At 59.0% G+C, this 55378-nt stretch carries 58 protein-coding genes (2 of these 58 running past the window's edge); 33 read left to right on the forward strand and 25 right to left on the reverse strand.

Translation table 11 applies throughout. The features are described 5' to 3' along the window. Window positions 1-1297: the 3' portion of a peptidoglycan -binding protein gene (locus tag ACXYMP_RS04790; protein WP_458904659.1), read on the forward strand. Its footprint begins 440 nt before the window's first position; only the last 1297 of its 1737 coding nucleotides appear in the window; its start codon lies off the left edge, out of view; the stop codon is at window positions 1295-1297. Between the two features lie 157 nt (window positions 1298-1454). Here the strand turns inward: ACXYMP_RS04790 and clpA are convergent, their stop codons facing one another. Both clpA and gloB read right to left on the reverse strand, forming a co-directional pair. Then, entirely contained in the window at window positions 1455-3779 is a 2325-nt protein-coding gene (gene clpA / locus ACXYMP_RS04795; protein ID WP_298568071.1) for an ATP-dependent Clp protease ATP-binding subunit ClpA, read from the reverse strand. Between the two features lie 158 nt (window positions 3780-3937). Next, a complete protein-coding gene (gene gloB, locus ACXYMP_RS04800; RefSeq protein WP_458904662.1) occupies window positions 3938-4702 on the reverse strand; it encodes a hydroxyacylglutathione hydrolase in 765 nt (254 codons plus the stop codon). A 78-nt stretch (window positions 4703-4780) separates the two neighbouring features. Here gloB and ACXYMP_RS04805 point away from each other — a divergent pair, with 78 nt between their 5' ends. The 9 genes from ACXYMP_RS04805 (at window position 4781) to ACXYMP_RS04845 (ending at window position 13260) form a co-directional block, all read left to right on the forward strand. Beyond that, entirely contained in the window at window positions 4781-5419 is a 639-nt protein-coding gene (locus ACXYMP_RS04805) for a DUF938 domain-containing protein (protein ID WP_298568065.1), read from the forward strand. Window positions 5420-5511: 92 nt separating this feature from the next. Continuing rightward, window positions 5512-6276 carry a methyltransferase domain-containing protein gene (locus tag ACXYMP_RS04810; protein WP_298568062.1) on the forward strand — a complete coding sequence of 255 codons (765 nt, stop codon included), beginning with the start codon at window positions 5512-5514 and terminating at the stop codon, window positions 6274-6276. A 394-nt stretch (window positions 6277-6670) separates the two neighbouring features. After that, window positions 6671-7231: a F0F1 ATP synthase subunit delta gene (locus ACXYMP_RS04815; protein ID WP_298568059.1), complete on the forward strand. Its 561-nt coding sequence runs from the start codon at window positions 6671-6673 to the stop codon at window positions 7229-7231. After that, the gene (atpA, locus tag ACXYMP_RS04820) at window positions 7231-8769 is read left to right on the forward strand and encodes a F0F1 ATP synthase subunit alpha (protein ID WP_298568056.1); all 1539 of its coding nucleotides are present in this window, start codon (window positions 7231-7233) and stop codon (window positions 8767-8769) included. The genes ACXYMP_RS04815 and atpA overlap by 1 nt, the downstream gene beginning before the upstream one ends. A 15-nt stretch (window positions 8770-8784) precedes the next feature. Continuing rightward, window positions 8785-9663 carry a F0F1 ATP synthase subunit gamma gene (locus tag ACXYMP_RS04825; RefSeq protein WP_298568054.1) on the forward strand — a complete coding sequence of 293 codons (879 nt, stop codon included), beginning with the start codon at window positions 8785-8787 and terminating at the stop codon, window positions 9661-9663. An 18-nt stretch (window positions 9664-9681) separates the two neighbouring features. Next, window positions 9682-11106, forward strand: a complete 1425-nt coding sequence (gene atpD, locus ACXYMP_RS04830; RefSeq protein ID WP_247037074.1) for a F0F1 ATP synthase subunit beta — start codon at window positions 9682-9684, stop codon at window positions 11104-11106. Window positions 11107-11118: 12 nt separating this feature from the next. Beyond that, window positions 11119-11532 (forward strand): F0F1 ATP synthase subunit epsilon, encoded by a 414-nt coding sequence (locus ACXYMP_RS04835; protein WP_298568048.1) that lies wholly within the window; start codon window positions 11119-11121, stop codon window positions 11530-11532. A gap of 93 nt (window positions 11533-11625) precedes the next feature. Continuing rightward, window positions 11626-12840, forward strand: coding sequence for a TCR/Tet family MFS transporter (locus ACXYMP_RS04840; RefSeq protein ID WP_298568045.1), 1215 nt, complete (start codon window positions 11626-11628; stop codon window positions 12838-12840). Window positions 12841-12912: 72 nt separating this feature from the next. After that, the gene (locus ACXYMP_RS04845; protein ID WP_458904667.1) at window positions 12913-13260 is read left to right on the forward strand and encodes an H-type lectin domain-containing protein; all 348 of its coding nucleotides are present in this window, start codon (window positions 12913-12915) and stop codon (window positions 13258-13260) included. Window positions 13261-13323: 63 nt separating this feature from the next. On the opposite strand, the gene ACXYMP_RS04850 is transcribed toward ACXYMP_RS04845, so the two are convergent. Then, entirely contained in the window at window positions 13324-14337 is a 1014-nt protein-coding gene (locus tag ACXYMP_RS04850; protein ID WP_458904669.1) for a ribose-phosphate pyrophosphokinase, read from the reverse strand. A gap of 106 nt (window positions 14338-14443) precedes the next feature. Here ACXYMP_RS04850 and ACXYMP_RS04855 point away from each other — a divergent pair, with 106 nt between their 5' ends. Then, window positions 14444-15043: a 2-hydroxychromene-2-carboxylate isomerase gene (locus tag ACXYMP_RS04855; RefSeq protein WP_298568036.1), complete on the forward strand. Its 600-nt coding sequence runs from the start codon at window positions 14444-14446 to the stop codon at window positions 15041-15043. After that, on the forward strand, window positions 15043-15873 hold the full coding sequence (locus ACXYMP_RS04860) for an alpha/beta fold hydrolase (RefSeq protein WP_458904671.1): 831 nt from the start codon (window positions 15043-15045) through the stop codon (window positions 15871-15873). The genes ACXYMP_RS04855 and ACXYMP_RS04860 overlap by 1 nt, the downstream gene beginning before the upstream one ends. On the opposite strand, the gene ACXYMP_RS04865 is transcribed toward ACXYMP_RS04860, so the two are convergent. The 6 genes from ACXYMP_RS04865 to ACXYMP_RS04890 form a co-directional block, all read right to left on the reverse strand. After that, window positions 15870-16919 carry a threonine aldolase family protein gene (locus ACXYMP_RS04865; RefSeq protein ID WP_458904673.1) on the reverse strand — a complete coding sequence of 350 codons (1050 nt, stop codon included), beginning with the start codon at window positions 16917-16919 and terminating at the stop codon, window positions 15870-15872. The genes ACXYMP_RS04860 and ACXYMP_RS04865 overlap by 4 nt on opposite strands. Beyond that, the gene (locus ACXYMP_RS04870) at window positions 16919-17371 is read right to left on the reverse strand and encodes a YcgN family cysteine cluster protein (RefSeq protein ID WP_458904675.1); all 453 of its coding nucleotides are present in this window, start codon (window positions 17369-17371) and stop codon (window positions 16919-16921) included. Before ACXYMP_RS04870 ends, ACXYMP_RS04865 begins: the two co-directional genes overlap by 1 nt. Next, window positions 17371-17661 (reverse strand): Dabb family protein, encoded by a 291-nt coding sequence (locus ACXYMP_RS04875; protein ID WP_298568026.1) that lies wholly within the window; start codon window positions 17659-17661, stop codon window positions 17371-17373. Before ACXYMP_RS04875 ends, ACXYMP_RS04870 begins: the two co-directional genes overlap by 1 nt. A gap of 9 nt (window positions 17662-17670) precedes the next feature. Next, window positions 17671-18609: a bifunctional riboflavin kinase/FAD synthetase gene (locus ACXYMP_RS04880; RefSeq protein WP_298568023.1), complete on the reverse strand. Its 939-nt coding sequence runs from the start codon at window positions 18607-18609 to the stop codon at window positions 17671-17673. Window positions 18610-18686: 77 nt separating this feature from the next. Continuing rightward, window positions 18687-19130, reverse strand: a complete 444-nt coding sequence (locus ACXYMP_RS04885) for a MaoC family dehydratase (RefSeq protein WP_298568020.1) — start codon at window positions 19128-19130, stop codon at window positions 18687-18689. Window positions 19131-19328: 198 nt separating this feature from the next. Further along, on the reverse strand, window positions 19329-20201 hold the full coding sequence (locus ACXYMP_RS04890) for a TIGR01459 family HAD-type hydrolase (protein WP_458904678.1): 873 nt from the start codon (window positions 20199-20201) through the stop codon (window positions 19329-19331). A 149-nt stretch (window positions 20202-20350) separates the two neighbouring features. Between ACXYMP_RS04890 and ACXYMP_RS04895 the strand changes: the two genes are divergently transcribed. Then, window positions 20351-20863 carry a class I SAM-dependent methyltransferase gene (locus tag ACXYMP_RS04895; protein WP_458904680.1) on the forward strand — a complete coding sequence of 171 codons (513 nt, stop codon included), beginning with the start codon at window positions 20351-20353 and terminating at the stop codon, window positions 20861-20863. A gap of 87 nt (window positions 20864-20950) precedes the next feature. Here the strand turns inward: ACXYMP_RS04895 and ACXYMP_RS04900 are convergent, their stop codons facing one another. Beyond that, a complete protein-coding gene (locus tag ACXYMP_RS04900) occupies window positions 20951-21871 on the reverse strand; it encodes a manganese-dependent inorganic pyrophosphatase (RefSeq protein ID WP_458904682.1) in 921 nt (306 codons plus the stop codon). A 106-nt stretch (window positions 21872-21977) separates the two neighbouring features. On the opposite strand from ACXYMP_RS04900, the gene ACXYMP_RS04905 reads away from it, so the two are divergent. From ACXYMP_RS04905 to ACXYMP_RS04925, 5 genes are all read left to right on the forward strand, one after another. After that, the gene (locus ACXYMP_RS04905; protein ID WP_458904684.1) at window positions 21978-22646 is read left to right on the forward strand and encodes a DUF2161 domain-containing phosphodiesterase; all 669 of its coding nucleotides are present in this window, start codon (window positions 21978-21980) and stop codon (window positions 22644-22646) included. Between the two features lie 51 nt (window positions 22647-22697). Beyond that, entirely contained in the window at window positions 22698-23837 is a 1140-nt protein-coding gene (locus ACXYMP_RS04910; protein WP_458904686.1) for a cytochrome-c peroxidase, read from the forward strand. Between the two features lie 174 nt (window positions 23838-24011). Then, window positions 24012-24299 carry a co-chaperone GroES gene (locus ACXYMP_RS04915; protein WP_298568006.1) on the forward strand — a complete coding sequence of 96 codons (288 nt, stop codon included), beginning with the start codon at window positions 24012-24014 and terminating at the stop codon, window positions 24297-24299. A gap of 40 nt (window positions 24300-24339) precedes the next feature. Then, window positions 24340-25980 carry a chaperonin GroEL gene (gene groL, locus ACXYMP_RS04920; RefSeq protein WP_298568003.1) on the forward strand — a complete coding sequence of 547 codons (1641 nt, stop codon included), beginning with the start codon at window positions 24340-24342 and terminating at the stop codon, window positions 25978-25980. Between the two features lie 204 nt (window positions 25981-26184). Next, entirely contained in the window at window positions 26185-27321 is a 1137-nt protein-coding gene (locus tag ACXYMP_RS04925; protein ID WP_458904689.1) for a hypothetical protein, read from the forward strand. 67 nt (window positions 27322-27388) lie between these two features. On the opposite strand, the gene ACXYMP_RS04930 is transcribed toward ACXYMP_RS04925, so the two are convergent. After that, window positions 27389-27850: an NUDIX domain-containing protein gene (locus ACXYMP_RS04930; protein ID WP_458904691.1), complete on the reverse strand. Its 462-nt coding sequence runs from the start codon at window positions 27848-27850 to the stop codon at window positions 27389-27391. An 87-nt stretch (window positions 27851-27937) separates the two neighbouring features. Between ACXYMP_RS04930 and ACXYMP_RS04935 the strand changes: the two genes are divergently transcribed. After that, window positions 27938-28687, forward strand: a complete 750-nt coding sequence (locus ACXYMP_RS04935; protein WP_298567994.1) for an alpha/beta fold hydrolase — start codon at window positions 27938-27940, stop codon at window positions 28685-28687. 13 nt (window positions 28688-28700) lie between these two features. On the opposite strand, the gene hemN is transcribed toward ACXYMP_RS04935, so the two are convergent. Further along, the gene (gene hemN / locus ACXYMP_RS04940) at window positions 28701-30056 is read right to left on the reverse strand and encodes an oxygen-independent coproporphyrinogen III oxidase (RefSeq protein ID WP_298567991.1); all 1356 of its coding nucleotides are present in this window, start codon (window positions 30054-30056) and stop codon (window positions 28701-28703) included. Between the two features lie 77 nt (window positions 30057-30133). Here hemN and fnrL point away from each other — a divergent pair, with 77 nt between their 5' ends. Continuing rightward, window positions 30134-30874: a transcriptional regulator FnrL gene (fnrL, locus tag ACXYMP_RS04945; protein WP_298567988.1), complete on the forward strand. Its 741-nt coding sequence runs from the start codon at window positions 30134-30136 to the stop codon at window positions 30872-30874. Between the two features lie 90 nt (window positions 30875-30964). Here the strand turns inward: fnrL and ACXYMP_RS04950 are convergent, their stop codons facing one another. Next, window positions 30965-31804: a universal stress protein gene (locus ACXYMP_RS04950; protein ID WP_298567985.1), complete on the reverse strand. Its 840-nt coding sequence runs from the start codon at window positions 31802-31804 to the stop codon at window positions 30965-30967. A 217-nt stretch (window positions 31805-32021) separates the two neighbouring features. On the opposite strand from ACXYMP_RS04950, the gene ccoN reads away from it, so the two are divergent. The 8 genes from ccoN to ccoS all read left to right on the forward strand — a co-directional run bounded on the left by ccoN (window position 32022) and on the right by ccoS (window position 40124). Beyond that, window positions 32022-33623 (forward strand): cytochrome-c oxidase, cbb3-type subunit I, encoded by a 1602-nt coding sequence (gene ccoN / locus ACXYMP_RS04955; protein WP_298567982.1) that lies wholly within the window; start codon window positions 32022-32024, stop codon window positions 33621-33623. A 14-nt stretch (window positions 33624-33637) separates the two neighbouring features. Next, window positions 33638-34363 (forward strand): cytochrome-c oxidase, cbb3-type subunit II, encoded by a 726-nt coding sequence (gene ccoO / locus ACXYMP_RS04960; RefSeq protein ID WP_298567979.1) that lies wholly within the window; start codon window positions 33638-33640, stop codon window positions 34361-34363. Window positions 34364-34375: 12 nt separating this feature from the next. Then, the gene (locus ACXYMP_RS04965; protein WP_298568820.1) at window positions 34376-34552 is read left to right on the forward strand and encodes a cbb3-type cytochrome c oxidase subunit 3; all 177 of its coding nucleotides are present in this window, start codon (window positions 34376-34378) and stop codon (window positions 34550-34552) included. A gap of 33 nt (window positions 34553-34585) precedes the next feature. Continuing rightward, window positions 34586-35458, forward strand: coding sequence for a cytochrome-c oxidase, cbb3-type subunit III (ccoP, locus tag ACXYMP_RS04970; protein ID WP_458904695.1), 873 nt, complete (start codon window positions 34586-34588; stop codon window positions 35456-35458). Window positions 35459-35824: 366 nt separating this feature from the next. Continuing rightward, window positions 35825-37237, forward strand: coding sequence for a cytochrome c oxidase accessory protein CcoG (gene ccoG, locus ACXYMP_RS04975; protein WP_458904697.1), 1413 nt, complete (start codon window positions 35825-35827; stop codon window positions 37235-37237). Between the two features lie 3 nt (window positions 37238-37240). Further along, window positions 37241-37726 (forward strand): FixH family protein, encoded by a 486-nt coding sequence (locus tag ACXYMP_RS04980; RefSeq protein WP_298567970.1) that lies wholly within the window; start codon window positions 37241-37243, stop codon window positions 37724-37726. Between the two features lie 34 nt (window positions 37727-37760). Next, the gene (locus ACXYMP_RS04985) at window positions 37761-39959 is read left to right on the forward strand and encodes a heavy metal translocating P-type ATPase (protein ID WP_458904700.1); all 2199 of its coding nucleotides are present in this window, start codon (window positions 37761-37763) and stop codon (window positions 39957-39959) included. Between the two features lie 3 nt (window positions 39960-39962). Continuing rightward, on the forward strand, window positions 39963-40124 hold the full coding sequence (gene ccoS, locus ACXYMP_RS04990; RefSeq protein ID WP_298567964.1) for a cbb3-type cytochrome oxidase assembly protein CcoS: 162 nt from the start codon (window positions 39963-39965) through the stop codon (window positions 40122-40124). A gap of 8 nt (window positions 40125-40132) precedes the next feature. Here the strand turns inward: ccoS and ACXYMP_RS04995 are convergent, their stop codons facing one another. Beyond that, window positions 40133-40720, reverse strand: coding sequence for a LuxR C-terminal-related transcriptional regulator (locus ACXYMP_RS04995; protein WP_458904702.1), 588 nt, complete (start codon window positions 40718-40720; stop codon window positions 40133-40135). Between the two features lie 198 nt (window positions 40721-40918). Further along, complete coding sequence (locus tag ACXYMP_RS05000) at window positions 40919-41587, reverse strand: arylesterase (protein ID WP_298567958.1); 669 nt, start codon at window positions 41585-41587, stop codon at window positions 40919-40921. A 27-nt stretch (window positions 41588-41614) separates the two neighbouring features. On the opposite strand from ACXYMP_RS05000, the gene ACXYMP_RS05005 reads away from it, so the two are divergent. Continuing rightward, window positions 41615-42283: an ABC transporter ATP-binding protein gene (locus tag ACXYMP_RS05005; RefSeq protein WP_298567955.1), complete on the forward strand. Its 669-nt coding sequence runs from the start codon at window positions 41615-41617 to the stop codon at window positions 42281-42283. Further along, window positions 42280-44805: an ABC transporter permease gene (locus tag ACXYMP_RS05010; RefSeq protein ID WP_458904705.1), complete on the forward strand. Its 2526-nt coding sequence runs from the start codon at window positions 42280-42282 to the stop codon at window positions 44803-44805. Before ACXYMP_RS05005 ends, ACXYMP_RS05010 begins: the two co-directional genes overlap by 4 nt. Here the strand turns inward: ACXYMP_RS05010 and ACXYMP_RS05015 are convergent, their stop codons facing one another. The 10 genes from ACXYMP_RS05015 to ACXYMP_RS05060 form a co-directional block, all read right to left on the reverse strand. Beyond that, a complete protein-coding gene (locus tag ACXYMP_RS05015; RefSeq protein ID WP_298567949.1) occupies window positions 44806-45234 on the reverse strand; it encodes a hypothetical protein in 429 nt (142 codons plus the stop codon). It lies immediately after the preceding gene. A gap of 62 nt (window positions 45235-45296) precedes the next feature. Further along, window positions 45297-46076, reverse strand: coding sequence for a succinate dehydrogenase iron-sulfur subunit (locus ACXYMP_RS05020; protein WP_298567946.1), 780 nt, complete (start codon window positions 46074-46076; stop codon window positions 45297-45299). A 12-nt stretch (window positions 46077-46088) separates the two neighbouring features. Continuing rightward, entirely contained in the window at window positions 46089-47894 is a 1806-nt protein-coding gene (gene sdhA / locus ACXYMP_RS05025; RefSeq protein ID WP_458904708.1) for a succinate dehydrogenase flavoprotein subunit, read from the reverse strand. A gap of 18 nt (window positions 47895-47912) precedes the next feature. Then, window positions 47913-48284, reverse strand: coding sequence for a succinate dehydrogenase, hydrophobic membrane anchor protein (gene sdhD, locus ACXYMP_RS05030; protein WP_298567940.1), 372 nt, complete (start codon window positions 48282-48284; stop codon window positions 47913-47915). A gap of 10 nt (window positions 48285-48294) precedes the next feature. Further along, entirely contained in the window at window positions 48295-48678 is a 384-nt protein-coding gene (gene sdhC, locus ACXYMP_RS05035) for a succinate dehydrogenase, cytochrome b556 subunit (RefSeq protein ID WP_298567935.1), read from the reverse strand. A gap of 258 nt (window positions 48679-48936) precedes the next feature. After that, a complete protein-coding gene (locus tag ACXYMP_RS05040) occupies window positions 48937-49971 on the reverse strand; it encodes a MaoC family dehydratase (protein WP_458904711.1) in 1035 nt (344 codons plus the stop codon). Beyond that, a complete protein-coding gene (locus ACXYMP_RS05045) occupies window positions 49971-50174 on the reverse strand; it encodes a DUF1737 domain-containing protein (protein WP_248369611.1) in 204 nt (67 codons plus the stop codon). Before ACXYMP_RS05045 ends, ACXYMP_RS05040 begins: the two co-directional genes overlap by 1 nt. Before the next feature lie 2 nt (window positions 50175-50176). Beyond that, on the reverse strand, window positions 50177-50725 hold the full coding sequence (locus tag ACXYMP_RS05050; protein WP_458904713.1) for an NnrU family protein: 549 nt from the start codon (window positions 50723-50725) through the stop codon (window positions 50177-50179). Between the two features lie 14 nt (window positions 50726-50739). After that, window positions 50740-51588: an HpcH/HpaI aldolase/citrate lyase family protein gene (locus tag ACXYMP_RS05055; protein WP_458904715.1), complete on the reverse strand. Its 849-nt coding sequence runs from the start codon at window positions 51586-51588 to the stop codon at window positions 50740-50742. 105 nt (window positions 51589-51693) lie between these two features. After that, complete coding sequence (locus ACXYMP_RS05060; protein ID WP_248369617.1) at window positions 51694-52452, reverse strand: sulfite exporter TauE/SafE family protein; 759 nt, start codon at window positions 52450-52452, stop codon at window positions 51694-51696. A gap of 158 nt (window positions 52453-52610) precedes the next feature. Between ACXYMP_RS05060 and mdh the strand changes: the two genes are divergently transcribed. The 3 genes from mdh to sucD form a co-directional block, all read left to right on the forward strand. Next, window positions 52611-53573: a malate dehydrogenase gene (gene mdh / locus ACXYMP_RS05065; RefSeq protein ID WP_458904718.1), complete on the forward strand. Its 963-nt coding sequence runs from the start codon at window positions 52611-52613 to the stop codon at window positions 53571-53573. A 254-nt stretch (window positions 53574-53827) separates the two neighbouring features. Beyond that, window positions 53828-55021: an ADP-forming succinate--CoA ligase subunit beta gene (gene sucC / locus ACXYMP_RS05070; protein WP_298567916.1), complete on the forward strand. Its 1194-nt coding sequence runs from the start codon at window positions 53828-53830 to the stop codon at window positions 55019-55021. Window positions 55022-55025: 4 nt separating this feature from the next. Next, a protein-coding gene (gene sucD / locus ACXYMP_RS05075; RefSeq protein ID WP_458904720.1) for a succinate--CoA ligase subunit alpha crosses the window boundary here: on the forward strand, window positions 55026-55378 show its start. Its footprint extends 532 nt past the window's final position; only the first 353 of its 885 coding nucleotides appear in the window; its start codon is at window positions 55026-55028; the stop codon falls past the right edge of the window.

Here is a 55378-nt window from a genome sequence, read left to right on the forward strand (position 1 = left end):
GGCGCTTTCCGCGACGGTCGACGAACTTGAAGCGGCCCGTGTTGAATTGCTGTCTGAAAAAGATGAGCTGGCGCTGGCCTTGGCTAACGCGCGCGACGAGGTTGACGAAACCGCCGAGGCAGCGCGACTGGCCGCCGCAAAACGCGAAGCGCTTGAGGCGCTGGTGGCGGATCTTGAGGCGAAGGTGGAAGACAGCGCCGCCGCCCTGACTGAAGAAGAGGCAAGCCGCGTGGCCGAGGCCGCCGCCGCCGCCGCCCTGCGTGACCGTCTGGCAAATGCGGATGAAGAACTAACCGCGATGACCTTGGCGCTGGAGGCTGAACGCAAGCGGGCCGAAGAGACCTTGACGCTTCTTGCAGCAGCCAAGGCTGCGGGCGTCGATGTGGAACGCCAGCTGTCTGCCGCTCTGCTAAGGCTGGAGGAGCAGAAAACCGACGGGGTTGAAACGGCAGATTTGCGGGATCGTCTGGAAGCCGAACTTGCCGCACGGCTCGAGGCTGAAAGCCAGGTGCAAGATGCAATCAGTGAGGCCGACCAACGGGCGCGTCTGCTGGCCGCCGCCAATCTGGCGCTGTCCGAGAAGGAAGCGGAAAGCGCAGAAAGCCAACGCAAGATTGCGCTTTTGAATGAACAGCTGGCCGCACTTAGAACCCAGCTGGGAAGTCTACAAGCCATTCTGGACGACAGCGCCGCGCGTGACGCCGCCGCGAAGGTGCAGATCAACAACCTTGGGTCCGAGTTAAACGCCGCGCTGGCCCGTGTTGCCTCTGAAGAACGCAAACGCGCAGCGTTGGAAGAAGCGGAACGCAAACGGCTGGAGGCCGAAGCCAAAGAGCTGGCGGCCTATCGGTCCGAGTTTTTTGGCAAGCTCAAGCAAGTGCTTGGCAATCGCGAAGGCATTCAGATTGTCGGCGACAGGTTCGTTTTCTCGTCCGAGGTTCTGTTCACAAGCGCCGATGCGACGTTGCAGCCCGAAGGACGCGCGCAGGTTGCCAAGGTGGCCGCGCTACTGGCCGAAGTGGCCGGAGACATCCCGAACGAAGTGGACTGGATCATTCGCGTTGATGGGCACACCGACAATGTTCCGCTGGCTGGCACAGGACGGTTCCGCAACAACTGGGCGCTCAGTCAGGCGCGCGCCTTGTCGGTGGTGGAATACATGATCAATGATCTGGGTTTTCCGCCCGATCGCCTTGCGGCAACGGGGTTTGGCGAATACCGCCCGGTCGACCCCGCCAATACCAGTGAAGCGCGCGCAAAGAACCGCCGGATTGAGCTGAAACTGACGGAACGCTGACCGCGTTTGCCTATGCGGAAACCAGTATAGCGGCAGCAGATTTTTTGCGAGATTGCAGATTGGCTGAGCGCTGCTCAGTGCTATTCCAGTGCCCTAAACGACGACGGGCCGCAAGAAGAACTGCGGCCCGTGCAAATGTGTCGTGCTCAGTTGGCGGTCAGTCCGCGGTCAACAATGGGGGTCGTTTGCGCGAACCAAGCTGCGGGTTTTTGGGTTTCTCCATCCGAAGGTCCAGCTTGCCGTTCTTCACGCCCACCTGAACCAGACCGCCCTTGGCAAGCTTGCCAAACAGCAGCTCTTCGGCGAGCGGCTTTTTGATGTGCTCTTGAATGACGCGGCCAAGGGGGCGGGCGCCCATACGGTCATCATATCCCTTCTCGGCGATCCATTCAGCGGCCGCACGGGTCAGCTCGATGCTGACGCCGCGATCCAGAAGCTGGGCTTCCAGCTGCAGAACAAACTTCTCGACCACTTGCAGGATCACTTCTTTGCCGAGTGGCGCGAAGCTGATGACCGCATCCAATCGGTTGCGGAATTCCGGCGTGAAGGTGCGTTCGATCGCGGCGGTGTCTTCGCCTTCGCGACGATCGCGACCAAAGCCGATGGCCGATTTGGCCTGTTCCGCTGCGCCCGCGTTCGAGGTCATGATCAAGACCACGTTGCGGAAACTGACCGTGCGACCGTTATGGTCGGTCAGCTCGCCGTTATCCATCACCTGCAGCAGGATGTTGTAGACATCCGGGTGCGCTTTCTCGATCTCGTCCAGAAGCAAAACACAATGGGGATGCTGATCAACGCCATCGGTCAACAGACCGCCCTGATCAAACCCGACATAGCCCGGAGGCGCCCCGATCAGGCGCGAGACCGCGTGTTTCTCCATATATTCCGACATATCAAAGCGCAAAAGCTCGACACCCAGATTGTCGGCCAGCTGTTTGGCAACCTCGGTCTTGCCGACGCCTGTTGGCCCGGCAAACAGATAGTTGCCGATGGGCTTTTCAGGTTCCCGCAGGCCCGCGCGGGCCAGTTTGATGGCCGAGGCAAGCGATTCAATTGCGTTGTCCTGCCCAAACACGACCCGTTTCAGCGCCTTTTCAAGGTCGCGCAATGTTTCGGCATCATCCTTGGAGACGCTTTTCGGCGGAATGCGGGCGATCTTGGCCACGACGGCCTCGATGTCCTTGACGCCGATCGTCTTGCGGCGCTTGCTTTGCGCAAGCAGGTGCTGCGCGGCCCCGGCCTCGTCGATCACGTCGATCGCCTTGTCTGGCAGCTTGCGGTCGTTGACATAACGATCCGACAACTCCACCGCGCTTTTGATCGCATCGGCAGTGTATTTTACGCCGTGGTGGTCTTCGAAATAGGGTTTCAGACCTTTCAGGATTTTCACCGCATCATCAACAGTCGGTTCGTTGATGTCGATCTTCTGGAACCGGCGGCTCAGCGCGCGGTCCTTTTCGAAGTGCTGGCGGAACTCCTTATAGGTGGTCGAGCCCATGCAGCGCAGCTTGCCGCCCTGAAGTGCGGGCTTCAGCAGGTTCGAGGCATCCATCGCCCCGCCCGACGTCGCACCAGCACCGATCACGGTGTGAATCTCGTCGATGAACAAGACAGCATCGGGGTGGTCTTCAAGCTCTTTCATCACGGCCTTCAGACGCTCTTCGAAGTCGCCGCGATAACGGGTGCCGGCCAGCAGCGCACCCATGTCGAGCGAATAGATTGTCGTTTCGGCCAAGATGTCGGGCGTTTCGCCACCGACGACCTTGGCGGCCAGCCCTTCTGCGATGGCGGTTTTGCCAACGCCGGGATCACCGACCAGAAGCGGGTTGTTTTTACGGCGGCGGCAAAGCACCTGAATGCAACGCTCTACCTCGTGTTCGCGCCCGATCAGCGGGTCGATATCGCCGTCGCGCGCCTTGGCGTTCAAGTCGACACAGTATTTCGCCAGCGCGCTGTCGTTTTCTTCGGCGGGCTGGGCGTCCTGCACGTCCTCTTCGAACTCCGGCGCACCAGAGATCGGCCGGGCCTCGCCCATGCTGGGATCTTTCGCGACCCCATGGGCGATGTAGTTCACCGCATCGTAACGGGTCATATCCTGTTCTTGCAGGAAAAAGGCGGCGTTGCTTTCGCGTTCTGCAAAGATTGCGACCAATACGTTCGCGCCCGTCACTTCGGTGCGGCCAGAGCTTTGCACATGGATCGCAGCACGCTGAATGACGCGCTGAAAGGCCGCTGTCGGCACGGCCTCGCTGCCTTCGATGTCGGTGACCAGCGTGGTCAGTTCTTCGTCGATGAATTCGACCAGAACCTTGCGCAGGACATCCATGTCGACCGAACAGGCCTGCATGACGCGGGCTGCGTCGGGTTCATCAAGCAGCGCAAGAAGCAGGTGTTCCAGCGTTGCCAGCTCGTGCTTTCGATCATTCGCCAGCGCAAGCGCGTGGTGAATGGCTTCTTCGAGCGGTTTTGAAAAGGATGGCACGTCGAACACTCCTCGTAAGCTATGCGGGATCTTCCGCTTGGCGGTTCTTCCGCCTTTACTGTCGCCTCATATGTTTAAAGTTCGGTTTTCCGGCCGCGTCTTCAAGCCTTTTCTTGTCAATTGTTGCTCTCGGATGCGTGATTGCTGGTATTTATACCTTAGAAATTGTCCTTGCGCCGTCGGATTTCAGCAAAGACCTCGGTGTCTGGGGCGGTTTTCATATGTAGGGCCGCTTTGACCTGAGGCAAGTGGGCGCGCAGAAATGGATTCGTTTCAAGCTCCTGCGACAGGCGCGATGGCACTGTGGGGCGGTTTTCGGCGCGCGCGGCTTTGATCTGCGCCAGACGCTGGGCCAATGCGCTGTTGTCAGGTTCAATCGTGATCGCAAAGGCCGCATTTGCCGCGGTGTATTCGTGGCCCGAACAAACCAGCGTATCTGGTGGCAAGGCGGCAAGACGGGACAGGCTTGCCCACATTTGGTTTGGCGTGCCTTCAAACAAACGCCCGCAGCCAAGCGCCATCAGGCTGTCCCCGGTAAAGACCGCGTGTGTATCCGGAACGAAATAGGCGATGTGACCGACCGTGTGGCCCGAAACATCCAGAACCGATACTTCGTGGCCAGCAAATTCAAACGTGTCATCGTCACTATAGCTTCGATCCAATGGTGGCAGGCGGTCGGCATCTGCGGCTGCACCGACCACCTTGGCACCCGTGGCCTTCACCAGATCCGTGACGCCTTGGACATGGTCCCAATGATGGTGGGTCAACCAGATTTCGGTCAACGTCCAGCCGCGTGCCTGCAGTTCAGCCTTGATCGGCTGGGCGTCGGGCGCATCGACAAGCGCGGTTTGCCCCGTGACATCATCATGCAGAAGGAAGGCGTAATTGTCAGACAGACAGGGGATGGTGACAAGGGTGAGCATCTCGAACCTCCGGTTTTGAACTCCAGTCTTGCCGAAAGCCGGGGCAGGCTCAATACTGCCAAGCAACCGGGGGGCAAAATGACCGAAGAAATACCACATTCCGTGGCTGAAGCGCGCGCTGATGGTCGGCTGTCGGCGCCGTCAGCCGCCCGCAACCTGGCCCCGATCCTGAAAGAGCTTGCGCGTTTTGTTCCTTCCGGTGACGTCGCGTTCGAAATCGCCTCGGGCACGGGTGAACACGCCGTCGCGTTTGCCAAGGCCTTTCCGGATACGATCTGGCAGCCAACCGATATCGACTCGAACCGGTTGATCAGCATCGACGCTTGGCGGGCCGAAGAGGGTGTGCTGAACATGCGGATGGCCCAGGCGCTTGATGCGGCGCAGCCAGATTGGCAAATCGGACCTGCGTCCCTTGCTGTGACAGTCAACCTGATGCACTTGATCCCCGCACCGAACGCACAGGCCGTCGTTCAGGGCGTCGCTCGCAATCTGTCGCCGGGTGGGCATTGGTTTTTATACGGACCTTTCAGATCCAGGGGTGCCTTTCGATCGGGCAGCGACCAAAACTTCCATGCCTCGTTGATCAAGAACGATCCGGCCGCCGGGTATAAAGACATCGAAGATATCGAACGCTGGGCCGCGCAGGCGGGCATGGAGCGCGTCGACCTGATCGAAATGCCCGCAAACAATCTGGCGCTTGTTTTGCGCAAGCGGTGACCACCCCGACAAAGACCAAGGTTTCACATTTCCTTTTTGCGGTGATGCGATAGTCTTGGCGCAGAACCAAACGGTAAGTGGCTGAGCCTTTCATGCATCTCGATGTGCAGGATCTTCGGAATTTCTATTACCGCAGCATGCTGGGCCGTGCGGCGCAAAAGGCCATTCGTGACAAATTGGTAGCCCTCTGGCCAACGGCGCAGGCCAAAGGACAGACTGTCGTCGGGTTCGGTTTTGCCGTTCCCTTGTTGCGCCCCTATCTGCCGACAGCGCGACGTGTGATGGGGTTAATGCCCGCACCGCAAGGCGTGATGCCCTGGCCGGCGGGGATGCAGAATGTCTCGGCATTGGTCGAGGATACGATGTGGCCCTTGGACACGGGTGTCGTGGACCGGCTTGTGGTGATGCACGGGCTTGAGACGTCAGAAACCCCCACATTCCTGCTGGACGAGATCTATCGGGTGCTGGGTCCGGGTGGGCGGGCGTTAATCATAACCCCGAACCGGGCAGGGCTGTGGGCCCGGTCGGATGCAACGCCCTTCGGCTATGGCCGCCCCTATTCCCTGAGCCAGCTTGAGGGGCAACTGAAAGAGCATGGCTTTCGCGTCGAACGCCACCTGTCGGCGCTATATCAGCCCCCGTCCTCGAAACGGTTCTGGCTGAAGACCGGAAATTTTTGGGAGCGGGCGGGACTGCAACTGCCGGTCATCCTTGCCGGGGGTGTTTTGATGGTCGAAGTGTCCAAGCAAATCCCGGCCCCAAAACGCCCCGGTCTGGCGCAGGCGGTGCGGCGCCCCTTGAAGGTGCTGGAGGGGTTGGGAGTGCCTGAACCAAGCACGCACCTGCCCAACCCCTGACGAACCGCGTGGCAATGCCCGGCAAAAAGAATCAGCCCATTCACACTGGAATGCAGCTCGGTCGGGCGCGACGGGCTGGTTGCAGGGCGTGAAACCAAGAATTAGAACAGCGACGGTATGCATTTGTATTCAGAAATGCTTCACCGATTCCTGACCGCCCAGACGGTATTTTTTCCCTAGGGTGAAGGGTTCTGGCGGAAATGATCGAGCGTCCTTGCAAAAAAGGCAGGCAGATGTTGGCGATAAACCCATGCAAGCCTGTTGCGAGGGCCGCATATCCCTGCTACATGCTTCGTCGATTTAGATGATACGCGCGCAATCGCGGCATCTGTAGGCCGCCCCGATTTGCCGACAGGCAAATCACGATGGGGCTAAAGACATCGGAAGGGTGGACGTGTCCGAACCAGTCTCGATCTCAACTGGCATTGCCCAACGTTATGCCACTGCCATCTTTGACCTGGCCAAAGACGGCAAGAACCTGAAAGCAGTCGAGGCGGATGTCACCGCGCTTGATGCTGCTCTCGCCGAAAGCGAAGACCTTCGCAGCCTGATCAGTTCGCCGGTTTACAGCCGCGATGAACAGGGTGACGCGGTTGCCGCAATCGCCAAGAAAATGAAACTTTCGCCAATGGTCGCGAACGCGTTGGGGCTGATGGCCCAGAAACGGCGCTTGTTCGTGTTGCCGCAGCTTGTCAGCGCTTTGAACGCGCTGATCGCTGAAGACAAGGGCGAGGTGACCGCCAAGGTGACTGCCGCCAAGTCGATGACCAAGGCGCAACAAGACAAACTTGCCAAGGCCCTGAAGGCTTCCATCGGCAAGGATGTGAATATCAACCTGGCTGTCGATGAAACGCTCATCGGTGGTCTTGTCGTCCAAGTGGGCTCGCGCATGATCGACACGTCGATCCAGGCAAAGCTCAATGCACTTCAGAATTCCATGAAAGAGGTCGGATAATGGGTATCCAAGCAGCAGAAATTTCTGCGATCCTGAAGGACCAGATCAAGAACTTCGGTCAAGACGCCGAAGTGGCCGAAGTTGGCCGTGTGTTGTCAGTGGGGGATGGTATCGCCCGCGTCTACGGTCTTGATAAGGTCCAGGCTGGTGAAATGGTCGAATTCCCCGGTGGTATCCGCGGAATGGCCCTGAACCTTGAAGCCGACAACGTTGGCGTTGTTATCTTCGGGTCGGACCGCGACATTAAAGAAGGCGACACCGTCAAGCGCACGAACTCGATCGTGGACGTGCCAATCGGTGACGAGCTTCTGGGTCGCGTTGTTGACGGTCTGGGCAACCCGATCGACGGCAAAGGTCCGCTGAACGCGAAGAAACGCGGCGTGGCCGACGTGAAAGCGCCGGGCATCATCCCGCGTAAATCGGTTCACGAACCGATGGCAACCGGTCTGAAATCGGTCGACGCGATGATCCCGATTGGCCGAGGCCAGCGTGAGCTTATCATTGGCGACCGCCAAACAGGTAAAACCGCCGTGGCACTGGACGCCATTCTGAACCAGAAGTCGTATAACGACGCTGCTGGCGACGACGAGGGCAAAAAGCTCTACTGCGTTTATGTTGCTATCGGTCAGAAACGATCAACCGTTGCTCAGCTGGTGAAGAAGCTGGAAGAAAGCGGCGCGATTGAGTATTCGATCGTTGTGGCGGCGACCGCCTCCGATCCTGCGCCCATGCAGTTCCTGGCACCTTACGCAGCGACCGCTATGGCCGAGCATTTCCGCGACAACGGCCGTCACGCCCTGATCATCTATGATGACCTGTCGAAACAGGCTGTGTCTTATCGTCAGATGTCGCTGCTTCTGCGCCGCCCGCCGGGCCGTGAAGCTTATCCGGGTGACGTTTTCTATCTTCACTCGCGCCTGTTGGAGCGTTCGGCCAAGCTGAACGAAGATTACGGTTCCGGTTCCTTGACCGCACTGCCCGTGATCGAAACCCAAGGTGGCGACGTGTCCGCGTTTATTCCGACCAACGTGATCTCGATCACCGACGGTCAGATCTTCCTGGAAACCGAGCTGTTCTATCAGGGTATCCGCCCGGCTGTGAACACCGGTCTGTCGGTGTCGCGTGTTGGCTCGTCGGCGCAAACCAAGGCCATGTCCTCGGTCGCTGGTCCGGTGAAACTGTCGCTGGCTCAGTATCGCGAGATGGCAGCGTTTGCGCAGTTCGGGTCCGACCTTGATGCGGCAACGCAGCAGCTTCTGAACCGCGGTGCACGTCTGACTGAGCTGATGAAGCAGGCGCAGTATTCGCCGCTGACCAACGCGGAAATCGTGTGTGTCATCTACGCGGGCACCAACGGCTATCTTGACAAGATCGCGGTCAGCGAAGTGGGGCGTTTCGAAGCTGGTCTTCTGAACCACCTGCGTCAGAAGCATGCCGACCTGCTTGACGACATCACCAACAATGACCGCAAGGTCAAAGGTGAGCTTGAGGACAAAGTCAAAGCTGCGCTGGACGCCTTCGCCGCTGACTTCGCTTAAGGGGGGCGTTGAACGATGCCCAACCTTAAGGACCTCAAAAATCGGATCGAGAGTGTCAAGAACACTCGGAAGATCACGAAGGCCATGCAGATGGTGGCCGCCGCTAAACTGCGGCGGGCACAAGAAGCGGCCGAGGCTGGTCGCCCTTACGCAGAACGGTTCAACGCCGTTCTGGGTGGGTTGGCTGCTGCTTCGGGTGGGGGTGACAGTGCACCCAAACTGCTTGCCGGCTCGGGTGCCGATCAAGTCCACCTGTTGGTGGTCATGACGGCTGAACGCGGGCTTTGCGGCGGCTTCAACTCGTCGATCGTGAAAATGGCGCGTGCGAAGGCCGAACAGTTGCTGGCCAACGGCAAGACGGTGAAGATCCTGACCGTCGGCAAGAAGGGCCGTGAACAGCTGAAGCGTGAATACGGCGACCAGATGGTCGCCCATGTGGATCTGTCGGGCGTGCGTAATGTCGGCTATGACAACGCTCAATCCATCGCCATCGACCTGATCCATCGCTTCAACGAAGGCGAGTTCGATGTCGCGACGATCTTCTACAACACGTTCGAAAGCGTGATCACGCAGGTCCCGACCGCGAAACAGGTCATTCCGGCCAGTTTTGATGCCCCGGAAGAAGGTGCAAGCGCGTCGACGATCTATGACTATGAGCCGTCGGAAGAAGGTATTCTGGAAACGCTGCTGCCCTCGGGTGTGGCCACTCAGATCTTCTCGGCGCTCTTGGAAAATGCTGCGTCTGAGCAAGGTGCGCGGATGGCCGCAATGGACAACGCAACCCGCAACGCTGGCGACATGATCGAGAAACTGACCATTCAGTATAACCGCTCGCGTCAGGCTGTGATCACCAACGAGCTTATCGAAATTATTTCGGGCGCCGAGGCGCTCTAAGAAACCGGAGAAACAACAATGGCTAACGCTAAAGGTAAGATCACGCAGGTGATTGGCGCCGTTGTGGACGTTCAGTTCGGGGATGACCTTCCGGCCATTCTGAACGCCCTGACCACGGACAACAACGGCAACAAACTTGTTTTGGAAGTGGCACAGCACTTGGGTGAAAACACCGTGCGCTGTATTGCTATGGACGCATCCGAAGGTCTGGTGCGTGGTCAAGAGGTGACTGACACCGGCGCGCCGATCTCGGTGCCTGTCGGCAACGCCACCCTGGGCCGCATCCTGAACGTCATCGGCGAACCCGTTGACGAAAAAGGCCCTGTGAAGTCGAAAGACAGCCGCCCGATCCACGGCGATGCCCCTGCGTTTGACGAACAGTCGACGGAAACCGAAATTCTGACCACCGGCATCAAGGTCATCGACCTGCTGGCCCCCTACACCAAGGGTGGTAAAATTGGTCTGTTCGGCGGTGCCGGCGTTGGTAAGACCGTTCTGATCATGGAATTGATCAACAACATCGCGAAAGTGCACTCGGGTGTGTCCGTGTTCGCGGGTGTTGGCGAACGGACCCGTGAAGGCAACGACCTGTATCACGAGATGATTGAATCGGGCGTTATCGTTCCCGACGATCTGGAAAAATCGAAAATTGCGCTGGTTTACGGCCAGATGAACGAGCCTCCCGGAGCACGTATGCGTGTGGCCCTGTCGGGTCTGACGCTGGCGGAACAGTTCCGCGATGACACGGGTTCGGACGTTCTGTTCTTCGTCGACAACATCTTCCGCTTTACCCAGGCTGGTTCGGAAGTTTCGGCTCTCTTGGGTCGTATTCCTTCGGCGGTTGGCTACCAGCCCACGCTGGCCACTGACATGGGTGCGATGCAGGAACGTATTTCGTCGACCAAATCGGGGTCCATCACATCGGTTCAGGCCGTGTATGTTCCAGCAGATGACTTGACCGACCCTGCGCCTGCAACGTCGTTTGCCCACCTTGACGCAACGACGGTTCTGGATCGTGCGATCTCGGAAAAAGGCATCTATCCGGCTGTGGACCCGCTTGGTTCGACCTCGCGTCTGCTTGACCCGTTGATCATCGGTGAAGAGCACTACAAAGTTGCCACCGACGTTCAGCAGGTGCTTCAGCGCTACAAGTCGCTGCAGGACATTATCGCCATTCTCGGCATGGACGAACTGTCGGAAGAAGACAAACTGACCGTTGCCCGTGCCCGGAAAATCGAGCGCTTCCTGTCGCAGCCTTTCGACGTTGCAAAAGTGTTCACCGGCTCTGACGGTGTTCAGGTTCCGCTGGAAGACACGATTGCGTCGTTCAAAGCCGTTGTGGCCGGCGAATACGATCACCTGCCCGAAGGCGCCTTCTACATGGTTGGTGGCATCGACGAAGTGATCGCGAAAGCCGAAAAAATGGCGGCAGACGCCGCTTAAGGAGGCCCTCTAATGGCTGATACGATGCAATTCGATCTGGTGTCGCCCGAACGAAGACTCGCTTCGCTTCAGGCGACGGCGATCCAACTACCGGGTGTCGATGGCGACATGACGGCGATGCCGAACCACGCACCGACGATCACGACGTTGCGCCCCGGTATCGTTCGCGTCGAAGCGCCCGAAGGCAATGCCGAGTATGCCGTGACAGGTGGTTTCGCTGAAATCACCGCGACCGGCACCTCGGTTCTGGCTGAACGTGCCTTGCCGGTTGCGGAAGTGACACAGGAAGTGCTGGACAGTTTCGTTTCCGATGCAGCTGCCGCATCTCAGAATGCAACGGCTGCAAACTTGGACGAACTGGCCAAGCGCACGGTCGATATCGCTGCCATGGCAAGCGATCTGGGTCTGTCGGTTAAGCCCGCCTAACGAAGCCCATGCCAAAGCTTTGCGAAAGCCCTGCCTGACCGGCGGGGCTTTTTGCATTTGCGCAAAGGGCTTATTCACGGCACTGATGGCCGTATGAGTTCAAAGACCCAAACCTCCAACCCTGCGGCTCTCTGGTTCATTCTGGCCACGATCCTTCTGGATGCTGTGGGCATTGGGATCGTATTTCCGATCATGCCTGACCTGATGCTGCGTGTCGGGGCGAGCAGCACGGCCGATGGGGCGTTCTGGGGTGGGATCCTGATGGCATCTTATGCGGCCATGCAGTTTCTGTTCGCGCCGATCATCGGTGGCATTTCAGACAGCTTGGGGCGGCGGCCGGTATTGCTATTGGCGCTGGTGACGCTGACCATTGATTATGTCGTCATGGCCCTGGCGACAACGTTCTGGTGGTTGCTTGTGGGGCGTATCCTGGCGGGGATTGCGGGGGCCACATACATCACCGCGACCGCCTATCTGGCCGACATCTCGAAGCCCGAAGACCGAGCGGCCAATTTCGGTCTGATCGGGGCGACCTTCGGGATCGGGTTTGTGATGGGCCCCGCAATAGGTGGCTTTGTTGCAAGCTTTCACCTGACCGCACCGTTCTGGCTGGCGGCGGCGTTTGCCGGGGCGAACGTGGTATTGGGGATATTTGTGCTGCCCGAAAGCCTTGCGCCAGAAAAGCGCCGCGCGTTTCGGCGCCGTGATCTTAACCCGTTTGGATCGATCCTTGATGCGTTCAGGTTGCCCGGCTTGGGCCTGCCGCTGGCCCTGATCTTTGTGTTTGAGTTTGCCAATATGGTTTACCCGACACTCTGGGCGTTCTGGACGCGCGAGGTGTTCGGCTGGGGCACAGCGCTGATCGGTCTGACGCTTGCGGCCTATGGCATCGCGGTTGCGTTTACGCAGGGAGTCATCATGCGACTGCTGATCCCGCGTCTGGGCGAATTTCGCACGCTCATCTTTTCAGTCACCTGTGCGACCGTTGCCCTGATTGTCTTTGGGTTCACAACAAGCGTTTGGGTAATGTTTGCCGTCATTCTCATTGCCGCATTGGCAGATATGGCCCCGCCGACGATGACGGCCATCATGGCCAACATGGTGTCTGAAGACCGACAGGGCCTTCTGCAAGGTGTAATTGCAAGTCTGGGGTCTGTTTCAGCAGTGATCGCGCCCATGGTTATGACGTGGATATTTCAGGGCTTCGCGGGGGCGGACGCATCGATCTATCTGCCCGGCGCACCGTTCTTGTTTTCTGCGGTGCTTATATTGCTGATTTTCCCTTTCTTTTTGCGGCTCAAGCGCTAGGCATGGGTTGCCTTAAGGTTGTGTTTCAGGTTTGTTTACCTGACGTGAGTTAAAGTATTGGGAAATCGCAGTATGCGAAGGGTCAAAAGTCATACAGTCGGGATCGATCGCGGCAGTCAGGTGCTGTTTTCTGATTTTGAACATGACGGAGAGATGTGGACAGGCCAAGGACCGCGTAAGCTGGTCACCGCAGTTCGCTTCTCAGAAGCATTCGTGACGCCTCCGGTCGTTCATGTCAGCGTGTCCATGTGGGACCTCGACAAGCGAACCAACGCCCGCGCGGATATTGCAGCCCAGAACACAACGCCGACAGGGTTCGAAATTGTCTTTCGTACCTGGGGCGATACGCGGGTGGCGCGACTGAGGGTGGACTGGATGGCGATCGGTGAAGTGCGAAGCGACGACGATTGGGATGTCTGAATCCAGAGGTTGGATCAGAGATCGGCTCGAAAGGCCCTTTCTACGTCCGCTCGCTTGCCCTTTTTACCAATACATACCTTCGTAAAGCGGCCCCAGCGTGTCATGGTCGAACAGCGACGAAACCGAGGTGCCACCCCAAATGTTCAGGATTGCCTGTGCAAACATCGGTGCGGTCGGAACGATGCGTATGTTGGGCGCTTTTTTCACTGCATCGGTCGGCTGGATCGAATCGGTGATCACCAGCGATTTCATGACAGATTTCGAAACACGCTCGACCGCCGGGCCGGACATGACGCCGTGGGTGATATAGGCGTGAACTTCTTGCGCGCCGTTCTCCATCAGCACTTCGGCGGCCTTGCACAGCGTTCCGGCCGTGTCGCAGATGTCGTCGATGATGATACAGCGTTTGCCCTCGACATTCCCGATCACGGTCATCTCGGCGATCTCGCCGGGCTTTTCGCGGCGTTTGTCCACGATGGCCAGAGGCGCGTTGATGCGTTTGGCCAATTCGCGGGCACGGGCCACGCCGCCGACGTCGGGTGAAATGACCATCACCTCGTCCATGCAGTCCTTGAAATGATGCTTCAGGTCCAGCGCGAAGATCGGGCTGGCATAAAGGTTGTCCACCGGGATGTCGAAGAAGCCTTGGATCTGGGCCGCGTGCAGGTCCATGGTCAAAACCCGTTCGATCCCCGAACCCGCAATCATGTTGGCCACCAGTTTGGCGGAAATCGGTGTGCGCGCTTTGGTGCGGCGGTCCTGACGGGCATAGCCGAAATAGGGGATCACGGCGGTGACGCGCGAAGCTGACGACCGGCGCAGCGTGTCTGAGATGATCAGAAGCTCCATCAGGTTGTCGTTGGCGGGGTTCGATGTCGGCTGGATGATGAACATATCCTCGCCGCGCACATTTTCATAAACCTCGACGAAAATCTCGCCGTCGTTGAAGCGTTCCACCCGCGCATCCACCAATCCGACAGAGGATCCGCGATGCATCGACATACGTTTGGCAACGGCTTCGGCAAGGGGCCGGTTGGCATTGCCCGAAATGAGTTTCGGTTCGGTGATGGATGGCATGGCAGCGGTCCCCGGGCTGGTCTGAATGACAGAATCGTGACGTTGACACCCCTTACCATCGGGATAGATTCCTTGAAACAGCATTGGCGCAACAGGGACCGGAAAAATGAAGCAGATCGACTATTATTTCACAGTGTTGTCGCCATGGGCCTATTTGGCCGGATCGCGGCTGGAAGATATTGCATCGCGCCATGGCGCACAGATTACGTATAAACCGCTGGATATCGGGCAGCTGTTCGGACGGACCGGTGGGACACCGCCAAAAGACCGCCACCCGTCGCGGATGGAATACCGGATGCAGGAACTCAAGCGCTGGTCCAAGGCGTTGGATATGCCGATGAACCACATCCCGGCCCATTGGCCCACCAATGGTGCGCCAGCCTCCTATGCGATCATCGCGGCGCAGTCGGCAGGTGGCGGCGATATGGGCGCGTTGGTTCATGGGATCATGCGCGCCTGTTGGGCGGGCGAAAAGGATATTGCTGAGGATGCGGTGATCAAATCCTGCCTTTCAGATGCGGGCTTTGATCCCAGTCTTGCCGATAGCGGCTTGCTGGCCGGGGCCGAAGCCTATGGCCGCAATCTTGAAGACGCTGTCGCCGCCGGTGTCTTTGGCTCACCCTTCTATATCTGCGACGATGGTGAGAGGTTCTGGGGACAAGACCGGCTGGACGCGTTGGACACCCATCTGAGTGCTAAGTCCTGATGAACATAGATCCTTTGGCAGGCCATCCGACCTATTGGCACCGGGCAGGGCAGGGCGCGCGCGCCGCACTCATGGTGCATTGCTCGCTGGCACATTCCGGCGCGTGGCGCGGGCTGGAAAAACGCCTGTCAGACCAATTCACGATGCTTGCCTTTGACCTGCCGGGACACGGGCGCAGTGCCGATTGGGACGGAGCGGGGGACTTTCAGGACGCCAGCGTTCAGATCGCCGAGGCACTGCTAGATCGCGAGACCCCTGGACCTGTCGATTTGATCGGCCATAGTTACGGCGGCACGATTGCCCTGCGTCTGGCCCAACGCGCGCCGGAACGCGTGCGCAGCCTGACGATGTTCGAGCCGGTTTTGTTCGCCGCCGCCCGCGACCACCCGGCCTATGCCGAGAATGCGGCCTATATGAACGGGCCTTTCGCTGACGCCATGCGCTCGGGTGACCGGATGGAGGCTGCACGCCTGTTCAACGTTATGTGGGGGCGTGACGCCGCGTGGCAGGCTTTGCCTCAGGCCCTGCGTGAAGATATGGCGCGGCGTATTCATCTGATCTCCGCCGGGAATCCGGTGACGCATGATGATATCCACGGTCAGATTGCCCCCGGCGCGCTGGAGCGTGTCGAGCTGCCGGTGTTGCTGATGGAAGGTGCGCGCTCGCCAGCCTTGGTGGGGGCGGTCCACGATGTGCTTGAGGCGCGTCTGCCTAACGTCCAGCGCCATGTGATTGAGGGCGCAGGACATATGGCACCCATCACCCATCCCGCCGAGGTCGGCGATGCTATTTTGGCGTTTCTGCGCCAGACAGTGCCAACCAGACCTTAGCCGCGCACAAGGTCGACAAACCTGTCAATGTTGTCCTCGGTCATCGACCAGTCGGCCACCATGCGGGCGGTCAACACCTCGTCCGGGTCATCTCCATCAAGGTTATCGTCCCAGACATAGTAGGCGGCCCCGGCCTCATGCAGGCGGCGGTGACCGGCCCGCGACCAACCCGCGAAACTGATATTCGCGTCGGGTTCGTGCAGAAAACTGACGCCCTCAATTTGCTTTAGCCCCCGCGCCAGCCGGGTATTGGCGGCGTTTGAACGCCGTGCAAGGTCCAGCCACAGGTCGTCGGTCAGATAGGCCAGCATCTGCGCCGACAGATACCGGTGTTTGGAAAACAGATGCGCCCCACGCTTGCGACGAAGCTCGAATTCCCAGGCGTGTTTGGGATCAAAGAAGATCACCGCCTCGACGCCCATGCAGCCGTTCTTGGTGCCACCGAAACTGACCACATCAATGCCTGCTTTCCACGTCATTTCGGCGGGTGTGCAACCGAGCGCAACCAAGGCATTGGCAAAACGTGCACCATCCAAATGGGCGGGCAAATCAAACTGCTTTGCGACGTCACAAAGCGCGTTCAGTTCGGCCACCGAATAAACCGTCCCGCGTTCGGTCACATTGGTGATCGACACGGGGCCGCGCTGTGGGCCGTGCACGCCACGGCTTTCTTCGGCCTCGATGGCTGCACGCAAGCTGGCGGGGGTCATCTTGGCGTGATCGGCGGGGACAAGGGTCAGCTTTGTCCCACCCGTGTAAAACTCCGGCGCGTTGCATTCGTCTTGGTGGATGTGAGCCTCTGGCGTGCAGAAAATCGTCTGCCAAGGCTGCGACAGGGTCGCCAGCGCGATGGAGTTTGCGGCTGTGCCGGTGGCCACCAGATAAACGACGGCGTCGGGCGCTTCAAAGATGTCACGGATCCGCGCACGCACTTCGTCCATCAGGGCATCGGCACCGTAAGGCATCGCATAGCCTTCGTTCGCGCGCGCCAAAGCCTCCATCACCTTCGGGTGGGCCGGGCCGCTATTGTCAGAGGCAAAAAACATCAGTGAGGTTCCTCTATCAGGTGGTCTTCCCATTCGTCTTCGGGAACTTCAAATTCGGGCACGGTCCACCCCATCACGCTGCGCCCGGCTGTGTGGACGCTGTCTGGGTCACCCGACACCAAAGGGTGCCAGTCTTCCAGCGGCTTGCCTTCGTGGCGCAGGCGATAGGCGCAAGACGCGGGCATGAAATACGCGGTTTCGCCGATGTTTTCCGGGCTCAGAACGATACATTCCGGCACGAATTGAAGGCGAATGTCGTATTGCGAGCAGCGGCAGGTGTCGCCGTCAAGCAGTCGGCAGGAGACGCGGGTGAACACGATCTCGCCGGTTTCTTCGTCCTCAAGCTTGTTCAGACAGCATTTGCCGCAACCATCGCACAGCGCCTCCCATTCCGGGGGCGTCAGGCTGTCGAGTGGCAGCTCCCAGAATTTTTTGCGCAGAGGACCACCCATCAATCAGCCATGAAATCGGCGGCGATCCGAAGCTCGCGCAGAGGGCGCACGCGCTGAATGGCCTGCTGATAAAGCGGGTGGGATTTATAGGCCGCCAACTGCGCCTCGTCGTCAAATTCGCCGTAGACAATGAAGTCAGGTGACGGGCCAGGAATGGGGTCATTGGCGAGGTTCGACCCGATTTCCAGATGGCGGCAATCGGGGATGCCTTTTAACAATTCCAACCCTTCGCGGATCGTCTCGCGGTTTTCAGGGCGTTTGGATGTGAAAAATACGATATGGCGGATCATTTTGGACCTTTACAAGTTCGCCAGGATATCTCGGGCACGGGCGCAGTCGGCATCCATCTGCGCGATCAGTGCATCGACGTTGTCGAAGACCTCTTCGGGGCGCAGATAGTCGATCAAAGCGACCGAAATATCTTCGCCATAGATATCGCCTTTGAAGTCGAAAATGAAGCTTTCGAGATTTGGCAAGTTTTCCCCGAACATCGGACGTGTGCCAATCGAGGCCGCGCCGCCGTAGCTACCTTTGTGTATGCCGGTCAGAATGTCGATTTGCACCGCATAGACGCCGAACTTTGGCGGGTGCAGCCCGGCAATTGACATGTTGGCCGTTGGATAGCCCAGATCGCGCCCGCGCTGGTCGCCGCGAATGACCTCTCCGTCCATGCGGTGCCAATGGCCCAGCATCCGGGCCGCGTCGCGCGGTCGGCCTTCGGACAATGCGTCACGGATCGCGGTCGAGCTGACTTCGCCAACATCGTCAGACATCAAGGGGGCGACGGTAACACCAAATCCCAACTGATCGCCCAACGCGACCATGTCACCTGACGTGCCGGCGCGACCTTTGCCGAAATGGAAATCCTCGCCGATGACGACATGGCTCAGGCCCAACCCGTCGACAATCACACGACTGGCAAAGTCCTGCGGCGACAGGCTGGACAGTGTGTCGTTGAAGCTGAGTTCATACAGGCGTTCGATCCCCAGTTTTTCCAACCGGTGCGCGCGGGTTTCTGCGCTCATCAGCCGAAAGGGGCTGGATTTGGGGGCGAAGTATTGGCGCGGGTGGGGCTCGAAGGTCATGACCCCCAAAGGCACGGCCTGATCCGCCGCCTGCGCGCGTGCAATGTCGATCACGTATTGATGGCCCAAATGCACGCCATCAAAGTTGCCAATCGCGGCAGAGGCGCCGCGGTCCGCTTTCTCGACAAACTGATAGTCCCGAATAATCCGCATATGGTGGCATTAGCGCTCGCAGCGAACAGGTGCAAGCCCACCGGCGCTGGGTGGTCAGTTTTCCGGCTTTGGACAGGTCAGTCGAATTTGGCCGATGGGGCCAGGACCTTGGCTTCGCCTTTCAGAACCGGCTTGCCGTCGACAAGGCATTCGGTCTTCAGCGTGACGCGCCGTTTGGCGTGATCAATGTCCATCACGGTCACTTCGGCGCGCACCGTGTCGCCGGGGCGCACAGGCGCCAGAAAGGTTAGGCTTTGGCCCATATAGATGGTGCCGTGACCCGGAAGCTGTTCACCGATCACGGCCGAGATTAGCCCCGCCGTCAGCATCCCGTGGGCAATCCGCCCTTCAAAGATCGTGTCATTGGCGTAGTCATCATCCAGATGAACCGGGTTCCGGTCGGTCGAAATCTCGGCGAACATCTCGATATCCCGGTCTGTCACCTCTTTGGTCACATGGCGTGACATGCCGATTTCCAGCTCTTCAATACAGATCGTGCCGCGCGGGAAATTGTCCAACATCTGAATCCTCCGAGTTATAAAAAGACCAATAGCCTTCTGGATTGGCAATAATATTACTTTGCAGTCGCAGAAAATCAAGGAGAAATGTGATCTGGAATGAACGAGGCGGTCAGTCTGGATTTATGCAGCACAGTCAACGTGCCGACCGTGCGCCACTCCCAGCAGTCCAATTTCATAACGTTGGAAGCGTATCGGAGCCTAGCGCAGGTAGCCGATTGCAAATGTCGGCGTGACCATTTCTGCCGCGACAAACCGCCCCAGCGCGTCTGTATCCGGTTGTCGATGTGTCTGCGTTTCGTCCCGCGCCAGCCCGCCAGTGATGAACAGAGAATCAATATCCTCCCCCTGCGCACCTTTGATATCGGTCAGGATGCCGTCGCCAATGGCAAGGATACGGCTGTCATCCACCGCGCGCCCTTCGGCGGTCATGCGGCGGCGGGCAAGGTCATAGATTGGCGGATGGGGCTTGCCGAAATAGAGGCTCTCGCCGCCCATCTCGGTATAAAGCTGCGCGATGGCGCCCGCGCACCATTCCCGCGTCTCGCCACGATCCACGACGATATCGGGGTTGGCGCAGAGCAGTTTCAGCCCCTTTTGCTTGGCCAGCAACAGCTGGGGTCGCAGGGTGTCGGGATGGGCGTGCGGGTCAAACGGGCCACAGCAAACGATGCCGTCTGCTTTGTCCAGCGCGACCTCTTCTATGTCGACGGGGTTGTCGATAAGGGCGAGCGGGTCGAAGAAGCTGCGGTCGTGATCCTCGCCCATGAACCACACCTTATTTCCAACCGCACCGGTGAACATCGCCGCCCGCGCGCTGTCGCCCGAGGTCGCGATTGTGTCCCAGCAATCGCGCGGCACACCGATTTGATCCAACTGCCCCTCGACCGAGGTCCGGTGGCGCGGGGCATTCGTGACAAGAACGACGAAACCGCCATTTGCCCGCACCTGCCGGAGAGCGTCAACTGCGTCGGTGTAAGGATGCACCCCGTCATGCACACAGCCCCAGAGGTCCACGAAATAGGCGTCGTAGTTGGTGGAAACTTCGCTGAGGCGTTCGATGATACGGGTCATGGTGGGTCTCCTTCGTGAAAGAAAGATATGGCAGAGGGGGACGGAGGTGGCTAGGGGGATCGGGATTCAATGGCGTCGCTTGGAACCTGCTGCCGTTCACGAAACATTTCACTTAGGCTCTGACAACATTATCTACTATCTGCATAGACATGACTTACGATTACGACAAATTATACAGCAAGGCTCCGGACGCGTTGGGAGACCCCACAAAAGTGGTGGTGGATTTTTTCGGCCAACTCGAACGCGCGCACCTTCGAGTTCTTGATGTTGGGTGCGGGCAAGGTCGGGATGCTCTGTTCGTGGCGCGGCAGGGCCATAGAGTTGTCGGCGTGGATATCTCTCCCAATGGTATCCGCGACCTCATAGCCGCAGCCAAAAAGGAAGATCTGGCCGTTGAGGGCGTCGTCGCGGACATCACAGAATACGAGCCTGACAGCATGTTCGATGACATTCTGATTGACCGAACTTTGCATATGCTTTCCGAACAACGCCGTTTGTCGGTTCTGGAGCGATTGCTGGACCATGTTGATGCCGCTGGCTGGATTCTGATTGCAGATGAAGCGACCAACATCAGTGGTTTTGAGCGAGTGATATCAAATCACGGCTGCGACTGGACGTTTGAGCTTTTCAAGCGTGGATATTTGTTCGCTCTTAGAGCTTAGTATGCCCGTTGGGCTTAAAGCTGGCCTGCGGTCAAAGAAAAGCCCGCGCAATTGCGCGGGCCTTCGCATTCAACATGTGAACCGGCCTCAGACAGCCAAATTCGGAATAATCTGCTTCTTCCGGCTCATAATCCCCGGCAGGACAACCACGTCGCCTTCGACCTTCGCGCCGAAGCTCTTTTCAGCCACGGTTTTTACCACGTCGTTGGGGACCAGCAGGGTGGCCTCCTCTTTCAGGATGTCCACGACGAACAGAAGCACCTGATCGACACCGTCCTCGGCGGCGACGGTTTTGAATGTCTCCATCAGGCTGGCTTTGCGGCCCAGCGGGATTTCTGGCGCGGTGGTTTCCAGAACGCTGACACGGAATTTGGTGCCTGCGACTTCGTATTCCTTTGAATCCATGCGGATCAGTTCGGCGTCTGAGAATTCCGACACGTCCGACTTGGCGGCGAACATCTCGGCGGCGTAGTCGGTGATGTTGATACCCAGATCATCCGCCAGAACCTTCACCACTTCGCGGTCGCGGTCGGTGGTGGTGGGCGAGCGGAATTCCAGTGTGTCCGACAGGATGCAGGTCAGGGCCGCGCCTTTGACCCAGTCGGGCATTTTGGCCACGTCGTCGCCCATCAGATCATACATGATGGTCGCGGTGCAGGCGAGCGGGCGGATCGTGATGTCGATCGGGCCTTTGGTCTCAAGCCCGCCCACCAGCTTGTGGTGGTCGATGATGGCCTGCACGTCTGCGCCGTTGATATTGGCGGGCAGTTCGGCCGGGTTGTTGGTGTCGACGATGACGCAGGGCTGGTCGTCTTCCACGTCCGCAATGATGCGCGGCTTGGGCAGGTCCCAGCGGTGCAGCAGCCATGCGGCTTCGGTGTTGGGTTCGCCCAGCAAAACGGCCTCGGCGTTGCTGCCTTTGATCTCGTTCAGATACCACGCCCAGATGATGGGCGATCCGGTCGAGTCGGTGTCAGGGGATTTGTGGCCGAAAACAAGGGTGGTCATGTGCATCATCCGTCTTTGATTCAAAGCTGTTCGCGCGACTTATAAGAGCGGGATTGCGGGTTGTCACGGGTTGTTCGCCCCTGCGGGCTGCGGTTAAGGTTTGTGTATGTCAAAACCTGCCGAAACCGAGCTTTATGCCCCCGTGAAATCCTGGCTGGAGGGGTTGGGCTATGAGGTGAAATCCGAAGTTGGACCCGCTGATGTCGTGGCCCTGCGGGGTGACGACGCGCCAGTCATTGTGGAGCTAAAAGCGGGATTTTCACTGACGCTTTTGCAACAGGCGGTCGCACGGCAGGCGGTGACAGACGCGGTCTATGTGGCCGTGCCGCGTTGGGCGGGCAAACTCGGCTGGCGCACGTTCAAGGGCAATGTGGGCCTATGCAAGCGGCTTGGGTTGGGAGTTTTGTCGGTGCGTCTGAAAGACGGGCTGGTGCAGGTGCATGCCGATCCCGGCCCGTTCCAGCCCCGAAAATCCAAGATAAAATCCGCGCGGCTTCTGTCTGAATTTGCCCGGCGTGACGGTGACCCCAACACCGGTGGCACGAACGGCAAGATCGTGACGGCGTATCGGCAGGATGCCGAGAAGCTGGCAGCCTGTCTGGCGCAACAGGGGCCGATGAGGGGCGCAGCGCTGGCGAAAGCCACAGGCGTCAAGACCGCGACCCGGATGATGGCGATCAATCACTATGGGTGGTTTGAGCGGGTCGAGCGTGGCGTTTACGGCCTGACGGTCCAGGGCCACACCGCCGTCAAGGGAACCAGTGACAAGGCTTGATCAGGGTCAAGTCGCAACCCATGCCGTTTCGGCAATGTGACCGAAACATCAATGGAACCCCCTCAGATGCGCAATGTCCTGTCGTTGATCCTCTTGACCGCCACCGCCTTGCCCGCAGGCGCGTTCGATAGCCTTGAAGAATTGGGTGAGGCGCTGTTTTTCGATGTGAATCTATCAAAGAACCGCACGCAATCCTGCGCAACGTGTCACGATCCGGAATATGGCTTCGTTGATCCGCGTGAAACGGAAATGGGCCGCGCGGTGTCTTTGGGCGACGATGGAGAAAGCCTTGGCGACCGTTCCGCGCCGACCGCAGCCTATGCGAAGTTTACGCCGGATTTTGAGCAGTTGGCCGAACGCGCGTGGCGCGGCGGAATGTTTTGGGACGGGCGCGCAGCAGGTCTGGCCGGTCAGGCGGGCGAGCCACCCTTGAACCCGATCGAAATGGGGATGCCGGATCAGGCATCGGTCGTGGCACGACTGGCCGAGGACGCGGGGTATGTGGCCGCGTTCAAGGCGCTGTTTGGTGACACCATCTGGAACGACGATGCCTCTGCATATGCTGCGATGACGCAGGCCATTGCGGCGTTCGAAAGCACGGATCTGTTCTCACCGTTCGATAGTAAATATGACCGCATGTTGCGCGGGGATGCCAAGCTGACGGATGAAGAAGAACTGGGCCGCACACTGTTCTTTTCCGAGCAATCCACGAATTGTAGTCTGTGCCACCAACTCCACCCCTCGGCAGTTGCGCCCAACGAGACGTTCAGCAACTATGAATACCACAACACCGGCACCCCCGTGAACGCAGCCGTGCGCGCCGCGAATGGGGTCGAAGGGCCGGATCTTGGCTTGTTGGCAAACCCCGACATCAACACCGCAGATGCGGGCGGGCGCTATAAGGTGCCAACCTTGCGCAATGTCGCGGTGACTGGCCCGTATATGCACAATGGTGTGTTCAAGGATCTGCGCACCGTCGTGCTGTTTTATAACAAATACAACACGCTGGATAAGGCGCGCCAGATCAACCCTGAAACAGGGAAACCTTGGGTCATGCCCGAAATCCCGCAAAACCTCGCGGTGACGGAATTGATTCACGGCCCGGCGCTGGATGACAAGCAGATTGACGCGCTGGTGGCGTTCATGAAGACGCTGACCGACGCGCGATACGAACATCTTCTAGAGGAATAAGACCCCACACAGACTGCTGTGGCCCAGACCAAATGCCGGGGCTTGGCGGTGGCGCGGCAGAATTCTTGACCGATTGCTTGACACCCCTCAAATGACTCCCTAACTCTTCGCCGTTAGCACTCGCATCCGGTGAGTGCTAAGAGAACTGAAACTGAGCTTAGGGAGTCTCAGCAAATGGCATTTACACCACTGCATGACCGCGTGTTGGTCCGCCGCGTCGAAAGCGACGAGAAAACAGCAGGCGGCCTGATCATTCCGGAAAGCGCGAAAGAAAAGCCGGCCGAAGGCCTGGTTATCTCTGTCGGCGCTGGCGCCAAGGACGACGACGGCGACCGCATCGCAATGGACGTCAAAGAAGGCGACAAAATCCTTTTCGGCAAATGGTCCGGCACCGAAGTCACCATCGACGGTGAAGAGCTGCTGATCATGAAAGAATCCGACATCATGGGCATCATTGCCTGATCGTCTGACCGATTTACACGTATTTCCAGGAGTAAGCTAAATGGCTGCTAAGGACGTAAAGTTCGACACCGATGCCCGCAACGCAATGCTGCGTGGCGTCAATATCCTCGCTGACGCTGTCAAAGTGACCCTTGGCCCGAAGGGCCGTAACGTGGTTCTGGACAAGTCGTTCGGTGCCCCCCGCATCACCAAAGACGGTGTGACGGTCGCAAAAGAGATCGAACTGGAAGACAAGTTCGAAAACATGGGCGCGCAAATGGTGAAAGAAGTCGCCAGCCGCACCAATGACGAAGCCGGCGACGGCACCACCACAGCCACCGTTCTGACCCAGGCGATTGTTCGCGAAGGTCTGAAGCAGGTTGCTGCTGGCCTGAACCCGATGGACCTGAAGCGCGGCATTGATACCGCCGTTGCAAAAGTCGTCGAGAGCATCAAAGAGATGGCCCGCGAAGTCAAAGACTCCGATGAAGTCGCACAGGTTGGCACCATTTCGGCCAACGGCGAGTCGGAAATCGGCCGTCAGATCGCAGACGCGATGCAAAAGGTCGGCAACGAAGGCGTGATCACGGTCGAGGAAAACAAAGGCCTCGAAACCGAAACCACCGTTGTTGAAGGTATGCAGTTCGACCGCGGCTACCTGTCGCCCTATTTCGTCACCAACCCCGACAAAATGGTTGCCGAGCTGGACGATTGCCTTGTCCTGCTGCACGAAAAGAAACTGTCGTCGCTTCAGCCGATGGTTCCGTTGCTTGAGTCGGTCATTCAGTCGACCAAACCCCTGCTGATCATCGCAGAAGACGTAGAAGGCGAAGCGCTGGCAACTCTGGTTGTCAACAAACTGCGCGGCGGTCTGAAAATCGCTGCTGTCAAGGCTCCGGGCTTCGGTGATCGTCGTAAAGCCATGCTGCAAGACATCGCGATCCTGACCGGTGGTCAAGTGATCTCGGAAGATCTTGGCATGAAGCTTGAAAGCGTGACCATGGATATGCTGGGTTCGGCCAAGAAAATCCAGATCACCAAAGACGAAACGACTATCGTTGACGGTGCTGGCGAGAAGGCCGAGATCGCAGCGCGTGTCGCTCAGATCCGCACCCAAGCCGAAGAAACCACGTCGGATTACGACCGTGAGAAGCTGCAAGAACGCGTTGCCAAACTGGCAGGCGGTGTTGCCGTGATCCGCGTTGGCGGCATGACCGAGGTTGAAGTGAAAGAGCGCAAAGATCGTGTTGACGATGCTCTGAACGCGACCCGTGCAGCCGTGCAGGAAGGCGTGATCGTCGGTGGCGGTGTTGCTCTGGTTCAGGCTGGCAAAAAGCTTGTCGGTCTGGAAGGCGAAAACGCGGACCAGAACGCCGGTATCAGCATCGTGATGAAAGCGCTGGAAGCGCCGCTGCGTCAGATTGCTGAGAACGCTGGTGTCGACGGTGCCGTGGTTGCTGGCAAGATCCGCGAAAGCGACGACGTGACCTTCGGGTTCAACGCGCAGACCGAAGAATATGGCGACATGTTCAAGTTCGGCGTCATTGATCCGGCCAAGGTGACACGGACAGCTCTGGAAGATGCAGGCTCAATCGCCGGTCTTTTGATCACCACCGAAGCCATGGTGGCCGATAAGCCGCAAAAAGATGCCCCAGCTGGCGGCGGCATGCCCGACATGGGCGGCATGGGCGGCATGATGTAAATCGAATTCCGTAAGGAATTCGATTGCGACAGGCGATTGGCCGCAAGGCCAATCTGCCGACTGCGACCCAGACAAAAACTACAAAGGGCGCTCGCTTGGGCGCCCTTTTCATTTGTGCTATAAGTTTCATAACGGTCCGTTGCAAAGGGGAGCGTGCCTCCCTATGTTAACAGCAGTAACATAGACTCATTGGCGGGGACAGTCATGCTTAAATCCATTCTTTTGCTCTTTCTCACTTTTCTTGCAGTTCCAGCCACCGCGCAAGAGGTCTATCGCTTCGGCGATGACGTCTACATGGCCGGTGACAACGTGACCCTGACAGGCGAGGGCGTGGACGACGTCTTTGTCGCGGGCAACACTGTCGTGGTCTCGGCGCCCGTCGGCGGCAGCGCCCATGCCGGGGGACGGTCGGTATCGATCTCGGCGACGGTTGGGCAAAACCTTTATGCCGCTGGCATGAATGTCAACGTCGCGGGGTCCATTGGCGGCGATGCGCAGCTTATCGGAGATACGGTGCTGGTCGGTGAGGCTGTGCAGGGTGACCTGCGGGTCGCCGCCCAACGCGTCGAGGTCAATGGCGCGGTTGGTGACAGTGCCCTGATCGGGGCAGAAAACATACTCCTGACGACTCAGATTGCCGGTGATGCAAGCTTTGCAACCGACAACATCACCTTCGGAGAAGGCGCGCGCATTGATGGAACGCTATTTCTTTACTCTGAGGATCCTGATGACATCATCGTGCCGGCTTCGGTCATCTCGGCGGACCGGATCGAACGTCACAGCATTGATGAGTTCGATGCACGTGCTGATGCCAATGGCGGTGCAACCCTTGATCGGTCCAGATACGGCTGGGGCAGTTGGCTGGTCGGCAAGATCAGTTCGATCCTGATCCTGACAGCGATGGCGACAGCGCTTGCAGCGCTTGCGCCGGTCTTTCTTATGGCTCTGCGGTCACGTACGCTTGAAACGCCTGTGCGGGCGCTTTGGATGGGGTTCCTGTCTATTTCTGCGCTGGCGGGGTCGCTGTTTTTGTTCGCAATGACGGGGATTGGCCTTCTGCTTGTGCCGGCCTCGATTGTGCTAGCCGTGCTGCTGGGCATCGCAGGCTATGTGATCGGCACCTATATTCTTGGTGTGGGCGTGCTGGGTGTGGCCAACCGCCCACTGCCCGAAACACTCGCAGAGCGCGCGATCGCCGCACTGGTTGGCGCGGTGGCGATTTCAGTGCTGGCGTTGATCCCTTATATCGGTTGGATTGCGACCTTGGCGGTAGCCGTCACTGGCGCGGGCGCATTGATCATCCGCTGGTTTGCGCCGGGGTTCCATACGGAGGTCCGCTAGCCCAACGCCTTTGCCCAACAAACGCCCCCGGCCAACGGTGCGGGGGCGTTCTATGTCACAAATCTGCCTATCGCACGATGGTTTCAAGCGCGTCATAGCGTGCAACCCCGGCCGCATCGCCCCACGCCAGTTCGGACAGGGAAAGCGGCCTGACGTATAAATCCGCCATTTCGTCCCGGCTGACCCAGCGACGTTCAGTCACGATTGCTTCTGGGTCTTGCCAGGCGGCGTCAAGCTGTCCGGCCTCCAGGCGGCACCGAAATACAATCTCGACCTGATGAAAGCCGGTGTCCGGGTCGTGAAATTCGTTGACCAAAGCAGGCGTCCCAACCGAAACCGTCAGCCCGGTTTCCTCATGCACTTCGCGCATCAGGTTGTCAGGAAGGCTGGCACCCGGATCGACACCACCACCGGGCAGACACATCAACGATGAGACACCGCCAGCATAGGCGTTGACCAGCAACAGGCGGTTGCGATGCAGGATAAGACCGCGAACAGCAACGCGGGGCGTTTTGAAACGGATGGGCATGCGCCAAGATTTGCGCATCCTGCCCCCTGTGACAACCCACCACTCGCATCCGGCGTCTTGGGTGCTTATCTATAACGTATGTTTCGGATGATGACCCTTGTTGCAGGTTTCGTCGCCGCGCTGGCCATGCCCGCGCGAGCAGATTGTGTCGTTCTGCTGCATGGATTGGCCCGGTCGCCGTCTTCGCTGTGGGTGATGGAGGAATCACTGCGCGCCGAGGGCTATACGGTCGTCAATCTGGGCTATCCATCAACCAAAGCGAAAATCAGTGTCCTGGTCGAGGCAGCCATCCCGCCTGCTCTGGTCGCCTGCGGGTCGCAGAAAGTGCATTTTGTCACCCATTCGTTGGGGGGCATCCTTGCGCGCGTCTGGTTGCAGGACAACAGACCCGACGATATGGGGCGCGTCGTGATGCTGGCCCCGCCCAACAAAGGGTCAGAGCTGATCGACGCCTTCGGGGATCTGGAGGCGTTCGGCTGGATCATGGGGCCGGCGGGGCTGCAGCTTGGCACTGGCGACAACGCGTTGCCAAACAGGATCGAGCTGCCCGCGTTTGAACTTGGTGTCATTGCCGGCAACCGGTCGCTTAACCCGATCTATTCAGCGGTCATTGAAGGCGCAGATGATGGCAAAGTGTCCGTAGACAGCACCCGGATAGACGGGATGAATGACCATATCGTGCTGCCCGTGACGCACACGTTCATGATGGTGAACCCGCTGGTGATCGCCCAAGTGATACGGTTCCTCGAAGACGGCGCGTTTGAGCACGGGCTGACGATCGCAGACGTGTTGGACCGGATCGCCGTAGACGCGGGCTATCGCAGGAAGGACAAATAAGCGTCTGGCGGCATCAAACCGCCTGACTATGTCCGCTTTCATTCACCTCGTAGGCGTCGAAATGGCGCGCGATCATACGCGCCAACGGTCGTGCACCCTCACGGATTGTCAGCACATTGTCCGTTAGATCCGTCGTGTCCGGCATGGCCTCTGGCAAGCCATCGACCAGCGCAAGGAACCAACCGATGGGCCGGTCCAATTCTTTGGCCAAGGCTGCAAAGTCCACCTTGAAATAGCAAAGAAGCTCTTCAATCACGCGGCCGCGCGCGATGTCGTCGGGCGTAAACGAGTGGCCTTTGGCGGCTGTTAAATTTCCGTCTCGGGCGGCGGCTTGATATTTCGATGTGGCAGGTTCGTTTTGCACATAGCCCTGCGGGTAGCGCGCAATTGAGCTTGCCCCGACACCGATCAACACCTGCGAGGCATCTTCCGTATACCCCTGAAAGTTTCGTTTCATCGTGCCCGCTTTATGCGCCTTGGCCAGCCCGTCCGAAGGTAGGGCAAAGTGGTCGATGCCAATCTCGTCATAGCCACTGGCGACAAACAAATCGCGCGCGGTGTTGTAAAGCTCCAGCCGTTCCTCGGCCGAAGGCAGCGCTTCGGTCGGGATCAGCGTCTGGCGCCGCGCCATCCATGGCACATGCGCATACCCAAACAGAGCCACGCGATCTGGGCCAAGGCTGATCAGTTTCTCGACCGAATCCGTGACCCGCGCGATATTCTGATGCGGAAGCCCATAAAGAATATCCATATTCAGACTGTCGATGCCACGCGCGCGCAAACCGTCGACGGCCTCTTTGGTGATCTCATAACTTTGTGGTCGGCCAATGACCTCCTGAATCATCGGGTCGAAATCCTGCACCCCGATCGACGCGCGGTTCATCCCGGCTTTTGCCAAAGCATCCAGCCGTGGCCCGTCGATTTCAGAGGGGTCAATCTCGACCGAGAACTGCGCATCCTGCGCCAACGGGGTCGTTGTCAGAATGGCGTCCGTCAGATCAGCGATCATGTCAGGTTGCAACAGAGTCGGCGTCCCGCCACCCCAGTGCAGATGTTCCAGCTTGATCCCAGGGGCCAGCAGATCCTTGATGGTGGCAAGTTCTTGCTTGATGCTGTTCAGGTATGCCGCGACAGGTTCCGAGGTCGACGTGCCCTGTGTTCTGCAGGCACAAAACCAGCACAATCTGCGGCAGAAAGGAATATGCACGTATAACGATACCGTGTCATTTTCCGGAATTGCACTGATCCACTCGGAAAGCGTTTCAGGCCCAAAGCCCGCTTTGAAATGCGGGGCGGTTGGGTAGCTCGTATAGCGGGGCACGCGCGCGTCAAAAAGACCAAGGCGTTTGAGTTGCGGAGAGGTCTGCATTCGAATAGGGTTTACCGAGAACGACGCGCGCAACTTTGATCAGGATCAAACAAGATACCTCTCTTGTTAAAAAAGACATGAACGAGATCAGTTTTAACACCCGTGATTGTGGCAGTTGCCCAATTCGCCACCGTGCCGTGTGCGCGCGCTGCCAGCCTGACGAGCTGGAGCAACTTGACGCAATCAAGTATTACCGCACCTTCGAAGCTGGCCAGCCCGTGATCTGGTCAGGTGACCCGATGGAGTTTGTGTCGAGCGTCGTGAGCGGCATCGCCACGCTGAGCCAGACCATGGAAGACGGACGCACCCAGATGGTTGGGCTGCTGCTGCCGTCTGATTTCATTGGGCGACCGGGCCGTAACTCCGCACCCTTCGATGTGGTCGCGGTAACAGATCTGACGCTGTGCTGTTTTCGCAAGAAACCCTTTGAAGACATGATGGAAAAGACGCCCGCGATCGGCACGCGGCTTTTGCAGATGACGCTGGATGAACTGGACAGCGCACGCGAATGGATGCTGGTGCTTGGCCGCAAGACAGCGCGCGAAAAAATAGCAAGCCTCGTTGCAATTCTGGCCCGCCGGGACGCGTCTTTGCACATGCGCGCGCCATGCGACGGGATGAGCTTCGAACTGCCCCTGACCCGCGAGGCGATGGCGGATTACCTTGGCCTGACGCTTGAAACGGTCAGCCGACAGGTCTCTGCCCTGAAAAAATCCAGAGTGATCGAACTGCAAGGCAAGCGCCGTGTGATCATTCCCGATCTTCAGGCACTTATCGCTGAAACCGGTGACGACGTTGATGGTGGCCCCATCACCTGACCCGTTGGACCGGACAAAAGCGGGCAGGTGGCCCGGAAGACAACAGGAAAGGGCGCCAAAGCGGCGCCCTTTCTGGTTTTAAGTCTGCGTTCAGTGGGCCAGTAGGATGGGAACTTCAGCGACTTCCAGCATGTGGCGCGTCGCACCACCCAGAATTGATTCTCGGAATCGCGAGTGGCCATAGGCTCCCATGACAATCAAATCTGCATCCTTGTCACGGGCGTGCCGATTCAGGATGTCCGAGATGCGCGGCATCGTCTTGGCAAGAACCGACACCTCTGCCCTGATGTCATGGCGCGCGAGCATCTGGCTCAGCGCCCCGCCGGGGTCAGACCGTTCAGGGCCGTGTTGGGGTGGGTCAATGACCGCAATCGACACCATATCAGCTTGTTTCAGCAGCGGCAGTGCCAGTCGAATTGCGCGTAACGCTTCCGGGCTTTCATTCCAAGCGACCACCACATTGCGCACGGTCGTCGGGTATTGCGCGTCGTCGGGCATCACCATCACCGGCACGCGGCCTTCGAAAAGGGCCGCTTCGACAAGGGCTTCGGCGTCGTGTCCGCGGCCTTCGCCATACGGGCGCGGCATCACCACCAGATCTGAAAACCGGGTGCGATGTGCGATCAGGCCGTTCAGGGCCACCATCTGTGCCGTCAATGCCGATGTGGACCACGGATAGGCGTGCCCGGTAATTGCCTGCCGAACATGGCTTTCAAGCGCGAGGGCGTCCTCGCGTGCCTGCGCCAAGTTGTCCTGAACCACCATCGCCGAGGCCCCTGCATAGTAGAACCCCTGTTGCGACTGGTCGATCCCAAGGCACAAGACATCCAGATGGGCCTCGTGCTGGGCCGAAATGGTCATGGCAGCCTGCAGGGCCACCTGACCCAATGATTTTTCGGTGACGATCGTGGAAATGGTGCGGTAATCCATGGCAATGCCCTCCGGGTTGGCGTCACCTAAAGGTTGCCCCCGACCTGCCTGCGACGCTTTGACATGGGTCAATCCCGGTTTTTCTAGCCCATCGGCGCAGTTTTGATATGGATCAAAGCGGGCTGGAAGAGATAGGTAGAAACCGACAAAAGTCAAGACATGCCCCCCATCCGTCGTGGGAGGGGGGGGATAAAAGACAACGACGAAGGGACGCAAAATGTGGGATTACCTAAAATTGGCGATCTACGGCCTGATCGCAGTATTGGCCGCTATCGCTGCAAGTTATGCCCGCGACATCGCCTACCAGGTGCACGCCATCTTGGTAACGTTGATTGCGGGCGGCCTTTTCGTTTACTCGCTGCGTCGAGTGGGTGAAGAAAAAGTTGTTGAAACCGGTTATATGGATGGCCCCGTTCGCGTGGGTGTAGCTTTGACCGCCTTCTGGGGCGCTGTCGGCTTTCTGGTCGGAACGTGGATTGCGTTCCAGCTGGCCTTCCCAAACCTGAACTTCGGCTGGGCCGAAGGATACCTGAACTTCGGGCGCCTGCGTCCACTACACACCTCGGCGGTGATTTTCGCGTTCGGTGGAACGGCGCTGATCACATCGTCAATGTATGTGGTTCAACGGACCTCCGGTGCGCGTCTTTGGGGCGGCAATCTGGCGTGGTTCGTGTTCTGGGGCTACCAGATTGTGATCCTTTTGGCTGCCACGGGCTATCTGCTGGGCGCAACCCAATCCAAAGAATACGCTGAACCCGAATGGTACACCGACCTTTGGCTGACCATCGTCTGGGTGGCTTATCTGCTGTTGTTCATGGGCACGCTGATGAAGCGGAAAGAACCGCACATCTACGTGGCCAACTGGTTCTACCTGTCGTTCATCGTCACCATCGCCATGCTGCACGTGATCAACAACCTGGCTGTGCCGGTGTCGATCTTCGGATCGAAATCTGTTCAGCTCTTCTCGGGTGTGCAGGATGCCATGACGCAGTGGTGGTATGGCCACAACGCCGTGGGCTTCTTCCTGACCGCAGGCTTCCTAGGCATGATGTACTACTTCGTGCCGAAACAGGCTGAACGTCCGGTCTTCTCATACAAGCTGTCGATCATCCACTTCTGGGCACTGATCTTCCTGTATATCTGGGCAGGCCCCCACCACCTGCACTATACCGCGCTGCCTGACTGGGCTGGCACGTTGGGCATGGTGTTCTCGATCATTCTGTGGATGCCGAGCTGGGGTGGCATGATCAACGGTCTGATGACCCTGTCGGGCGCTTGGGACAAACTGCGCACCGACCCGGTTATCCGGATGATGGTTGTGTCGATCGGTTTCTACGGCATGTCCACGTTCGAGGGTCCGATGATGTCGATCCGCGCCGTGAACTCGCTGAGCCACTATACGGACTGGACCATTGGTCACGTGCACTCTGGCGCGCTGGGCTGGAACGGGATGATCACCTTCGGGATGCTCTACTTCCTTGTGCCCCGACTGTGGAACCGTGCAGGGCTATACAGCCAGAAACTGGTCAGCTGGCACTTCTGGCTCGCCACCATTGGTATCGTGCTCTACGCATCGTCGATGTGGGTGACCGGGATCATGGAAGGTCTGATGTGGCGTGAAGTTGACGCCCAAGGCTTCCTGGTGAACTCGTTCGCTGACACCGTTGCCGCCAAGTTCCCGATGTATGTGGTGCGCGGCATGGGTGGGGTTCTGTTCCTCACGGGTGCTTTGATCATGTGCTACAACCTTTGGATGACCGTGAAGCGTTCGCCGGCAGCAGAAACTGCCAGTGACGCCCAAACGGCTCCGGCTGAATAAGGAGGGAAGGACCCATGGGAATTCTCGACAAACACGTTGTTCTGGAAAAGAACGCAACGCTTCTTATGGTCGGTAGCCTTCTGGTTGTTGCCATCGGCGGCATCGTAGAGATCGCACCGCTCTTCTACCTCGAAAATACGATCGAGGACGTGGAAGGCATGCGCCCCTACTCGCCTCTCGAGCTTGAGGGTCGGAACATCTATGTGCGTGAAGGCTGCTATGTCTGCCACTCGCAGATGATCCGCCCGATGCGCGACGAGGTGGAACGCTACGGCCACTATTCACTGGCGGCGGAAAGCCAGTATGACCACCCGTTCCAGTGGGGATCAAAGCGGACAGGGCCTGACCTTGCCCGCGTTGGTGGCCGCTATTCGGACGAATGGCATGTGGATCACCTGATGGATCCGCAGTCGGTCGTGCCGGAATCGGTGATGCCGAAATACGCGTTCTTGGCGGATCGCCTGATCGAGCCGACATATATCGAAGACCTGCTGAAAGCCAATCAGATGGTCGGTGTGCCTTACACCGACGAGCAGATGGAAAACGCCGCAGCCGACTGGCTGGCACAGGCCGATCCTGACAGCGACTATGATGGGCTTCTGGCGCGCTATCCGAAGGCGCAGGTGCGCAACTTCGATGGCAAGCCCGGTGTTTCGGAAATGGACGCTTTGATCGCCTACATGCAGATGTTGGGAACGTTGGTCGACTTTTCGACCTTCACACCTGACCCGAGCCGGTAAGGAGCTGGGATGATGGACACCTATTCACTGTTTCGCGAAATCGCCGACAGCTGGGTGCTTTTGGCCATGTTTGTCTTCTTCCTTGGAACGGTGGTCTGGGCGTTTCGCCCGGGCAGCCGCAAGGTCCACGAAGACACGGCCAACATCCCCTTCCGCCACGAAGACAAACCTGCCGGTGACCGGGATTAATCCCGGGCGCTCAGCTCAAGAGGAGTTGCGGCAATGAGTAAAAAACCTGTTGTAAAGAAAGAGCCCGAAACGACCGGCCATGAATGGGACGGCATTCAGGAGTTCAACAACCCCCTGCCACGTTGGTGGGTCTGGGTCTTCTACCTGACCATCATCTGGGGCGTGTGGTATTCCATCGCTTATCCGGCGTGGCCACTGATCAAAGGGGCGACCGCTGGCTATCTGGGCTATTCGACCCGCGCCGAAGTTGCTGCCGAAATTGATCGCTTCACCGCCATGAATGGCGAATTGGAGGCCCAGTTGGCGTCGGCCGATCTGAACGCGCTGGAACAAGGCAGTGATTTGCATAACTATGCAATCCAATCCGGCCGCGCGACGTTTGCCACCTTCTGTTCGCAATGCCACGGGTCCGGGGCTGCGGGCAACGTCGGTTATCCCAACCTGCTGGACAATGACTGGCTTTGGGGCGGCACGCTGGACGACATCCAGTTGACCCTCCAGCACGGTATCCGGTCGGAAGATGATGACGACACGCGCTATTCGGAAATGCCGGCCTTTGGCGAAGACTATCTGAGCGACGAAGAAATCGCCCAGGTCGTTAACTATGCGATGTCGCTGTCGCCGGTCACCAAGCCTGACGCCGATATGGAGCTGGCTGCCGCAGGTGCGACGGTGTTCGCTGACAACTGCACCGCGTGTCATATGGAAGACGGCACCGGGGATCGCTCACAAGGTGCTCCGAACCTGACCGACGCCATCTGGCTCTATGGCGACACCAAGGACGAAATCACCGAGGTCGTCGTAAACGGTCCCTTCGGCGTTATGCCCGCGTGGAGCGGCAAGCTGACAGACAGCCAGATCAACGCTGTTTCGGCTTATGTTCACCAGTTGGGCGGCGGCGAATAAGCCACCGGCCAACCAGAAGTTCCGGGGCCTCATACCCCGGTCAACGGCACCGACCCCTGATCCTGTTCGCGCGTTTCTCCGGGGTCGGTGCCACCTAATCCAAAGACCCGGACGCATTGCGCGTTCGGGTCTTTGTGTCTACCAAAGAGGGCGCAGCCCACGCGCCGCAGAGGCGACCCAAGGTGCGGCTTTTTGACAGGCTGCGACCTGATGGCACTGCGACAAAATGGAAAATTGATAATTATCAAGGACTAATGCGATTGATTCTGCATTGCAGCACCGATTTTTTTGATCCACATCAAGGCTGCAATATAGAATAGTTCTTAACTGAACACCTACCTCGACAAGCAGGATTGGAATCTGTCCATGTCTGACGCCCCAGAACACCTCTATGCCGCCCGTGAACCCATCTTTCCCAAGCGGGTTAAAGGTATGTTCCGCAGCCTGAAATGGTGGATCATGGGCATCACTTTGGGCATTTACTATCTTGCGCCATGGATCCGCTGGGATCGTGGGCCGAACTTGCCCAATCAGGCGATCCTGATCGATATGGCGAACCGCCGTTTCTATTTCTTCTGGATCGAGATCTGGCCGCACGAGTTCTATTTCATTGCAGGCCTGTTGATCATGGCTGGATTGGGGCTGTTCTTGTTCACCTCTGCCGCGGGGCGGGTCTGGTGTGGCTATGCCTGTCCGCAGACGGTCTGGACGGATCTGTTCATCCTGGTTGAGCGCTGGGTCGAAGGCGACCGCAACGCTCGTCTGCGGTTGCATCGTCAGAAATGGGACGCCGAGAAGGTTCGCAAGCGGCTCGTCAAGTTCGTTCTGTGGATCGTGATCGCCGTCGCAACCGGCGGGGCGTGGGTCTTTTATTTCGCAGATGCGCCGACATTGTTGGTTGATTTGGTCACAGGCAATGCACACCCGCTGGCCTATTCGACCATTCTGGTCTTGACCCTGACGACCTTCTTCTTCGGGGGCATCGCGCGTGAACAGATCTGCATCTATGCCTGCCCATGGCCGCGTATTCAGGCCGCGATGATGGACGAGGATACCATCACCATCGCTTACCGGGATTGGCGCGGCGAGCCGCGTGGCAAAGGCAAGGCGCGTGATGATCTGGGCGATTGCATTGATTGCAACGCCTGTGTGAACGTCTGCCCGATGGGGATCGACATCCGTGACGGCCAACAGTTGGAGTGCATCACCTGTGCGCTTTGTATCGACGCATGCGATGAGATGATGGCCAAAGTTGGCAAGGAACGTGGGCTGATCGATTACCTCGCCCTGAAGGACGAATCTTACGAGCGGGCCGGGAACAGCAAGATCCCCGTCATCAAGCACTTGCTGCGCCCGCGCACCATTCTTTACACCACGCTTTGGGCCCTTGTCGGGATCGCGCTGACGGTTGCGCTGTTCGTTCGCCCGAAGGTCGATGTAACCGTGCGCCCCGTGCGCAACCCCACCTATGTGACCCTGTCGGACGGCGCGATCCGCAACACCTATGATGTTGGCGTGCGCAACCGCCATGGCGAAGAACGCCCTTACTACTTTGCTCTTTCGGATGACAGCAATATGACGGTAGAGCTGGAAGGCAGCGACAAGCTTGTGCTTGTTGCACCGGCTGATACCGAGGCAAAGCAGCGCGTGTATGTCATAGCCCCTCCGGGGTCAGAGGCCGCACGGACGGACCGCACCGAGCTACGCCTTTGGATCGTGGATGGGGTGACGGGCGATCGAGCCCACCTTGACACCGTGTTCAACGGAAGAGGACGTTAAGCTATGGTTGATGAGACCGAGAAGAAAGAGTTCGAGCTGACGGGCAAACACGTGCTTGCCATCGTGGTGTCGGCCTTTGCCGTCATCATCGGGGTGAACCTTTTCATGGCTTATTCTGCGGTCGGCACCTTTCCAGGGCTTGAGACTCAAAACTCTTACGTGGCCAGCCAACAGTTCGACCAGCAAAAGGCCGCACAAGAGGCTTTGGGCTGGGATGTGGCCGCGCGCGTTGACGGCGAAACGCTGATCCTCGATATCAAGGATCAAGCGGGCGAACCGGTAGAGGTGACCTCGCTTTATGGTCTTCTGGGGCGGGCGACGCATGTGAAGGAAGATCAGGAGCCTGCGTTCAGTCAGGGATCAAATGGCGCATACATGGCGCAGGTTGGTCTGCTGGGGGAAGGCAACTGGAACCTGCGACTGAATGTAGTGGCGGATAACGGCACCACGTTCCAGCGCCGCATACCGATCTTTATCTCGGCGAACTAGCGCCGGAACCAACGCGCGAACAAGGATCTGACTGATGGCTGCCCCGATATCTGCCTGCCCGGCTTGTGCCGCTGCCCCCCTCGCCGAAGATCAGGCGGGCGAAGGGTATCGCGGCAATGGCATGGAGGCGAAACGTATCCTGCTGTCGCTGCCGCAGATTTATTGCGCAGCGTGCATTTCGGGCGTTGAACGTGGATTGGCAGCGCAGCCGGGGGTGCGGGCTGCACGGGTGAACCTGACGCTGAAACGTGCCACGGTCGATGTCGATCCCGATCTCGAAGCCCAAAGCCTTGCCGATTACCTGACCGGTATCGGGTTCGAAGCCTACGAGCTTGATCCCGGCCAGCTGACCTCGACTGCGACGGACAAGCGCGGCAAAGATCTGTTGATGCGTCTGGGCGTTGCTGGCTTCGCGATGATGAATGTGATGCTGCTAAGCGTCGCTGTCTGGTCGGGCGCCACCGACGCCACACGTGATTTGTTTCACTGGATCAGTGCCGGCATCGCCATTCCGACGATCGCGTTTTCAAGTCAGGTCTTTTTCAAATCTGCTTGGTCTGCGCTTCGCGTCGGGCGACTGAACATGGACGTGCCGATTTCCCTGGCGATCCTTCTGGCGCTGGGCATGTCGTTGTATGAGACGATGCACTCGGGCGAACATGCCTATTTCGACGCGGCCTTATCGCTGACGTTCTTCCTGTTGGCCGGACGGTATCTGGATTTCCGCACCCGCGCCGTGGCCCGCTCTGCCGCCGAGGAACTGGCCGCCCTTGAGGTGCCGCGCGCTGCCCGCGTGGTTAACGGTCAGGCCGACGAACAGGTGTCTGTCGCCGAGCTTACCCCAGGCGACATCGTGCGCGTGGTCCCCGGCGCCCGCGTGCCGGTGGACGGGATCGTCGAAACGGGCGAGAGCGAGCTGGATCGGTCGCTTCTGACCGGCGAAAGCTTGCCCGTTGCCGCCGCACCCGACAGTGTCGTTTCGGCAGGCGAGGTGAACCTGACCGGCCCGCTGACGGTGCGCGTCACGGCCGCCGGGCGTGACAGTTCGCTTCACCGGATGGCCGATCTTGTGGCCATCGCGGAAACAGCGCGCAACCGATATACCTCGCTGGCGGATAAGGCCGCACAGATTTACGCACCGCTTGTGCACATCCTTGCCTTTGCGGCCTTCTTGGCGTGGCTCTGGATTTCTGGTGGTGATGTGCGGCTGGCGCTGAACATCGCGGTTGCGGTTCTGATCATCACGTGCCCCTGTGCCCTTGGTCTTGCCGTTCCCGCGGTTACGACAGCGGCGTCTGGGCGGTTGTTTAAACAGGGCATGTTGTTGAAATCCGCCACCGCGATGGAACGGTTGGCCGAAGTGACCCATGTCGTCTTTGACAAGACGGGCACCCTGACCGAAGGCAAGCCCGCAATGGACGCGCTGCAACGCCACAAGCCACAGGATTTGTCGATCGCTCTGGCGCTGGCCGAAGGGTCAAGCCACCCTCTGGCGCAGGCGCTGACCGCAGCTGCCCGCAGCGCGGGCGTGACACCCGCCAAAGTGACCGCGGTGCGTGAGGTTCCCGGCAAAGGGATCGAAGCCACTTGGGACGGCAAGACTGTCCGTTTGGGGCGCGCCGAATGGCTTGGGGCCAATGCAGTTGGCCAGACCGCGACCTATCTGGCGGTGTCTGGCGCACGCCCTGTGGCGTTCACCTTCACCGATGCATTGCGGCCGGGTGTTGAGGCTGCAATCGACGCACTGAAAGCCCGAGGCTTGGGCATATCGCTTGTTTCAGGCGACGTGCCGGCGGCCGTGGCCGATATCGCCGGACGGGTCGGTATCGCTGATTGGCAGGCCGACATCCTGCCCGAAGGCAAAGCTGAATACGTGGCGCGTCTGGGCAAGGCCGGCAAAAAGGTGTTGATGGTGGGCGACGGGCTGAATGATACAGCCGCGTTGGCAGCCGCGCATGTGTCGATCTCGCCTGCCTCGGCGCTGGAGGCGGCGCGTGTTGTCTCCGACATCGTGCTGCTTGGCAAGTCGATGGAACCCTTGAGCGACGCGATTACCCTGTCGAAATCTGCGACGCGCCGGATCAAGGAAAATTTTGCGATCGCAGCGGGCTATAATGCGATCGCCATCCCGATCGCGCTGGTGGGGCTGGCCACGCCGTTGGCCGCTGCTCTTGCCATGTCATTCTCGTCAGTGTCAGTATCGCTGAACGCGTTGCGGCTGAAGAAAGGCTGAGTGATGAACGTTCTGGTCTATTTGATCCCTGTCTCGCTGCTTCTGGGTGGCTTGGGGCTTGTCGCCTTCTTCTGGACCCTGAAAAGCGAACAATATGACGACCCGGATGGCGACAGCCACCGTATCCTGAGTGACCGTTGGGACGACGCCCCGCCGAAAGACTGAATGCCGTGTCAGACCAGCCCTTGGTCGCGCGCGATCATCGCGGCGTGGGTCCGGTTGCGCGCGCCCAGCTTTCGGATCACCGCGCGCATATGCATTTTCACAGTGACCTCCTGAATGCCAAAGGCGTGCGCGATTTCTTTGTTTTGCTGCCCGTCACACAGAAGCGCCAAAATCTGAAGCTCGCGGCGTGACAGCGTGTGGGCCGCTCCCTGCTGCCTCGTTCCGAACCGGGGCAGCAGCATCAGGTTATGGCCCTCGCGGATTAGGGCCAGCACATGGGAAAGCGCCTTTTGCGACAGGGACGTCGGCGCGGTTGCCGAAACGCCAAGCGCAAGAGCCTGGCGCGCGATCTCGTTTGAATGTGGCGGGATCAGCAGGATCACGGCAAGTGCCTTTCGCGATTTCATCAACCGCTCGACCACTTTCAGCCCTCCGAGCGCTGCAAGCGTGAAATCGACGACCAGAAGCTGCGTATCACGGTTCTGGGAAAGGTAGATCTCGGCGGCCTCGGCCGTGGCACAAACCGCCGGCCGGGCAGAATTGGCGTCGCCTAACACAGTATCAAACCTGCGCTGGATGCCAGGATCCTCTGTCACCAAGAGTGTTTTCACCGAGGCACTCCGCGTCATATGGTTGCACCATTATGGCCGGGTGGGGCCGCTGTGGTGCGTAACAGTGGCACAACCTTCAAGGGTCGCCTAGGTGTCACTATGTATAGGTCAACGGGGATCGCCCGTCCTCATCAAGGGTCTGATCGGGGCCGGGAGTGCCTGCGCGATACAGTCGTATCGGCTCTATTCGACGGCGGCCTGTGGCACGATCTGCAACACTTTTGGGCCTATTGCGTCCACGATGCGGGACACGCCCTCACGGTTGGGGTGCAATCCGTCGGGCTGCAAATACAGGCGGGCGGTGTCTGCCGGATCAAGCGTATCCGTGATTGCGGCCAGAAAGTTTGGCTCCAACGGCACCTGAAATTCGGCTGCGAGCGTTTCGAAGTTTGCTTCAAACGCAGCCTTGTAATCAGGCCCGAAATTCGCCGGCCCCGGAAGACCCACGAGCAGCGCAGGCAGGTCACGGTTTTGCAGCTCGGTCAGAATGCGGCTCAGATGTTTGCGGGTTTCCTCTGGGGGAATACCTCGGAGCAGGTCATTGCCGCCCAATGTGACGACAACCGCGTTGACCTCGGGGGTCAATGCCCAATTGATGCGCGCAGCCCCCCCGGCACTTGTGTCGCCGGACACGCCGCCATTGATGACGCGCGCACTGACCCCACGGTCCTTCAACCAAGCCTCAAGCTGCGGAACGAACCCTTCGTCTTGGGCAAGCCCATACCCCGCTGTCAGACTGTCACCCAGCGCAAGAACCGTGACCGGCTGGGCCTGCGCGGCAAAAGCCACGAAGACCATTGCAACGACCCCCTTGGAAAGACGCGCCAAGACCCCATATCCAACCGTAATCATTATATTCCTTCCAAAGCCGGGTGCCCCATGACCACGCCGATCCTTTCCCTGACCGACGCGCGCCTGACACTTGGGCATAATGCAGGGCGCACCGAGATCCTCAAGGGCATAACGCTCGATGTGTCCGCGGGCGAAACACTTGGCCTGACTGGGCCTTCAGGCTCGGGCAAATCATCGCTCCTTATGTTGATGGGTGGGCTGGAACAGGCCACCGGTGGATCGGTATCGGCGCTTGGGCGTGATCTGGGTGTGATGGGTGAAGACGACCTTGCACGCTTTCGTAGGGATCATATGGGGGTGGTGTTCCAGTCTTTCCACCTTATTCCGACCATGACGGCCCTTGAAAATGTCGCAACCCCGTTGGAGCTGGCCGGTGCCCGAGACGCGTTTGATCGCGCTGCCGAGGAACTGGAAGCCGTCGGGTTGTCACACCGGCTGGATCATTACCCAAGCCAGATGTCTGGCGGTGAACAGCAACGCGTGGCCTTGGCCCGCGCGGCTGCCCCCCGGCCCGAGATCCTGTTGGCCGATGAACCGACCGGCAATCTGGACGGGGCCACAGGCGCCACCATCATGGACCTTCTGTTCGGGCTGCGCGATCGTCACGGCGCGACGCTGATCCTTGTGACCCATGCGCCCGAGCTTGCAGAGCGGTGTGACCGGATTGTGCACATTCAGGACGGAGTGCTTGCATGACCGGGTCGCTTGGCATGGCCCTGCGTCTGGCGCGACGCGAGATGCGCGGGGGGCTGCGCGGCTTTCGGATTTTTCTTGCCTGTCTTGTGTTGGGCGTGGCCGCCATCGCCGCGATCGGCAGTGTGCGCGAAGGATTGCGCGCGGGGCTGGCATCGCAAGGTGCGGTGCTGCTGGGCGGGGACGTCTCGGTGTCGTTCACCTATCGCTTTGCAGACCCTGACGAAGAGGCGCTTTTGGTCGCACAGGCCGCGCAGATAAGCGTGTTGGCGGATTTCCGGTCGATGGCGGTCACCGAAAATGACCGCGGTCTGACGCAGGTGAAGGCAGTGGACGATGCCTATCCATTGATAGGACAAGTTGTGCTGGATCCACCGATGGCGTTGTCTGACGCGCTGGACGGGCAGGGCGGCATGCCCGGCGCGGTCATGGACGACTTGCTGATCGACCGGTTGGGGCTGTCCCCCGGCGACAGCTTCCTTCTGGGCGGAGCTGATTTCGTGCTGATGGCCGAACTGGTGAAGGAGCCGGACAACGCGACCGCCGGGTTCGGCTTGGGCCCGCGCAGCATCGTGCGACGCGCGGCACTGGAAGGCTCGGGCCTTCTGGCCGAAGGCACGCTGTTCAACAGTCACTACAAGATGCGCCTGCGTGAAGGCTTCAACCTAGATCAAGCTCATGCAGCCCTGATGCCCACGCTTGAACCGAAAGGTGCACGTTGGCAAGACGCCCGAAACGGCGCGCCGGGAATGAGCCGGCTCGTGGATCGGCTGGGCGCTTTTCTGGTGTTGGTTGGTCTGGCGGGGCTTGCGGTCGGTGGGGTCGGTATCTCGGCTGCTGTTCGCGCTTATCTGGACGGCAAGACTGGCACAATTGCGATATTGCGGGCGCTGGGCGCCGAACGCCGGGTGATCTTTCTTACATATTTCCTGCAAATTGGCCTGTTGACGCTCATCGGCCTTGCCCTTGGCCTGATGCTGGGGGCAATTGTTCCGTTGCTGCTGGCTCCGGTCATTGCGCAATCGCTTCCGATCACCGCCGAGATCACGATCTACGCCCGCCCGCTGGCAGAAGCCGCGCTTTATGGGGGGCTCGCGGCACTTTTGTTCACACTGTGGCCCTTGTCGCGCACAGAAGAGGTCAAGGCCGCCGCCCTGTTCCGTGACGCTGCCTTGGGCGCAACACGTCTGCCACGCCCGCTGTTCATTGGCCTTTGTCTGGGGATACTTGCCACCCTGATCTGGGCTGCGGCGCGTCTGTCCGGTATGCCGTCCCTCGCGATGTGGAGCTTCATCGGTCTGTCCGGCGCCTTTGCGGCGCTGGTCCTGACCGGGCTTGCGGTGCGTTGGATCGCGCGCTGGCTTGGCCACAGAACAGCCCTGCGCGGGTGGCCCACGCTGCGCATGGCGCTTGGCGCGGTGGGCGGCCCGGGCGGCGAAGCGGGGGCTGTCGTGCTGTCCTTGGGGTTGGGGCTGGCGGTGCTGGCGGCTGTGGGACAGATCGACAACAACCTGCGCGGCGCCATTGCGCGAGACTTGCCCGAAGTGGCACCCAGCTTTTTCGTGCTGGATATTCAACCCGATCAGATCGACGGCGTCTCTGCACGGCTGGAAGGTGATCCCTTGGTCAGCCGCATCGACACTGCGCCGATGCTGCGCGGGATGATCACCAAGATCAATGACCGCCCTGCCCGCGAGGTGGCGGGGGGACATTGGGTCGTGCGTGGCGATCGTGGCCTTACTTACTCTGACACCCCCACCCGCACCACGGTGGTGGACGGCGAATGGTGGCCCAAGGACTATCAGGGTCCGCCGCAAATCAGCTTTGCCGCCGAAGAGGCGCAGGAGATGGGGATCGGCATCGGGGACAGCCTGACCGTCAATATTCTGGGCCGTGATATTACGGGCGAGATCACCAGCCTGCGCGAGGTCGATTTCAGCCAGGCGGGTATGGGCTTTGTGATGACCATGAATCCTTCGGCGCTGGCAGGTGCACCGCACAGCTATATCGCCACAATCTATGCCGATCAAACAGGCGAGGCTGCCATCCTGCGCGATCTGGGCCGGGCTTATCCCAACATCACGCTGATTTCGGTGCGCGACGCGATCACCCAGGTCACCGGGTTGATGGGGCAGGTCGCCGGCGCGATCACCTATGGGGCGCTTGCGACCCTCGTGACCGGTTTCGTCGTGTTGATGGGGGCCGCCGCTGCCGGTGAACGCGCCAGAACCTACGAGGCAGCGGTTCTGAAAACGCTTGGCGCGACGCGGCCGGCGATTCTTGCCAACTTTGCCATTCGGTCGGCCGTTTTGGGCATGGCAGCAGGGGCAGTGGCTGTGTTTGCTGGCGGGGTCGCGGGTTGGGCCGTCACCCACTACATCATGGAAGATCGCTTTGTCTTTGACGCGCTAAACGCACTTGCCATCGTGGCAGGCGGAGTGATTGCGACCGTGCTGGCAGGGTTGGCTTATGCGTGGCGACCCTTGTCTGCGCGCCCAGCCCAAGTGCTGCGTGCGCGCGAGTGATCAGGCTTCATGTTGCTGGCGCAACGCCTTTCGAATGACAAGCTTGAGGCCGGACCAGATGTCATCCACTGCGCACACTTTCACATCCACGAGGGATGTCTGCAGCGCCAAATTGCGGATCACCTCCTCGGTCATATCAGTTGGAACTTTTGAGGCTTTCTTGGGCCAACTTACCCAGATCATACCGTCCTTATCGATATTTTTCAGAAGGTTGGGCAGGGCCAATTCAAAACGCGCTCGGCGAGCAGTGAACATGTGGATGACGTCATAGGGGCCGACCAGCGTCTCGGGCGCCACATCGTCCACTGCGATGAAGGCCCGGCTGCTGACCAGATAATCCTGAGCCGTGGGGCGTTCGACCCAAGCCACCCGCTGACCGTCTTTCAGGCCAAGCTTCTTTTCAAGCGGTGTTCCTGAATAGCCTGACATCGAACCTCCAATGAAAAAGGGCGGCCATAGGGCCGCCCTTTTCGCATAAATATCTGTTCCGATCAAAGCGTGCGTTCGACCATCATTTTTTTGATCTCGGCAATCGCCTTGGCTGGGTTCAAACCCTTCGGACAGGTCTTGGCGCAGTTCATGATGGTGTGGCAGCGGTAGAGTTTGAAGGGATCTTCCAACTCGTCCAGACGCTCGCCGGTGGCCTCGTCACGGCTGTCGATGATCCAGCGATACGCATGGAGCAACGCGGCTGGGCCGAGGTAGCGGTCACCGTTCCACCAATAGCTGGGGCACGAGGTCGAGCAGCTGGCGCACATAACGCATTCATACAGACCGTCAAGTTTCTTGCGGTCTTCGATCGACTGTTTCCACTCTTTCGCAGGGCGGTTTGTCTTGGTTTCCAACCATGGCATGATCGAGGCGTGCTGCGCATAAAAATGCGTCAGGTCCGGGATCAGGTCGCGCACCACAGGCGTGTGCGGCAACGGGTAGATTTTCACATCGCCCTTGATCTCGTCCATGCCATAGATACAGGCCAGCGTGTTGATCCCGTCGATGTTCATCGCGCAGGACCCACAGATGCCTTCGCGGCAGGACCGGCGGAAGGTCAGGGTCGGATCAATCTCGTTCTTGATCTTGATCAGCGCGTCCAGAACCATCGGTCCGCATTTGTCCATATCGACGAAATAGGTGTCGACGCGGGGGTTTTCACCATCATCCGGCGTCCAGCGGTAAATTTGGAACTTGCGGACATTGGTCGCGCCATCAGGCTTGGGCCAGGTCTTGCCGGTGCGGACTGTCGAGTTCTTCGGAAGTCTGAATTGAACCATTTCGTGTCCTCCTTAGAACGTCCGCGCTTTGGGCGCGATTTTCTTGAGGCTGATGCCACCCTCGGTTTCGGTGGTCAGCGGATCGGTGATCACGGGGCGATAGGTCAGATCGACCTTGTTGCCATCCACGCGGCTGACGGTGTGGACACGCCACTTCTTGTCGTCGCGTTTCGGGAAATCCTCGTGGGCGTGTGCCCCGCGGCTTTCTTCACGCGCTTCGGCCCCGTGGATGGTGGCCAGAGCGTTCGGCATAAGGTTCGCCAGCTCCAACGTCTCCATCAGGTCCGAGTTCCAGACAAGCGAGCGGTCGGTGACGGCCAGATCGTCCATCTTGGCGGCAACCTTGGTCATTTTTTCGACGCCTTCCTTCAGCGTCTTGGCGGTGCGGAAGACAGCAGCGTCTGCCTGCATGGTCTTCTGCATTTCAAGACGCAGTTCGGCGGTGGGAACGGTGCCTTTGGCGTTGCGCAACCCGTCAAAGCGATCGAAGGCTTTGTCGACGGACGGTTGGTTCAGCACCGGGTTCGCGCTTTCTGCATCGACAATCTTGCCGGCGCGGATCGCGGCGGCGCGGCCGAAGACCACCAGGTCGATCAGCGAGTTCGACCCGAGGCGGTTGGCCCCATGCACAGACGCACAGCCCGCTTCACCGACGGCCATCAGGCCGGGCACAACAGCGGTCGGATCTTTGGCGGTCGGGTTCAGCACTTCACCCCAATAGTTGGTCGGAATGCCGCCCATGTTGTAGTGAACCGTCGGCAGAACCGGGATCGGTTCCTTGTTCACGTCAACGCCTGCGAAGATCTTGGCGCTTTCCGAAATACCGGGCAGGCGTTCGGCCAGTGCCTCGGCGGGCAGGTGATCAAGGTGCAGATAGATGTGGTCTTTTTCGTCGCCCACGCCGCGCCCTTCGCGGATTTCCATGGTCATCGAGCGGGAGACATAATCGCGTGGCGCAAGGTCTTTATACTGGGGCGCATAACGCTCCATAAACCGTTCGCCTTCGCTGTTGACCAGATAGCCGCCTTCGCCGCGCGCCCCTTCGGTGATCAGACAGCCTGAACCGTAGATCCCGGTTGGGTGGAACTGGACGAACTCCATGTCTTGCAGGGCCAGACCCGCGCGCGCAACCATGCCGCCACCGTCGCCAGTGCAGGTGTGGGCCGAGGTGGCCGAGAAGAAGGCGCGTCCATAACCACCGGTGGCCAGAACGACCATCTTGGCGTTGAAGACGTGCATCGTGCCGTCGTCGAGCTTCCAGCACACAACGCCCTGACATTCGCCGTCGTCGGACATGATCAGGTCGATGGCGAAATACTCGACATAGAATTCTGCGTTGTTCTTTAGCGATTGACCGTAGAGCGTGTGCAGGATCGCGTGGCCGGTGCGGTCAGCGGCAGCACAAGTCCGTTGCACGGGGGGCCCGTCACCAAATTCGGTGGTGTGGCCGCCGAACGGACGCTGGTAAATCTTGCCTTCCTCGGTGCGAGAGAAGGGGACGCCGTAATGTTCCAGCTCGTAAACCGCCTTGGGCGCTTCGCGGGCAAGGTATTCCATCGCATCCGTGTCGCCCAGCCAGTCCGAGCCTTTGACGGTGTCATACATGTGCCACTGCCAGTTGTCCGGGCCCATGTTGGACAGGGACGCGGCGATGCCGCCTTGTGCGGCCACGGTGTGGGAGCGGGTCGGGAAGACTTTGGTCACGCAAGCGGTGCGCAGACCTTGTTCCGCCATGCCAAGCGTGGCCCGCAGACCTGCGCCACCGGCGCCGACCACGACCACGTCATATTCGTGTGTTTCGTATTCGTAAGCTGCCATTTGGGTTGCTCTCCGGTCTTAAAAGGCGATGCGGGCAAGGCCATAGAGGCCAATTGCCAGAACGGTGTAGGAAAGGGCGGTGCAGCAGACCACCAAGGCCTTCTTGGTGACACCGCGGGAATAATCCTCGATCACCACCTGAACGCCGTGGCGAAAGTGAACCATTGCCGTGACCAGCGTCATGGCTGCGATGATGGCTGGGAAGGGATGCTGGTAATAAGCGATCGCTTCTTCATAGGGCATGCCAAGCGCGTGGCCGAAAGTCAGGGCAAACAGCGGCATCAGCAGCAACAGCCCGACGGCGGAAATTGCCTGACCCCAGAAATGCTCTGTACCGGAATGAGCAGCCCCTTTGCCCACGGCGCGTTTGCGGTCGGTGAGATAATGCATGGCCGCCTCCTTACACGATTATGGCGACGATGATCGCCAAAATGACAGAACCGAAGATGACGCCAAGGCCCATCTTTTCGGCGGTTTCGACGTCAAGGCCAATGCCGACATCCCAGATCAGGTGACGCAAGCCCGACAGCGCGTGGTAGCACAGGGCCCACAGCGCGAGGAACATGATGACGTCACCAATGAACGAGGTCATCAATCCGTTCACCAGATCATAGTAGCCAGGGCCCATGGCGGCCGCGAAGAACCACCAAACGACCAAGATAGCAGCGCCCAAAAGCGCGACACCCGTGATGCGGGCAAAGATCGATGTGATGGAGGTCAGTTGCGGACGGTAAATCTGCAGATGCGGGGAAAGAGGACGGTTGCCTCTGTTCACGTCGGCCATGGTGGCCTCCTTCTGTCTGTTGCGACTGTTGTGACAGCAATAGCGTCTTTTACCGCGCAGAGTCACGTAAGAACCTGCGGGAAAAATGGTGAAATTGCGCTAACAAAGGGGAAAACAGGCGCTTGTGATCACAAATTTTCTAGATGTGATCACATTTTTCCAATGCTTAACCCTGACTGAAAAAATCAGGTTCTGCACACAACCGCATGCAGATATCCGGCGCGTGGTTGCTTCCGCCTTGGTTACGAAGCCGATGCATTATTTGGGCATCAATGCCCAATAATCGAGATCCAGCATCACTTCGGGAAGGTATTTCCCGTCCTCGCCCTTCAAGGCAAACTCAGGCGCGCCATGTTTGACGGCGACCAAGCGCAAGCGCACAGCCCCCACGCCCGGCGCGTCAGTGTCGGCCTTGTCCAGCACCTCGGACCATGCGCGGATCGTGTCGCCCGCAAAGCAGGGGTTCGCGTGCGCGCCGCCGTTTAGCCCAACGATCATCTGTGCGTTCGCCAGCCCGTTGAAGGACAACGCCCGCGCCATCGAAATCACATGCCCGCCATAGATCAGCCGTTGCCCATCGGGGCGGAAGGTTGCGTCGAAATGCACCTTGGCGGTGTTCTGCCACAAGCGCGTGGCGATCATGTGTTCGGCTTCTTCAACTGTGACGCCGTCCACGTGGTCGATCTTTTCGCCGACCTCATAGTCGCCCCAACAGTGAGGTTCTCCTGCCAGCGTGAAATCGTAGTCCTCAAACGACAACCCACTAGGGATCCCCAGATCGCCAGCTTCCAGCGTGGTTTTCAGGTCGGGGATGACAGTTTCTGGTGCGGGCGCGTCCAAATCGTTCTTGCGCACCATCACCCAGCGCACATATTCCAACACCGGCTCGCCCACTTGGTTCACACCACGCGTGCGCACCCAGACCACGCCCGATTTACCGTTGGAGTTTTGTTTCAGCCCGATCACCTCGGACGAGGATCGCAGCGTGTCACCGGGATAGACCGGTTTCAGCCAGCGGCCTTCGGCATAGCCAAGATTTGCCACTGCGTTCAGTGAAATATCGGGAACGGTTTTGCCAAACACCACGTGGAACGCGATCAGGTCGTCAATCGGTGACCCTTCCAACCCGCACGCGCCTGCGAATTCGTCTGACGAATACAGTGCGTGGCGGGCAGGATACAGTGCGTGATACAGTGCGCGTTCGCCTTCGGCCACGGTGCGCGGCACGGCGTGGTGGATCACGTCGCCCAGCTTGTAGTCCTCAAAGAAGCGGCCCGGATTGGTTTTCGCCATCAGTGGTCTCCGAGTTTTGTGTCGGGGGTGTAGTCGCCCGGCACGACCTTCACCACCGCTTGCGCGCAACGCATCACACCGGTAGAGGCGTCGTGGGCATAGGCGGGATCGCCATGCAATTCCCAGCCTTTGTTCAAGGCTGCGGTCACTTTGTGGCAAAACGCCGAGGTGTCGTCTTCTGTCAGCAGGCGATAGAGTTTCATGTCTACCCTCCGAATACCGACGGCCCGATCAACCCGTGGATCAGCCCGATGATCAGGGTCAGCACAAGCGCCGCCCCAAGAAACATGCCGTCTTTGGCAATTGTGCCTTTCGGGTTCGGCGTCCAGTTCGGCTCGGCGCGGTTGATCACGATCACTTCGGCCACCGCCCAAATCGTCAGCCCGCCAAACAGCACAATCGAGGCCATATCCGGGTTCACAACGATATGCGCGACGGACCAGATGATGAAGCCGGTCAGCATCGGGTGGCGCATCTTGTAAAACAGCGCGCCTTTTGATGGGCCGGGGCTCATGAAGTAAATCGCGAACAGGATCGCCAGATTGTTGATGTGCTTCAGGAAAGACGGATAGGTCAGCAGGTCATAGCTTTCGACGCTGCGATACCCGATCACCATTAGGACGATGCTGGCGACGAGGGTCAGCGCCGACGTCCCTTTTGCCTTGTCGCCCATCGCGGCGTGGCGCGCGGGCAGGGCGCGTTTCCAGAAATGCCCAGCATACCAAAGTGCTAAACCGATGATCAGGATGGTCATGTGCGTTCTCCGCCTTATTTTGCCATGTCGGCAATGGCCTTTGCTTTGGCCAGAATGCCCTTTGCCGTCACAACATGCAGGTTTTCGACAATTTTACCATCCACAACCGCGACGCCTTGGCCCGACGCCTCGGCGTCCTCAAACGCGGCGATCTGGCGCTGGGCGAGGTCGATCTCATCTTCGGACGGGGCGAAGGCGGTGTTGGCGATGTCCAGTTGCGCCGGGTGGATCAGAGTTTTGCCGTCCATGCCCATGTCGCGCCCTTGATCGCATTCGGCGCGCAGTCCCTCATCGTCCTTAAAGGCATTATAGACGCCGTCGATGATCACCACGCCGTGGGCCTTGGCGGCCAACAAGCACAGATGCAACCCGCCCATCATCGGTAGGCGGTCCGCGCGGAAACGGGTGTTGAGTTCCTTGGCAAGGTCATTGGTGCCCATAACGAAGCCCTTAAGGCGCGGGTGGGCGGCGATCTCGGCGGCGTTCAACATGCCCAACGGTGTTTCCATCATCGCCCACAGGTCCACATCGGGGATCAGAGCGGCCAACTCGTCCAATTGCGCAGCTGAATCTACTTTCGGCATCAGGATCGCGTCAATATCGGCACCAACAAAGGCGGCCACATCATCCTTGCCCCATTTGGTATCAAACCCGTTGATACGGACGATCTTGGCGCGGTTGCCATAGCCACCCTTGCCCAGTTCCGCCTTCAGGATCGCGCGGGCGTCGACCTTAGCATCGGGGGCAACGGCATCTTCAAGGTCGAAGATAATCGCATCGGCGGGCAGCGTGCGGGCTTTCTCCAACGCACGCTCTTTCGAGCCGGGGATATAAAGGACGGAACGATAGGGACGAGTGGACATGATTCTGGGCCTCCGCAATATTGTTGCGCAAGGGACCACATTTGCGCACCAATCCGCAAGGCCAGATTTGCCGCATTGCAGAAAATCTTGGAAGGCGGGGCCGGATCAGGTCAGCCCTTCCCATATCAGCTTCGTGCCAGTGAGGATCAGGAACAGATAAGTGAAGGCAAAAAAGCCACGTTCGGACAGGCGGTGGTGCATATGCACACCGATCCAGACGCCGATGATTGCAAATGGAATCAGAAACAGATCGGCCTTGGCGGTCTGCCATGTGAATATCCCGAGTGCAAAATAGGGAATGAATTTCAGAAGGTTGATCGCCCAGAAACTGATCACCGTCGTGGACTGAAAGGTGGTCTTGTCAAGGCGTCGCGACAGCAGAAACACGGCTGCGGGCGGGCCACCTGCATGGCTGATAAAACTGGTGAAGCCTGCGATCAAGCCCCAGAACCCACCCATACCGGCAGACATTGGGTTCGGCGCGGGTTTGATCCAACCGCGTGACTTTGCGGCCTGAAACGCGACAAACCCGACCGCAATCAGCCCGATCAACAGACGAAAGATGTCGGGATTGGCGATGGAATACAAAAGCGCCCCAATCGCGACGCCGGGAACCGCGCCCAGCACCAGAGCCTTGGCCGACGGCGTATCCCATTTGCGCCAATAGGGTTTCAGCGCGGTCACATCCATCAGCATCAGAAGCGGCAACATCAACCCGATGGCCGCCCCCGGCTCCAGAATCAGCGCAAGCAGCGGGGTCGCTGCAAATGCCGCCCCTGACCCGAAGCCCCCCTTGGAAATACCTGCAAAGATCACCGCAGGGATCGCAAAGGCAAAGAATGTAAGGTCAAGTGCCTCGGGCATGGGATGCGCCTCAAACCGCTGGAAAACGTGTGTTTTAGCGCTATCGCGAACGGGGTTCTGAGGCAAGGACTGCGTCACGCCGCGCTGCAGCGCTCTTGCGCGAACGCCATATTCGGACTACGCATGCGCCCGAAAACAACTGATCGGAGATCACACTCATGGCCAGACCTAAGATAGCGCTTATCGGTAGCGGTATGATCGGTGGCACCCTCGCTCACCTTGCTGCACTGAAAGAAATGGGCGACGTCGTCCTCTTTGATATTGCCGATGGCATCCCGCAGGGCAAGGCGCTGGATATCGCCGAAAGCGGCCCCGTCGAAGGGTTCGACGCATCGATGTCGGGCACCACAAGCTATGAAGGCATTGCAGGTGCAGATGTTTGCATCGTGACTGCCGGTGTGCCCCGCAAACCGGGCATGAGCCGTGATGACCTGCTGGGCATCAACCTGAAGGTCATGAAGTCGGTCGGCGAAGGCATCCGCGACCACGCCCCGGACGCGTTCGTGATCTGCATCACCAACCCGCTGGACGCCATGGTTTGGGCGCTGCGCGAATTCTCAGGCCTGCCGCATCAGAAAGTCGTCGGCATGGCTGGCGTTCTGGACTCGGCACGCTTCCGTCACTTCCTGTCGGTCGAGTTTGAGGTGTCGATGCGCGACGTCACAGCCTTCGTTCTGGGCGGCCACGGCGACACCATGGTGCCGCTGGCCCGCTATTCGACCGTTGGTGGCATTCCGCTGCCGGACTTGGTGGACATGGGTTGGACCAGCCAGGAAAAACTGGACGCGATTGTTCAGCGCACCCGTGATGGCGGCGCAGAAATCGTTGGCCTGCTGAAAACCGGTTCAGCTTACTATGCGCCGGCTGCTTCGGCGATTGAGATGGCTCAGGCTTACCTGAATGATCAAAGACGCGTTCTGCCCTGTGCCGCATATGTTGACGGTGCTTACGGTCTGGACGGTTTCTATGTTGGTGTGCCGACAGTCATCGGTGCCAACGGGATCGAGAAGGTTATCGACATCAAGTTGAGCAAGGACGAGCAAGCCATGTTCGACAAATCGGTCGACGCGGTGAAGGGCCTTGTTTCTGCCTGTAAAGAGATCGACCCCTCGCTGGCTTGATCTCGCAATGCATTTTCCGGAAAGGGCGTCCTGTTGGGCGCCCTTTCTTTTTGGTAGGATTCCTAAACGAATTCACGATTCTTAGATGTTTCAAGCCAAGGAATTAGGATTTGTGATCACACTTTTTCGGCTGTGATCACAAAAAACGGAAAGTTAGCGCAAAACAGCGCCTTTCCCCAAAAAGTGTTTCTTATCACTGCTTCACCTGTGCATGGTGTCTCCGACCAAATGGACCAACTGGATAGGATGACTTCATGAACATTCATGAATACCAGGCGAAAGCCCTTCTGAAATCCTACGGTGCCCCCGTTTCCGACGGACGCCCCGTATTGAGAGCAGAAGAAGCCAAGACCGCCGCAGGTGAACTCGACGGCCCCCTTTGGGTGGTCAAAGCGCAAATCCACGCAGGTGGCCGCGGCAAAGGCACTTTCAAGGAAGCTGGCGCTGGCGAAAAGGGCGGTGTGCGTCTGACCAAATCGGTGCAGGAAGCTGCTGAAGAAGCCAAGAAGATGCTGGGCCGCACCCTTGTGACCCACCAGACCGGCCCGGCCGGCAAGCAAGTCAACCGCATCTATATCGAGGCCGGTTCCGGCATTGAGCGTGAGCTTTACCTCGCTCTGCTGGTTGACCGCCAAACATCGCGCATTTCGTTCGTCTGCTCAACCGAAGGCGGCATGGACATTGAAGAGGTGGCCGCCGCGACCCCCGAAAAAATCCTGAGCTTCTCGGTTGATCCCGCAACGGGTTATCAAGGCTTCCACGGCCGCCGCATCGCGTTCTCGCTGGGACTGGAAGGCGCGCAGATCAAGCAATGCGTGAAACTGATGGGCCAGCTCTACCAAGCCTTCACCGAGAAGGACATGGAGATGCTGGAGATCAACCCGCTGATCGTGTCCGACAGCGGTGATCTGAAAGTGCTGGATGCGAAAGTCAGCTTTGACGGCAACGCGCTCTACCGCCACGCCGATATCGCCGAACTGCGCGACACCACCGAAGAAGACCCCAAAGAGTTGGAAGCGTCGAAATACGACCTGAACTATATCGCTCTGGACGGTGAAATCGGCTGCATGGTGAACGGTGCCGGTCTGGCAATGGCCACGATGGACATCATCAAGCTTTACGGCGCTGAACCTGCCAACTTCCTTGACGTTGGTGGCGGCGCGACCAAAGAGAAAGTCACTGAGGCGTTCAAGATCATCACCTCGGACCCGCAGGTCAAAGGCATCTTGGTCAACATTTTCGGCGGCATCATGCGCTGTGACGTCATCGCCGAAGGCGTGGTCGCCGCGGTGAAAGAGGTCGGCCTGCAAGTTCCGCTGGTTGTGCGCCTTGAAGGCACCAACGTGGATGAGGGCAAAGCCATCATCAACGGTTCCGGCTTGAACGTCATCGCGGCAGACAACCTGTCGGACGGCGCAGAGAAAATCGTGAAAGCGGTGAAAGGTTAAGACAATGGCAGTCCTTATCGACGAAAATACCAAGGTAATCTGTCAGGGCTTTACCGGCTCGCAGGGCACCTTTCACTCGGAACAGGCCATTGCGTATGGCACCAAGATGGTCGGCGGTGTGACGCCGGGCAAAGGTGGGCAGAAGCATCTGGATCTTCCGGTCTTTAACTCGGTGCACGAGGCAAAGCACGTCACTGAAGCCAACGCTTCCGTGATCTACGTGCCGCCGCCCTTCGCAGCGGACTCGATCCTTGAAGCGATCGACGCGCAGATGGAACTGATCGTCTGTATCACCGAAGGCATTCCCGTGCTGGACATGATGCGCGTTCAGCGTGCGCTGGACGGCTCGAAAAGCCG

The organism is Aliiroseovarius sp. CAU 1755, assembly GCF_054482655.1.

What these genes read in the sequence shown, in the direction of transcription:
- ACXYMP_RS04905 (WP_458904684.1), top strand. Translation starts at nt 21,978, where the DNA reads ATGTCAAAACCTGCCGAAACCGAGCTTTATGCCCCCGTGAAATCCTGG.
- ACXYMP_RS04880 (WP_298568023.1), bottom strand. Translation starts at nt 18,609, where the DNA reads ATGCGGATTATTCGGGACTATCAGTTTGTCGAGAAAGCGGACCGCGGC.
- groL (WP_298568003.1), top strand. Translation starts at nt 24,340, where the DNA reads ATGGCTGCTAAGGACGTAAAGTTCGACACCGATGCCCGCAACGCAATG.
- mdh (WP_458904718.1), top strand. Translation starts at nt 52,611, where the DNA reads ATGGCCAGACCTAAGATAGCGCTTATCGGTAGCGGTATGATCGGTGGC.
- ACXYMP_RS04825 (WP_298568054.1), top strand. Translation starts at nt 8,785, where the DNA reads ATGCCCAACCTTAAGGACCTCAAAAATCGGATCGAGAGTGTCAAGAAC.
- ACXYMP_RS04980 (WP_298567970.1), top strand. Translation starts at nt 37,241, where the DNA reads ATGGTTGATGAGACCGAGAAGAAAGAGTTCGAGCTGACGGGCAAACAC.
- ACXYMP_RS05045 (WP_248369611.1), bottom strand. Translation starts at nt 50,174, where the DNA reads ATGAAACTCTATCGCCTGCTGACAGAAGACGACACCTCGGCGTTTTGC.
- ACXYMP_RS05060 (WP_248369617.1), bottom strand. Translation starts at nt 52,452, where the DNA reads ATGCCCGAGGCACTTGACCTTACATTCTTTGCCTTTGCGATCCCTGCG.
- ccoO (WP_298567979.1), top strand. Translation starts at nt 33,638, where the DNA reads ATGGGAATTCTCGACAAACACGTTGTTCTGGAAAAGAACGCAACGCTT.
- fnrL (WP_298567988.1), top strand. Translation starts at nt 30,134, where the DNA reads ATGAACGAGATCAGTTTTAACACCCGTGATTGTGGCAGTTGCCCAATT.
- hemN (WP_298567991.1), bottom strand. Translation starts at nt 30,056, where the DNA reads ATGCAGACCTCTCCGCAACTCAAACGCCTTGGTCTTTTTGACGCGCGC.
- ACXYMP_RS04965 (WP_298568820.1), top strand. Translation starts at nt 34,376, where the DNA reads ATGGACACCTATTCACTGTTTCGCGAAATCGCCGACAGCTGGGTGCTT.
- sdhD (WP_298567940.1), bottom strand. Translation starts at nt 48,284, where the DNA reads ATGCATTATCTCACCGACCGCAAACGCGCCGTGGGCAAAGGGGCTGCT.
- ACXYMP_RS04860 (WP_458904671.1), top strand. Translation starts at nt 15,043, where the DNA reads ATGAACATAGATCCTTTGGCAGGCCATCCGACCTATTGGCACCGGGCA.
- ACXYMP_RS05040 (WP_458904711.1), bottom strand. Translation starts at nt 49,971, where the DNA reads ATGGCGAAAACCAATCCGGGCCGCTTCTTTGAGGACTACAAGCTGGGC.
- ACXYMP_RS04810 (WP_298568062.1), top strand. Translation starts at nt 5,512, where the DNA reads ATGCATCTCGATGTGCAGGATCTTCGGAATTTCTATTACCGCAGCATG.
- atpD (WP_247037074.1), top strand. Translation starts at nt 9,682, where the DNA reads ATGGCTAACGCTAAAGGTAAGATCACGCAGGTGATTGGCGCCGTTGTG.
- ACXYMP_RS05000 (WP_298567958.1), bottom strand. Translation starts at nt 41,587, where the DNA reads ATGATTACGGTTGGATATGGGGTCTTGGCGCGTCTTTCCAAGGGGGTC.
- sdhA (WP_458904708.1), bottom strand. Translation starts at nt 47,894, where the DNA reads ATGGCAGCTTACGAATACGAAACACACGAATATGACGTGGTCGTGGTC.
- ACXYMP_RS04900 (WP_458904682.1), bottom strand. Translation starts at nt 21,871, where the DNA reads ATGACCACCCTTGTTTTCGGCCACAAATCCCCTGACACCGACTCGACC.
- ACXYMP_RS04885 (WP_298568020.1), bottom strand. Translation starts at nt 19,130, where the DNA reads ATGTTGGACAATTTCCCGCGCGGCACGATCTGTATTGAAGAGCTGGAA.
- ACXYMP_RS04845 (WP_458904667.1), top strand. Translation starts at nt 12,913, where the DNA reads ATGCGAAGGGTCAAAAGTCATACAGTCGGGATCGATCGCGGCAGTCAG.
- ACXYMP_RS05015 (WP_298567949.1), bottom strand. Translation starts at nt 45,234, where the DNA reads ATGTCAGGCTATTCAGGAACACCGCTTGAAAAGAAGCTTGGCCTGAAA.
- ACXYMP_RS05055 (WP_458904715.1), bottom strand. Translation starts at nt 51,588, where the DNA reads ATGTCCACTCGTCCCTATCGTTCCGTCCTTTATATCCCCGGCTCGAAA.
- ccoN (WP_298567982.1), top strand. Translation starts at nt 32,022, where the DNA reads ATGTGGGATTACCTAAAATTGGCGATCTACGGCCTGATCGCAGTATTG.
- ACXYMP_RS04835 (WP_298568048.1), top strand. Translation starts at nt 11,119, where the DNA reads ATGGCTGATACGATGCAATTCGATCTGGTGTCGCCCGAACGAAGACTC.
- ACXYMP_RS05020 (WP_298567946.1), bottom strand. Translation starts at nt 46,076, where the DNA reads ATGGTTCAATTCAGACTTCCGAAGAACTCGACAGTCCGCACCGGCAAG.
- ACXYMP_RS04840 (WP_298568045.1), top strand. Translation starts at nt 11,626, where the DNA reads ATGAGTTCAAAGACCCAAACCTCCAACCCTGCGGCTCTCTGGTTCATT.
- sucC (WP_298567916.1), top strand. Translation starts at nt 53,828, where the DNA reads ATGAACATTCATGAATACCAGGCGAAAGCCCTTCTGAAATCCTACGGT.
- ACXYMP_RS04805 (WP_298568065.1), top strand. Translation starts at nt 4,781, where the DNA reads ATGACCGAAGAAATACCACATTCCGTGGCTGAAGCGCGCGCTGATGGT.
- ACXYMP_RS04870 (WP_458904675.1), bottom strand. Translation starts at nt 17,371, where the DNA reads ATGGGTGGTCCTCTGCGCAAAAAATTCTGGGAGCTGCCACTCGACAGC.
- ACXYMP_RS04930 (WP_458904691.1), bottom strand. Translation starts at nt 27,850, where the DNA reads ATGCCCATCCGTTTCAAAACGCCCCGCGTTGCTGTTCGCGGTCTTATC.
- ACXYMP_RS05010 (WP_458904705.1), top strand. Translation starts at nt 42,280, where the DNA reads ATGACCGGGTCGCTTGGCATGGCCCTGCGTCTGGCGCGACGCGAGATG.
- ACXYMP_RS04890 (WP_458904678.1), bottom strand. Translation starts at nt 20,201, where the DNA reads ATGACCCGTATCATCGAACGCCTCAGCGAAGTTTCCACCAACTACGAC.
- atpA (WP_298568056.1), top strand. Translation starts at nt 7,231, where the DNA reads ATGGGTATCCAAGCAGCAGAAATTTCTGCGATCCTGAAGGACCAGATC.
- ACXYMP_RS04875 (WP_298568026.1), bottom strand. Translation starts at nt 17,661, where the DNA reads ATGATCCGCCATATCGTATTTTTCACATCCAAACGCCCTGAAAACCGC.
- ACXYMP_RS04855 (WP_298568036.1), top strand. Translation starts at nt 14,444, where the DNA reads ATGAAGCAGATCGACTATTATTTCACAGTGTTGTCGCCATGGGCCTAT.
- ACXYMP_RS04910 (WP_458904686.1), top strand. Translation starts at nt 22,698, where the DNA reads ATGGAACCCCCTCAGATGCGCAATGTCCTGTCGTTGATCCTCTTGACC.
- ACXYMP_RS04925 (WP_458904689.1), top strand. Translation starts at nt 26,185, where the DNA reads ATGCTTAAATCCATTCTTTTGCTCTTTCTCACTTTTCTTGCAGTTCCA.
- ACXYMP_RS04935 (WP_298567994.1), top strand. Translation starts at nt 27,938, where the DNA reads ATGATGACCCTTGTTGCAGGTTTCGTCGCCGCGCTGGCCATGCCCGCG.
- ACXYMP_RS05050 (WP_458904713.1), bottom strand. Translation starts at nt 50,725, where the DNA reads ATGACCATCCTGATCATCGGTTTAGCACTTTGGTATGCTGGGCATTTC.
- ACXYMP_RS04895 (WP_458904680.1), top strand. Translation starts at nt 20,351, where the DNA reads ATGACTTACGATTACGACAAATTATACAGCAAGGCTCCGGACGCGTTG.
- ACXYMP_RS04915 (WP_298568006.1), top strand. Translation starts at nt 24,012, where the DNA reads ATGGCATTTACACCACTGCATGACCGCGTGTTGGTCCGCCGCGTCGAA.
- ACXYMP_RS04865 (WP_458904673.1), bottom strand. Translation starts at nt 16,919, where the DNA reads ATGTTTTTTGCCTCTGACAATAGCGGCCCGGCCCACCCGAAGGTGATG.
- ccoG (WP_458904697.1), top strand. Translation starts at nt 35,825, where the DNA reads ATGTCTGACGCCCCAGAACACCTCTATGCCGCCCGTGAACCCATCTTT.
- gloB (WP_458904662.1), bottom strand. Translation starts at nt 4,702, where the DNA reads ATGCTCACCCTTGTCACCATCCCCTGTCTGTCTGACAATTACGCCTTC.
- ACXYMP_RS04950 (WP_298567985.1), bottom strand. Translation starts at nt 31,804, where the DNA reads ATGGATTACCGCACCATTTCCACGATCGTCACCGAAAAATCATTGGGT.
- ACXYMP_RS04850 (WP_458904669.1), bottom strand. Translation starts at nt 14,337, where the DNA reads ATGCCATCCATCACCGAACCGAAACTCATTTCGGGCAATGCCAACCGG.
- ACXYMP_RS04985 (WP_458904700.1), top strand. Translation starts at nt 37,761, where the DNA reads ATGGCTGCCCCGATATCTGCCTGCCCGGCTTGTGCCGCTGCCCCCCTC.
- sdhC (WP_298567935.1), bottom strand. Translation starts at nt 48,678, where the DNA reads ATGGCCGACGTGAACAGAGGCAACCGTCCTCTTTCCCCGCATCTGCAG.
- ACXYMP_RS05005 (WP_298567955.1), top strand. Translation starts at nt 41,615, where the DNA reads ATGACCACGCCGATCCTTTCCCTGACCGACGCGCGCCTGACACTTGGG.
- ccoS (WP_298567964.1), top strand. Translation starts at nt 39,963, where the DNA reads ATGAACGTTCTGGTCTATTTGATCCCTGTCTCGCTGCTTCTGGGTGGC.
- ccoP (WP_458904695.1), top strand. Translation starts at nt 34,586, where the DNA reads ATGAGTAAAAAACCTGTTGTAAAGAAAGAGCCCGAAACGACCGGCCAT.